Source organism: Apibacter sp. B3919 (assembly GCF_026537405.1).
Lineage (GTDB): Bacteria > Bacteroidota > Bacteroidia > Flavobacteriales > Weeksellaceae > Apibacter.
The window spans coordinates 341,746-399,416 of record NZ_JAFNMG010000001.1 but is presented as its reverse complement, the minus strand read 5'-3'; the positions used below and the strand labels follow the sequence as shown (position 1 = coordinate 399,416).

Genomic DNA, 57,671 nt, shown 5'->3' with positions numbered 1-57,671 from the left:
AAAATATGATTTACAATAATCAACCCCATTGGAAAGAGCAGGAGAGTGTTGATACGTTGGTAAAAGAAGCTGCTCCTCATGTAATTGTTTTGCATAACGATGATTTTAATACGTTTGACTATGTCATCGATTGCTTAATAGAGATATGTGAACATACTTTAGAACAAGCCCAACAATGTACTTTTTTAGTTCATTACAAAGGAAAATGTGAAGTTAAAACCGGATCTTTAGAAAAACTAACTCCGATCCATCAAGCATTATTGAAAAAAGGGCTTTCTTCACAAATTGTCTAAATTATATAAACATTCCTATATTTTTTATTTTATTTACTTTAATTTCTTAGTAAAAGAAGTAAATAAATAAAAATACTTTATTATTTTTACTTAATTTAGTTACAGGAAAAAATACGTTGATGAAAATATTAGTAGCTATAAGTAGCGTACCGGATACTACATCCAAAATTAATTTTACGAATGATCAAAAAGAATTCGATACTAATGGAATTCAATATATAATTAATCCTCAAGATGAATATTGCCTAAGCAAAGCATTATATTTTCAAGAAAAACAGGGAGCAGAAGTAACCATTGTCACGGTTGGAGATACTACTGTTGAGCCGGTAATGCGCAAGGCGTTGGCAATCGGAGCTAATAATGCCATTCGGGTTAATATTCGACCTACGGACAGTGAATTAGTGGCTAAAGAAATTGCAGCAGTAGCAAAAGAGGGAGCTTATGATTTGGTACTTTTAGGTAAAGAATCGATTGATTATAACGGAGGATTGGTTCCGGGTTTAGTGGCAGCTGAATTAGATTACCCATTTGCTAATGCTGTTACCGGTTTGGAAGTTGAAGGAAAAACCATACAGGTGGTACGGGAAATTGATAATGGAAAAGAAACAATTTCAATTGAATTACCTGCTGTTTTAGCAGGTCAAGAAGGTTTTGTTCCTGAAAATCAATTAAAAATTCCTAATATAAGAGGTATTATGACTGCTAAAAATAAACCCTTTACGGTTGTTGAACCTAAATTTTCCGAAAATAAGGTTATCATTGCAGAATTTGAAAAGCCAAAGACAAGATCTCAAGTGGTTTATGTAGATAAAAATAACTTAGATGAATTGGTTCGCTTGCTTCATGAAGAAGCGAAAGTAATTTAAGTATAAACTTACAATCAATTTTGTAATACAAACGTTGAAATAAATGATTTACGCATATATAGAAAACTCTAAAGGAAAATATAAAAAAGAGGCCTACGAATTAATAACATACGCTAAAATTCTGGCAGATGAAATTGGAGATTCAGTAACGGCACTCACTATAAATTCTGAGGATTCTTCAGAACACTTATACAAATTTGGAGCAACTAAAGTTGTAAATATTCAAGATGAATCATTACAATTTTTTAATCCAAAAGTGTACGCTTCGGTTTTATCAAAAATAATTGACGGTAACTATATTCTTTTTACACATACTAATGAAAGTGTATCTATAGCTCCTTATATTGTCAAAAAAAAATCTGCGGCTTATATTACACAAGCCATTTCGAAGCCGCTGTCAATAACACCATTTAAAGTTAAAAGATCTGTTTTTTCAGGAAAAGGAATTGCTATCGTTGAAACTCAAGAACCTACTATAGTTGTAACCCTTTCCGTTAATTCTGTGGGAGCAAAAGAAAATCCCATTGCCGGTACAGAAGAAAAAATTACGGTAACTACGATTGCAGATCCAACATATCAAGTAAAACAACAAGAAGTAGCTATAGGGAAGTTAGATGTTAAAGTGGCTGAATTGGTAGTTGGAGCGGGTAGAGGAATGAAAGGACCAGAAAACTGGGGAATAATTGAAGATTTAGCAAAGGTACTTGGAGCAGCTACAGCTTGTACTAAACCGGTAGCCGATTTAGGATGGAGACCTCATGCCGAACATGTAGGACAAACAGGGAAAACTATTTCTCCTAAACTATATATAGCAATCGGTATTTCGGGAGCTGTTCAACATGTTGCCGGGATTACTAAAAGTAAAACCATAGTCGTTATAAACAACGATCCGCAAGCACCTTTTTTTAAAACGGCTGATTATGGTATAGTTGGTGATTTATTCGAAGTTGTACCGGAATTGACTAAAAAATTGAAAGCTTTTAAAGATGCTCATTAATTGTGCGTCTTTACTCTATACTATAAATTATATAGAATCAGTTTAATTACAAAGCTGATTCTTTTTATTTATACTTATTTATCAGTGAGTTTTACTTTTTAATTTTGCTTTATAAAACTGACTGTCTGCTATATAGATTTTTTTCTCTAAATAACAATAAATTTGACCTTCTGAATTGGTAATGTTCATTTGCTTTTTGATAACTATTTCTTTATCATTTTTAACCATTTCTTTTATCTTTTCTATTTCTTCCTTTTGAAATTCAAATACTGCTATGGCTTTTTTATTAATCGGCCTTATATAATCAACATAAGCAGATTTATCCCAAACGATATAATTAGTTCCTAAAATATGTATGAGCTGCAACATATAAATAGGATCCGTAGCTGAAAGTATGCTTCCGCCAAACATAGTTCCGGAATAGTTTCGGTTCTTGTACGTAAGAGGAATTTCGACTATTATTTTATGTACATCATCTGAAACATATTTGATATTTCCTGTTGTCCTAATGTAAAGAGGAGAAATATTAAAAAAATATTTATAAATGGTTGAGGGTTTAAATAAAGTAGTAAGGAGCTTATATATTTTTTTGTACATACCAATTGATGTCTTTAACCCTATAAAAATAGAGTTAAAAAATTATTTATACAAATAGATAGAGAAAGGTTACATTATTGAGGAAAATAAGGCTTGCCAATTTTTGGTGTAATCTTTTTCTCGTTGTTTTTTCTTGATTTGTAGAGAAGAATATTTTTATCGAAAATATTTAAAATCTGGAAGTAATTATTATGATCGTAATAAAACTTTAAATTATGATTTAAATAAGCATATAATATAAAATCATTGATTTCATTTTTTTTCAAACCTATTTCCTCAAAGTAAGGATCTCCAAAATAGTCTCTAACATTTTTGATTATGGTTGACTGTTCTTCAAAAATTGATAAACGCTCTTTACGTTTACCCTCTCCGGATATAAAATCCAAAATACCTTCAATACCAAATTTCATGGAAGATAACTTTGCGGCTTCGGAATCAACATCCGTACTTCCATCCATTTTTTGTGATGGATTTAAACTGCCTAATTTTTTTAAAATCTCGTTGGTTTTATTCATCATTGGAATTCGTTTGACATCCAATTCAAGGCTTCCAAAAGTTTTGAAAGGAGTAACATAAATATCCTCTAATTGCTTTTCTTTAAGATCTAATTGAATTTTCATTTGCAAATGATCGAACATGTCTTGGGTAACCAAAATAGTTCTTTTTTCGATATTGAATGATTGAAAAGTAATGGCATCTCCAATGAGTGCAGGAATGGAAAAATTACCGGTTATATCGGTTAAAGTAGTGTAATTGGTTGAAAGATTTTTAACATAAATACCGGAAACCATTTCATGATACTTATCAAGAATATATACTTTTCCTTTAATTTGTTTTCTATCTTGAGAAAAGATGATTATGGTAAATAAAAGTAAAAAATAAGTATAGAAAAGTTTCATGTATTGAAATTACCTAACAAAAATACATTAAATACAACAATTATCTATCAACTCATTAAAAATTAATTATTATTATTGAAAAAATTATATATTTTATTTTTTACCCGTCAAAAAAGATTTAATATTTGTAGATAGTATTTCTTTTATCGGAATAAATTTAAATACACTATTGGCAACGAAAAATATGCATAAAATGAGTAGGGGCTTAGTAATTAAATTAAATAAATTATTGGAAAAATCGGGTATATAATTTACAAGTAAAACACCCATTATTCCGGTTACTATTATATACGTATACTCTTTTGAAAACGGTTGTATGCCGAACTTACGGTAATTAAAGCCTAATTTTATTAAATTAAACAATGTTAAAGATAGGGCCGTTGCTAAAGCAATACCTTCGATACCTAATTTGAAATACGAAATAAAAATAATATTTGAAATAATTGTAAACATCGCTAAAAATAGCATTGCATAAATATTAAATCTAAAATATTTTGAATAGGAAATAATATTACTGTTAAAACCTGTTGCCAAATCAAATAAGGTGGCTGCTCCTAGAATGTAAATAATAACTTTTGCATCCGATAATTCTTTTCCGTTTTTCATGAATAAGAATAGATAGTCTATTCCAACTAAAATACAAGACAACAAGACCGTACCAAATAAGAATAAAAATTTGGATACTTTTTTATAGAAATCATTTAGTTCATCTAATTTATTATTTTCCAGCTTTTCAACAATTATAGGACCGGATATGGTGAAAATACCCATCAAAGGAACGGTAAGAAAACCCACAATAGACGTTAAAATAGAATAGATCCCGTTTTGTTTAAAATCCAACAGTTCGGGAATCATCAGGTTGTCAATTTGTAGAGCCAATCTATTTCCAATACTTCCAAGAACTGAAAATATACAGAAATTTAATAAGTTAAGTCTAAAATTTTTATCTTTCAATATATCTAACGATCCGCTCTTATGGTCTTTGTTTAATTTTACAAAATAATATACCAGCCCAATCATAGCAATCACAAAAAATAATACGAATATATAGAGAGCAATTTTTTGTGATATTCCTATATACACACAGGAGATAAAAGCCGTAAGAGCTCCCAGTTTAGGAAAAAAATTTTCAAAAATTCCGGGAACTGTTATTCTTTTTAAATTAGAGATATATTTTGAAAACAATTGAGTTATTGCAAGAGACAAAGCGACCGGCAAAACATACTGTTTCATTTTCCAGGAATCAGATTCTTGAATACTTGGAATCACTCGAGTGATTATCCAATATACTAATGAGATAAAAATAAAATTGAGACACACAAACTTAATTGAAGCATAAAGAAAGTCGACCTGTTGATTTTTTGCTTTAAGTTTTTGATGGAATTTTATGTTTGCATAACTAAGTCCAAAAAGGATGAAGGGACAGATCAGTTCAGCAGATGGCTGAATGAACCTTAATTTACCCAAAAATTCAGGATTGGAAGGATAGATAAAAATGGTTGAAAATGTACCCAGTAAAAAACTTAGATAACTAATTAGACTGTATTTTATCCCTTGACGTGCTACTATTCCCATTTAATATATGCTAAATAAGTTTTCCTTTTGTTGTTTACGATTCAATCGGATCTTTTTAGAGAAAAGCAAATGTATATAGTGAATCCCTAATTTATAAAATAATACGGAAGTATTTTTAATAGATAACATTTTAAAATAATACTTAGGTATTCCCCAAACATTAATAAAAGCTTCAAAATATGCTTTGTAAAGATTATTATTTGGATTTAAAAGTATACAATCCAATTTTATTTTTGATAATCTTTGTATTTTACTAAAATCTGTTGTTTTACCTCTATCATGATTAGCTTTAGCTGTAGTAACAATTCCTATTTTTAAGCCGGAATAAATAACTCGATTACAATAATTTTTATCTTCTCCGTAATGGGTGAAATAAGGATTAAAAACTCCCGTCTTTTCCAAGCATTTTTTACTAATTAACCAAAAAGCGGCATTAACGAAATTAGTTTCTAAAATAACTTGATTTTTCTTTTTACTTTTCGCTAAATATTCCTTAAAATTAAAATCCATTTCAGAGAAATCATGGTTATAATGTATGGGACTTAGTATACCAAACTTTTGATTTTTAATGGAAACATCAGCTAAATATTGTAGACAATTTTTGTCTACCCAAGCATCTTGATTAATGAGAAAATAATGGGTATAGTTTTTTTCTTTATATAATTTTTTTAAAAGGATATTGTTAGCTTGTCCAAACCCTATATTACGTCCACTTTCCATATAAGTTACAGCGGGATAATTTTCGACAATTTTTAAAGTGCTATCGGTCGATCCATTGTCTATAAGGTAAATATCTGTATGTATGCTAGATGCCAATAAAGAATCCAAACATTTTTTTATCCATTTTTCCCCATTATATGTAACAATTACACTTACAATGTTGTACATTTACATGATATAAAACCTATTACAAATATATAAATAATAAAATAGTAGAAACCTTATGATTACTAGAGTTGATGTTTTAAATTATTTAATAAAAGTTTATGATGTTAAAAACTATTTGGAAATCGGTGTAAACAGAGGAAAATGTTTTTTTAATATCAAAGGAGCAAAACAAAGAATTGCAGTGGATCCTTATTTTAATTTTAGCTTTATCAAAAAAATTAGATATTTAGTTAAAAATCCCCATAATTTTAAAAACAAATATTTTGAGATGACCAGCGATCGTTTCTTTGACATGCATCATAAATTTCTTAAAAATAATCCGATAAATCTAACCTTTATCGATGGGTTACACACTTTCAGTCAATCTCTCAAAGATACGCTAAATTCGCTTAAGTATTTGTCTGATCAAGGAATTATAATCTTACATGATTGTAATCCTCAGGATAAAATTGCAGCCTTTCCTGCGAGTAATATTGAAGATGCAAGAATTAAATTTTCATCTCATAAAAGTTGGAAAAATATTTGGAACGGCGATGTATGGAAAACGATCGTTTTTCTTAGAAAAAATCATCCTGAATTAACAGTAAGTGTTTTAGATACCGATCATGGATTAGGAGTAGTCAAAAAAATTCCGACCCAAGAAGTTTTACCTCCTGTTTTTGATTCAATATCAAATGAAGATATTCCACAATTGGAATACTCTTTTTTGGCTTCACATAGAAAAGAACTTTTAAATCTAGTACCCATTGAAATTTTTTTAGGAAAAGAATAATAATTTTTCATATAAAATAGTATAAAAGGAAAGTTGAAAAGTTTACCTTTTAAACTTTTTAATCATTTCATTCCATCGAAATTTGCGAATGAAATTCATTTCTTCTTGAGTGATCACTCGTTCTTTTTTTTCTTTTTCTAAAGAAATAAAAGTTTTAAATGAAATTATAAAATGTCGTAAAGATTTTTCTTTCCATGAAGATTTTGCACAGGATATAAAGGCTAATTTTTTGGATAGTCCGATATTGTAAAAATATTCTCCCAATTTTCGGGATTTAGTTTCTTGATAAACGTATGCAGTTGGTTTTAGATGTTTTACGAAAAGATTCTTTAAGACTTTAACTTCCCAATGATGCATACGGGCAAGTAATATATCGAGATTATCCCAACCCAATGTCATACGAAGGCCACCAATATCAATAAAACATTCTTTTCTATAAGTTTTTATGGGGCCGCGTACATGATTTTTATTTGAAATGTTTTCATAAACCCACTGATTCCCTTTTTTTATGTAAACCAATCCACCGATTATGCCAATTTTTGGATTGTTATGTAACTTATTTATGATTAGTTCAAAATAATTATCAGGGAGAATTATATCGGCGTCCAGTTTAACTAAAACATCATACTGTTTCCAATTAACTGAATTTAATCCGGCATAAAACGTTTTAACCACTTTTGCACCCGGTATATGTTCGGAGCTATTAATTAAATTAATAAGGCGAAAAGTAGGTTTATCTTTAATAAATTCTTCAATAATTTCTTTTGAATTATCCGTTGAAGAATCATTGACTAAAATCCAATCAATATTTTTATAGGATTGTTCATAGAAAGATTGTAAACATTTCAATATATGTTTAGACTCATTAAATACCGGTATTACAACTAAAATTTTCAAATAGTATGTTCTTTCAATATGATTTTAATTTACTATAACATTTTCATTCTAACTTATCAAAACATATTTTTCAAGCTTATCGGCAATAGCTCGATCATTAGACAAACGAGGAAGTTTATTTTGACCTCCTAACTTACCGATTTCTTTCATATACTCATTAAATCCTCCTTTTTTGATAGTTGAAATTTTTAAAGGTCTTAAGATAGCACCCGTAATAAGATCATTATAGTAGGAATTTCTTTTTCTAAGAGCCTGATCTAAATTTGATTCAAATTCATCAATGTTGATGGGCGGTTTTTCAAATTCTATGAACCATTCATGATAGGGCAGTCCTTCTGCTGGATTTACCTGAGGTGCAAGAGTAAATTCTTGAACAATACATCCCGTTACTTCCATAGTTTCTTTAATTGCTTCTTCTACTTCGAAAGAAATGACATGTTCACCAAATGCAGAAGTAAAATGTTTAGTTCTTCCGGTGACAAGAATTTTATACGGATCTTTACTGATAAATCGGACTAAATCACCTATTTCATAAGCCCACAATCCGGCATTCGTTGTCAATAATATAGCATAATCTGTATTCAATTCCACTTGTTCCAGAGTAAGACGTCTCGGCTTACTTTTACCAATATCTTCTGAAGGAATAAATTCATAAAAAATACCATGATTCAACATAAGCAATAATCCTTCATGGTCTACATCATCCTGAAAGGCTATAAATCCTTCCGAAGCCGGATAGGTTTGGATAATATCCAACTTTTTACCAATTAATTCATTTATTTTATCTTCATACGGCTTATAATTTACACCCCCCGTTACTAAAAGCTGTAAATTGGGAAAAATTTTACTTATAGATTTACCCGATTTTGCAATCAATCTTTCAAAATACATAACCAGCCATGGAGGAATGCCGCTGATTAAAGTCATATTCTTATCAACAGTTTCCTCTACAATTTTATCAACTTTAGTTTCCCAATCTTCAATGCAATTGGTTTTCCATGAAGGCATACGATTATATTGAAGATATTTCGGAACAAAATGGGCGGAAATTCCTGACAGCCTTCCCGTCATGATCCCATTATTATTTTCCAAAACAGGACTTCCTTGTAAAAAAATCATTTTACCATTGATAAAATTGGGATTTTTTCTTTTATATATATAGTGAAGTAAAGCACTTTTAGCTCCTTCTATATGAAAGGGCATGGATTCTTTAGTAATAGGAATGTATTTAGTGCCTGAGGTGGTACCTGAGGTTTTTGCAAAATAAAGGGGCTTATTAGGCCATAAAATATTATCTTGTCCCGATTTAATTTTTTCTATATAAGGTTTTAACGTTTCATAATTCTGAACAGGAACATTTTTTTGAAAATCTGAAATAGAACTTATTTTAGAAAAAGAGTAATCAACGCCAAAATTTGTATTTTGAGATTCTTTAATGAGTTTTTCAAACCAATAGTTTTGTGTTTCCACCGGATTGTCAATCCATTTTTGCTCTTTTTTATGGTGAAGGGATGCCCACCCTTGTGCCAGTTTCTTTTTTAAAAAACCCATGGTAACTAGTATGAATTTATCACGTAACAAATATCGTAATTTAATTTTAGTATGTTAAAATCTAAAGAATAATAAAACTTATAATTTTTTATAAATAACTTTCTAACAATTAATATAAAAAGAGAATAAAATATAAAATGAAAACTTTTAAAAATAATATTATTAGTATATTCGCAAACAAGAATTAAGGTAAAATGAAGTTAAATTACAATAAATTAAATAACCTTACCGGATGGGTTGTTTTTATTATAGCAGCAATAACTTATTTATTAACTATTGAACCCAATTTCAGTTTTTGGGATTGTGGTGAATATATATCTTCAGCGGTTAAGCTGGAAGTTACTCATTCACCGGGAGCCGTATTTTTTCAAATATTGGGTGCCGTTTGGGCGATCTTAGCCTTTGGCGATCCCACCAAATATTCTATTGTTATAAATGCTATGTCTGCTATTATGAGTGCATTTGCCATATTATTTTTATTCTGGACAATTACTCATATGGTACGTAAAACTCTGTTTTTACATACCGAACCCAAAGAATTTACTTCCTATCAGATCGCTACCATCTTATTAAGCGGGGCAGTAGGGGCGTTAACTTTTACTTTTACCGATACTTTTTGGTTTTCAGCAGTTGAAGGAGAAGTTTATGCGGCGGCTTCTTGTTTTACCGCTTTGCTGTTGTGGCTTATGTGCAAATGGGAAAATGATTTATCTGATTCCAGATCTAACAAGTGGCTTATTTTAATTTCCCTGCTTATCGGTCTGTCTGTTGGAATCCATTTAATGGTCATACTAGTGGTTCCTACGTTAGGATATATTTATTATGCTAAAAAATATACCTTTACTTGGAAAAGTTTTATATGGGCCAATATTGCTATTGGCGGTGTATTTTTAGCCGTTTTCAAAATTATATTTCCTTTTACGATGTCTTTCTTCGGAAAATGTGAAATATTTTTTGTAAATAATCTTCAAATGCCATTTAATACAGGTTCAATAGTGGCATTCATACTTTTAATTGTTGCTTTTTATTTTGCCTTACGATATACATCCAATCATGGATATAAAACAGGAAATACCATTATTTTATCGATTTTGTTTATGCTTATCGGTTTTTCAAGTTGGGTGGTACTTCCCATACGTGCTAAAGCAAATCCTCCTATAAATTTAAATGATCCCGACAATGCAATAGGTATGTTGGATTATTACAACAGGGCTCAATATGGTGATTGGCCGGTGTTTTACGGAGCTAATTATACAGCATATTTAGATCCTAACGGAATAATTGGAACCGAGGATAATGGCCCTATTTATGAAAAGGATGAAAAATCAGGCAGGTATATTGAAACAGGCAGAAGAATTAATTATAAGTTTAATCCGGAGCAAGTCAGTATATTTCCCCGAATGTATAATCCGGATCCTAGTGTTATTGAAAATTACGGATTAATGGAAGGATACCCCGATTTTACTTTAAATTCGAAATATATTGGTAATCCTGAAGCACAAAAGGTTTTTGATGAGTTAGTGAGGAAAAAGAAAACGGGAGAAATATCTGTTCGTGATTATCAAATGGCTAAACAAAATGAACTAATTAATGTTAAAAAACCAACTTTAGGCCAAAACTTGGATTTTATGATGACCTATCAAATGGGATATATGTTTATACGATATTTTCTATGGAATTTTGCCGGTCGTCAAAATGATTTACAAGGTAATTATGAATCCACCAAAGGAAATTGGATCAGCGGTATTAAATTTTTAGATAATTTACGTTTGGGAGACCAAGACAAATTACCACAAGCATATGTAAATAAAGCTACTAATAAATATTATTTTTTACCATTATTGTTAGGTTTAGTAGGATTCTTTTTTCAACTAAACAGAGATCCGGGTAGAAACTTTTCTTTAATAGCTTTATTTTTATTAGCCAGCGTGGGTATTATCTTATACACCAGCATAAAAGCATTTGAACCCAGGGAACGTGATTATGCGTTAGTAACTTCCTTTTACACTTTTTCTATTTGGATAGGGATGGGAGTGACAGCAATTATGTTTTTATTAAATAAACTTAAACAAAGGCAAATAGGTCTTATTATTGGTTTTCTTGCTTTAGGAGTTCCTGTTTTGGTTGGATTCCAAAATTGGGACGATCATGATAGAAGTAGGAGATATACAGCTTATGATTTTTCAAAAAGCTATTTACAAAGTTTAGATGCAAATCATCCTATACTTTTTGTATATGGAGATAACGATACATATCCGTTATGGGCATTACAAGAAACTGAAGAATTTAGATCAGATGCCAAAGTGGTTAATTTTACTTTGTTGGGTACGGCATGGTATATTGATCAGGTTCAGAGAAGAACTTATAAAGCACCCGGTATTCCTTCTTCTTTATCTCATGAAGAATTCAGAGATGGCGTTAATGATCAGGTTATTTTATTAAATAGAGATTTTTGGAAGCAAATTTTTGATAATCTTCCGGCAGACAGTATACCTGCGGATATTCTTCCATTTAAGAAATATGCAATATCTGATACTATATCTGCTAAAGAAGCCATTAATTTTCTTAGAAACAAAAAGGAACAATCTGCTATTAAAGATTTATATACATATGTAACTGAAAGGGATTATAGAGGAACAGATGTTGGATTTATTCCTGTTAACAAAATATCTTTGCCTGTAAACAAGGAAAATGCGTTAAAATATGGAATAGTTAAACCCGAAGATTCTAAATTGATGGTAAATAAGGTAGTATTAACAATAAATAAACAAGCTTTGTATAAAGACGGTTTAGCTATGTTGGATTTACTTGCCAATTACAATTGGGATCGTTCCATTTATTTTAGTTCAGGAGGAACCTATTCTCAATCAAATATCATGTTTGCACAAAATTACTTGGAATATCAAGGTTTAATTTCAAAATTAGTACCTATATATACTCCCGAAACCAACAACGGGGAACAAGGAAGAATAAATCCTAATACGATTTATAACTTAGTTATGAATTATAAATTTGGAAATTTAAAAGATCCGAAAGCTTATTTTGATGAAACTTGTAGAAGTAATATTTTAAATTATAGAATGTCTTGTGGAAGAGCTGCTATCGCTTTAGCAAAAAGTCGAGACAAAAAAAGGGCCAATGATATTTTAGAGTTAATCAATAAAGAGATTCCAATATCTATGTATCCGGCTACGCCTTCTTATAATTCAATTATATCCGGATATTTTCTTATAGGAAAAGAAAAAGAAGGATTAAAATTAGCAGAAGCATATAAAGATCAAATTTTTAAGGAATTAAATTATTATTTATCATTACCACTACACGATCAAACGTTTGCTACCGATGATATGAGTAAACTATCCAGTTATTATACACTTATTGTTGATAATATTGTAAATACTTATCTGGAATTAAATCAAAGAGATAAAGCTATAGCATATATCACAGAATCAATGAAACCTTTAGATAAAAGATTAAAAACTTTTGAAATGCTAGGTAAAAATAATGCGAAAGATCAAAAAGCATCTCTTCAGAATTTGATGTATTCCTACGGACAGATGCTTCAAGTTTTGCATCCTATTGATTCTGTATATGAAAAGGAAAAAGCAGAAGAAATTTCAAATATTATTATGAAGTTAGACTAAATTATTAGTATACTTGCAGAAAATATTTTCGGCTACGTAGTTCAACTGGATAGAATATCAGATTTCGGCTCTGAGGGTTGGGGGTTCGAATCCCTCCGTGGTCACAAAACAAGAAAAAAAGAACACTAAAATTCAAGTAACCTACTGAAATAATAGGGTATATAAGTTAAAATTCGTTTAGTTATAATTTGGCTTTTTTTTAAATTTTTAGAACAAAATATAGAACAAGAATTTTTTTTGTTCTAAAATAAAAAAAAGTTTGTGCTATTTTATCTGTCACTAACTGTAACACTATCTAAATTAATAAGTTAGATAGTATGGAAGAACTTAGAAATAAACATTTTCAAACGTGTACAGGTATATACACAGCTATGAAAGCCAGATTTTACAGAAGAAAGAATAAAAATAAAAACGGAGAATACCTTATGTATCTTCATGTATGTGGTAATGGAAAGCAACTAAAGTTATCTTTAGGCTTTACAGTAAAAGATAATGAGTTTGATTCATCAACTCAAAAAATTATCGGCAAAGAATCAAGACATAAAGAATTACAGCTTTTACTAGATAATGTCCGGTCTAAAGTAACCGCCGTAAAAACTTTTTATTGGCTTTCCAACAAAATATTAACCCCCGAAAAATTAATAGAAGAATTAAAAAATAACATACCCAGAGGAGAATTTACTTCCTTTTTTGAGTATGAATTAAGCCAAGAGAAAACCATTTTAAAAGATGGCACGTATCGTAGACATCAAAGCGTTCTCATGAATTTAAGAAAATTTAAAAAGGAAATTTATTTTTCAGAAATAGACGAAACCTTTTTAGATAATTATAAAAGCTATTTTTTAAAAACAAGAAATTACAATACTTATTACTCCAACCTAAAAGTAATAAAGAAATATTTAAGGAAAGCATCCAAAAAAGGAATTCCTTTAAAGATAGACATAGATACCATTAAAATAAAAAATATAAGATCCAATCGGGTAGCATTAACCCCGGAAGAAGTAAAGAAATTGTACAATTTTTATGTATCGGAATTTATATTACCGGGAGAAAAAATACCGATCGGAATTTTTCTGTTTTCATGCTATACCGGATTGAGGATATCCGACCTTAAAAAATTAACAAGAGAACAAATATTTACCGGTATATTGGAGTTTATACCGGTAAAAACAGAACTTTCAAAACCGTATATGCATCGCGTACGAGTCAATAACAAAGCCTTATCGATTGTTGAACAAGTCCCCGATTTATTTACCAGATGGATAGCAGAACAAAATATAAATGAGGTTATAAAAAGAGTGACCCAAAAATTAAATATAAAAAAAGAAGTTTCATTACACGTTGGAAGACATACTTTTGCCACCAATTATTTACGCGCCGGAGGCAAAGTTGAGCAGTTACAAAAACTGCTCAATCATACCTCAATAAAAGAAACCATGATTTATGTACATATGGTAGAAGCCGAGGAGGACGAATCTATTTTTTTATTGGACAATTTATTCTGAATAGGTCTCAACTTCAATTTTAACTACCTGATCGGATAAATCCGTACGGGTTATTTTTTTAGGAATATGTACTTTATGGTATGCATATAATTTCTTTTTAACGGTAATATCTTTTATTTTTTCTTTAAGTGCCGTAAAATTCCAGGTAAAAGAAATGGCATTGATTCTAAACTTTAACCATTTTTGCCAATATTTTGAATATAATTTAAATATGGTCCCCTTAAAAATTAACTTTTTTTATATTTGTGACAGAATATAGAACAAAAATTTTTTTGTTTAAATAAGAAAAAGAAAAATGTCAGATACTTACGAAAAAATATTAAATGCAATCCCTGAAGAAGATTTGAAAAAAATATTGAAAAAAATGGGGTATGTTAAAGTAAAAGAAAAGGAAGAAAAAAAATTAAAACCTAAGCCTATGACGGAAAAACAAAAGATAATGGAAGAGTATAGGCAACTACTTTTAACGAAATATTTTAAATCTAGAAATCCTAAGCAGTATGAATAAATTAAATTTTTATAAAATACTCATTTATTAAAAAAAAGAAGGTACTAAGAAAATTTAACTAGTTAATACAATTTTAAATCTTATGCTTTTTTTATTTTTATTACTTCCGTATTATTTACTATTTTTTCTTGAAAACTTTCCTTATTGTTATTATCCGGACTATTGTCCTTAATTTCAATCATAATCAAGTATTATTTTAATTCTCTATCCTACATAAATAAGATTAGATAGGTAAATTTTTTTTTAAATCTAATTCACAAAAATTAGAATAAAGCATATTTTAAATGACGACTTGATACTAATAATATTTGAATCAGTTTTTCAATCTTGATTATTTTAGTTTAAAATACATATAGTTTATTTCAGGATAACCTCTTCCTCTATAAGGCTAATTTTCACTGATAATAAAAGCAATCTATCTTTATTTACGAATATATTTACCTAAAATGAATTTTCGTATTTAAAGTTTGATTTAAAACTTTTTTAATTCTAAATCGATCATTTTCAATAACAAAGTTTAAAATATAGATTTAAATAAAGATTTGTTAAGTATTTAATATTTTTTGTTTTTGAGAAAGATATTCTGTTTCTGTCAGAATTCCCTTTTCTTTTAATTCATGTAATTTCAATAATTGATTTGAAATTTTAAAAGAAATATCTTCAGATAAATTTTTTGGAGTATGTTTAATGATCATATTTATGGTATCTTTTATTTCATTTGCATCTCGAACTCCTATTTGATATACTTTTCTAATAAATAATTTACTTATATCAACTCTATGTCTTTTAAAAAAAAGCATTGTACCAGGGTCAAAACAATCAATTAGTACCGCTGAATTATTTATATCTTTAATAAATATTTTAACACATACTTTTGTAACATATTTTTGTTTATGATGAGACTTGGTTGAACCTCCTACAACTGTTCCAAACAAACCAAAAAAAATACGGCTAAAAAAACCTCCTGCTACAAATTTCCTATTTGATAAATTAAAATATGTTATATCTTCAATGAATTTAACACCTAAAATATCTTTAAAATCAATATATATAGGTTCAGATTTACCTTTTAAAATAGCTATCTGTTTTCTTTTATCATCTACATTAAATGTGTAAAATTTACTATAACCAATAATCGTTTTTGAAGGAGTAAAATTATTATTAGATTTTAAAGGATTATCTTCGTCAATACGGCATTGAGATATTTCATAATATCTCCATATAATATACAAAATTGCTAATGTTATAATAATGATAATAAAAACTTTCATTTTAATTAAATTAATATATTATTGTTATTTTTTTATTTCTAACTAATTAAGATTTAATATGTTCATTCAAACATTTATGAAAGACCATAATCCCTAATCTAAATTTTTTAGTAATTTTTAATCAAAAGATATAAGGTTATTCATAAATTTTAAATAAAATTTCAATTATATTATATTTTTTTAAGAACCAATTTTTTGAAGAGCAATTCTTCCATTTAATAAATAATAAAGCTTTACAATTTTTTTATAATAAGATATTTATAATATAATTTGAATTAAAGAATTTATATATTACAACTTAAAAAATACATCTCTTTTTAATATATAAATTCTTATTTTTTTTCAAATATATAAATTATTTTATTTATTTAGCTTAATAAAAGAAAAAAAATATTTTTTTTTAATATAAATATTTTATGATATCTTAAACATTGCTTTATACATAAAAGATAAATCATATTTTAATTATTTTAAATATTTAATTTAACTTATAAATATTTTTAAAACGTTTTATCAAAATATATTGATTAAATTAAAATAATTGGTTATGTAATCATATTTAAAAAAGAAGGAAGAAAAACTTTGTCTGAACTTAAAAGTAATTTTAGATTTTAATATTCTAACAAATTAAATACAATAAATATAGAATTAAGATAGCTAAGTTGGGTACATAACATTTTGACTAAAACATGGAATTATATTTGTATAAATATCACTTATTAAATAAAAAAATCCTGAGTTTTTATCTCAGGATTTCTTAAAGACTAATCAGATGGTTCTGCAAGTGATATATTTTAGATTAACATTCAAATTATATTTTTAAAACTCTTACTATTGAAAAATAACTTGTAAATGATATTTTTTGAAATTATAAAAAAATAAAAAGGTTAGATTACGGAATTCCGTAAAATAAAAAATAATATTATAGTAAATTAGATTTTTCTTACTATGGAAGTGACATTATTATATGTTATTTATTTTTTAAAAACATATTTTTTACTATAAGTCATTTATATTATTAGATAGGATAATTTAATATTATATTACATAGTTAATTTTAAATATTGATAAAATTTTTTTATTAATAAAGTAAGCTTAAAAAGCTGTTAACTAATATTTTTAAAAAATCTTCTCTGGGTAGTAGAGGATCAATTTTGTTAAATATACCTTCACTATTTTAAATTAATACTTAGCATTCTTCACTGCATTTTATTATAAAAAAACTAAATTTTATTTTTAATAATTTTTGCATATTAAATAATTAAAATAACAATATGTATTATATAAAAAATAATAAATATTTTATGATTAATTCATACTAAAATTTTATAAGATTTAAATATGATAAATATTATATTTATATAAATAAAATAATTTTATATATTTGTAGTATTAAAATAACAGATAGTTAATTTATTTTAATTTTTATATAACTGAATTTAGTATAAACCTTAAACACTAAACTTTATGAAGCATATTAGACCCTCTATTTCATTACTCACCTTAATTTATTTTATAGCAATGATTTTTGCTGTATATGTTAGTATACGTATTTTAATTAGATAATAAAATAATTATAGATTAATTTTATTTTTTGAGTTTTGTATTATAGCCTCCTATTATAGGAGGCTCTTTTAATTTGTTAAAAAAGGAATTAATTATTCAACAGTTATTTTTTTAATTTTAAAAGCAAACTGTTACTAACCACACTAACGCTGCTTAAAGCCATGGCAGCACCGGCAACCATTGGATTTAATAAAAAGCCATTGATAGGATATAATATACCCGCAGCAATAGGAATACCTATTATATTATAAATAAATGCCCAAAATAAATTTTGTTTAATAGTTTTAACCGTTTGCTTGGAAAGTTTAATTGCCTCAGGTATTTTTTGAAGATCTCCTGAAATTATAGTCATTTTAGCAACATCAATGGCAATATCAGATCCACGACCCATTGCGATACTAACATCCGCTTGGGCGAGGGCAGCACTATCATTAATACCATCACCAACCATAGCCACAATTTTATTGTTAGGCGAAGCTTGAAGTTTTTTTATATAATCAATTTTATCCTGTGGAGAAACCTCGGCTTTAAATTTGTTAATTCCTGTTTCCTTAGCTACATAATTAGCTGTAGTAGGATTATCTCCCGTTAGCATATGAACCTCAATTCCTAACATTTTAATCTGCTTAATAGCAGTTAGAGAAGTAGGTTTAATCTTATCTGAAATGGATATTCCTGCAAGTATAGTATTTTCATTAGCAAATAAAATAGTAGTAGTAGCTTGTTTAAATTTATTATCCAACCAATTTTTAACTTCTTTATCGATAGGAACTGTATTTTTAGATAACAAAGTAAGATTTCCAATAAAATATTTTTGATTATTGTAAATACCAATAATTCCTTGCCCTGATGCATTTGTAATTTCCATATCAGGAATAAAAGTTATGCTTTTATCATTCAAATAACTTACAATAGCTCCGGCTAAAGGATGTTCAGAGGAACGTTCAATACTATATAAAATATTTTTTTCAAGATCATGCATTGAAGTAAACCACTTGAAATCTTCAACCTGAGGTTTACCTTCTGTAATCGTACCGGTTTTATCCAAAACTATCGCATTTATATTTTTGATATTTTCCAAACTTTCTGCATCTTTAATTAAAATACCTTTTTCCGCACCTTTACCGATACCAACCATAATGGCTGTTGGAGTTGCTAAACCTAAAGCACACGGACAAGCAATAACCAATACGGTTACAAAGCTTTGAAAACCATAAATTATCCCTTGTTTACCACCGAAAATAATCCAAATAATCAACGATAAACAAGCAATAATAAAAACTGTGGGAACAAAAATTCCGGCAATTTTATCAACCAATTTTTGAACAGGAGCTTTACTGCCTTGGGCTTCTTGCACCGTCTGAATAATTTGAGATAAAAGAGTATCTTTACCCACTTTATCTGCATGAAATTGAAAACTTCCTTTCTGATTAATCGTTCCTGCAAATACTTTTGAGCCTTTAACTTTTTCAATTGGAATGGGCTCACCACTGATCATACTTTCATCAACATACGAATTACCCGAAAGAACAGTTCCATCCACCGCAATCTTTTCACCCGGTTTAACTAAAATGGTCATTCCAATAGAAACTGACTTAATGGGAATTTCATTTTGCTCATTTCCTTGAATTACAGTAACTGTTTTAGGTTGTAAACCTATTAACTTCTTGATGGCATAAGAAGTATTCCCTTTTGCTTTTTCTTCTAATATTTTACCTAATAAAACGAATGCAATAACTACAGCCGAAGCTTCAAAATATACATGCGGTTGCAATCCGCGTTTAATCCAAAACGAAGGAAATAATGTATTAAAAACGCTAAAAATGTATGCGGTTCCCGTACTTACCGCTACCAGGGTATCCATATTGGCGGATCTATGTTTTGCTTGTTTATAAGCTCCGGTAAAAAATTGTTTTCCAAAAATAAAAACAACCGGAGTAGCTAAGATCCACATGATGTAATTTGCCCAATGTTGATGCATGAGTGAAGGTGTCATCCCTATAATTAATAAAGGAATGGAAAATATCATGGCACCGATGGTTTTCCTTTTTAGAGCTTTGTAATGATTTTTTTGTATTTCTTCCAATGAATTTTGCGAATCATCATTTTCTTTGATAATCAAATCATAACCGGCTTCTTGGAGAGAGTCTTTCAATTTTTGCGGGTTTATCATTGAAGGTATGTATTCAATGTATGCCATTTCATTTGCATAATTTACCGAGGCGTTTATCACGCCCGGTTGCATTTTAAGAATATTTTGACTGCTATTGGCACAAGATGCACAACTTAAGTTGAGTAAAGGAAAGTTGTTTTTGGTAACCGGAACTTTAACTTGTAATTCTGTGAGAATCGGAACAGCCTTGGCTATGGCTTCATCAGGGTATTTACTGGTTATACGGATCCTTTGATTATTTAATTCTAAATTGCATGTATCAATTTCTTTTATAGATTGTAAAGCATGGGTAATCTTGGAAATATCAGATTCGTCAATGTCATTATTGAAGGGTATGTAAAAATATACCGGATTATTTTTTTTAGAAGAATTCATAATTTTATTTCAGACTGAATATAAATTTAACTATCTATTTACCTATACAAAAGTAGGTTGAAAAGTAGTGGAATATGTTATACAATTATGGAATAAATTTATAGTACAAAATTTCCATAGTTTTTCATATTTTTGCAAAAGATTTTAAAAAAGGCCTCATAGTTCAATGGATAGAACAAAAGTTTCCTAAACTTTAGATGTGAGTTCGATCCTCGCTGGGGCTACTATGAAAAAGACTTAATCTATTGTTTGCAGTATTTTGAGTCTTTTTTTATGTACTTGACCTTCACTATTATAATTTATCTATACTGCGAAACAATTGAATAAAGAGCAACTTACATATTTCATAAAAGAAAAAGCCAAAGAATATTCTTTTATAGGATGTGGGATCTCGCGTTCAAGATTTTTGGAAGAAGAAGCTCCAAAATTAGAAAAATGGCTTAAAGAAGGCTATCATGGAAACATGAAATATTTAGAAAATAACTTTGATAAAAGGCTTAATCCCGGATTACTTGTAGACGGTGCAAAATCAGTTATTTCCTTCTTATATAATTATTACCCGCAAGAAAAACAAAATACGGAAAGTTACCGTATTGCTAAATATGCATATGGAGAAGACTATCACTTAGTAATACGTAAAAAATTACAAAAATTTGTAGAAGAAATCCAAGATAAAATCGGTCAATTTTCCTATAGAGTATTCACAGATTCGGCTCCCGTGATGGAAAGAACATGGGCGCAAAAATCCGGCTTAGGTTGGATCGGAAAAAACTCACTCTTATTATCCAAACAAAAAGGTTCATTTTTTTTTCTTGCTGAAATCATTTGCGATCTCGAATTGAACTATGATGAAGCTTTTCCAACCAATCATTGCGGAAGCTGTACCCGTTGCATGGATGCTTGTCCCACCCAAGCCATCATATCCGAAAGGGTCATAGATTCCACAAAATGTATATCCTATTTAACCATAGAATTAAAAGATCAGATCGGAGAGGAGTTTAATGGAAAATTGAAAGATTGGATTTTTGGATGCGATATTTGTCAGGATGTTTGTCCGTGGAATAGATTTTCTACACCGCATACAGAAGATAAATTTAATCCGCAACCCGATTTGTTATCCTATACTAAAGATGATTGGAATGATATTAATGAAGAAGCCTTTAAAATACTATTTAAAAATTCAGCTGTTAAACGAACCAAATTTTCAGGTTTTCAAAGAAATATTCTTTTTAACAAAAAAACATAGCCATATCTACTTAATTATTCTTATATACGGGTATAAAATAAAAAACTGTAAATATTAAATACTGTATCTTTGTTACTTAAAAAATATATCAATTGGAGTTTGCAAACGTAATTATTCCACTTTCATTAGAAGGTGTTTTCACCTATCATATACCTAAAGAATTACAAAACCACATTCAAGTCGGGCAACGGGTGGTTGTTTCATTTGGAGAAAAAAAATTATATACGGCTATAGTGGAAAGTCTCCATGATAAGAAGCCGGAACTATATAAAACCAAAGAAATATATACCATCCTTGAAGATTACCCCTTAGCAACTCCTAAACTGATTGAATTTTGGAAATGGATTGCTGATTATTATATGTGCTCTTTAGGGGATGTATTTAGAAATGCTTTTCCTTCAGCTTTAAAATTGGAAAGTGAAACATTTATCCGAAAAACATCTCAAAATATAATTTGGGAAGAGTTGGACGAAAAGGAAACGTTCATTATGCAAAATCTCGAAATTAAAACTGCAATTAATTTAAAAGAAATAGAAGCTTTTTTAGCGAAAAAATACATTATTCCTACCATAAAATCTTTATATGATAAAAAATTAATAGAATTAGATGAGCAAATCATTGATAAATATAAACCCAAGAAACTAACTTATATCAAATTAAATCCCTTATTTGAAGATTCAGAACTATTTCAAAAAGCATTGGTCAATATTAATAGGGCGGAAAAACAAAGAGAAGCGTTACTATTATTTATTAAAATGCAACAACAGAGAGCAACATTTATACAAAAAAGAGAGCTGATAGAAATATCATCACCCTCTGTCGTTAAATCTCTGATTGAAAAAAAATATTTAGAAGAATTTCAACTCCAAAAAGATCGTATAGAAGAATATGATGATCATATCGAAGATTCTTATAAACTTTCTAATGCTCAAAATATAGCATTAAGAAAGATTGAAAAGCAATTTCAAAAATTCTCGACGGTTTTATTGCATGGCGTCACTTCTTCCGGAAAAACCGAATTATATTTTCAATTGATTGAAAAACAAATTTCTAATTCTCGTAATTCCCTTTTTTTATTACCGGAAATATCCATCACAACGCAACTGGTAAGTAAAATAAAAAAACGTTTTGGCGATGAAGTAGGGGTTTATCATTCTAAACTCAGTCAAAATGAACGAGTGGAAGTTTGGAAAAATACTTTAAAAAATAAATATAAAGTAATTATCGGAGCTCGTTCGTCTATTTTTTTACCATTATCTAACATCGGATTGATTATTGTAGATGAAGAACATGACAGCTCATATAAACAAACGGACACAAAACCCTTTTATCAAGCAAGAGATTGTGTTCAAATTTTAGCGCAACAAAATAATTCAAAAGTTCTATTAGGATCTGCTACCCCCTCGATGGAAAGTTTTTATAATCATGAGCAGGGAAAATTCGGTTTAGTAGAGCTTAAGGAAAGGTTTGGTAATGTAAAACTACCTGAAATAGAAATGGTTTCCTTATGTAAACCCACAGTAACCCCCAATATATCGTATCGGTTACAAGAAGAAATCCATCAATGTTTAATTCAAAAAAAACAAGTTATTCTTTTTCATAACCGACGTGGATTTTCACCTATTTTGGAATGTAATGACTGCGGACATTCACCGACGTGTCCTAATTGTGATGTTACCCTTACGTATCATAAGGTAAGCTCAACAATTCGTTGTCATTATTGCGGATATACCATGGCATTTCCCCAATCATGCCCAAGCTGCCATTCCCATGCTTTAGAAACGAAGGGAATCGGAACCCAGCAAATCGAAGAAGAGGTAAAACAGCTTTTCCCCGATGCTAACATTGCCCGTATGGATGTTGATACTATGAAACGAAAACATGCCTATGAAATATTATTTGAAAATATGGCTCTTAAAGAAATTGATATCCTTATCGGCACGCAAATGGTAACCAAAGGACTTGATTTTGATGACGTTCAGTTGGTAGGAATCATACGTTCGGACTCTTTATTAAATTTACCCAATTTCAGAGCAGAAGAAAAAGCGTTGCAACTCTTGACTCAGGTAAGTGGTAGAGCCGGAAGACGAAAAGAAGGAAAAGTATTAATTCAAACTTTTGACCCGGAAAATCCATTTTATTTATTTATTAAAGAGAATAACTATAATTTAGCAAAAGAAGGTATTTTAAGAGAACGTAAAGAATATTTATATCCTCCTTACTTTAGATTGATTGAATTGACTTTCAAGCATAAAAATAATGAAAAGGTTAAAAAAGCAGCTGCAATGGTAGGAGATTATCTGAAAAATTTCATTCATGAACCGTTCATTTTAGGACCGGAAGAAGGATTGATACCGAGGATAAATAATCAATTTATATATAAAATTCTTTTAAAAATACAATCTTCAAAATCTACTAAAAATAGTAAAAAGTTCATAAAAGAAGCTATTTCAAAATTGCAAAACCTCTCGTCGTTTCGTTCGGTAAAAATTGATGTAGACGTTGATCCTTCTTAATCGATTTGTATATCCTATTTTTGAATTACAATTATAGGGTAAAACTGCAACAAATAGTTGGTGGGATTCTAATTATGTGAAAGTAGGAATGGTTGAAAAATTATGGAGCATATCTTTGGATAATCCAATCCATATCTTGCAATGTATAAACAATCCGATCGTGTAGGCGATTAGGTCTGCCTTGCCAAAATTCAATTTGATATGGTTTAACTAAATATCCTCCCCAATGTTCGGGTCTTTTGATTTCATCCTTAGTTTTAATAGAAAGTTCCAATTCCCTTATTTTATTTTCCAAATAATCTCGGTTAGGTATTACTTCACTTTGAGGAGATACAATTGCACCTAACTGACTACCCAAAGGTCGGGAATGAAAATATCCATCAGATAAATTAGGTGCCAATTTTTCTGCTATTCCATTAATGGTAACTTGTTTTTCAAGACTTTCCCAATAAAAATTCAGGCAAACATTCGGGTTTTTACTTATTGCTCTGCCTTTCCTACTGTGGTAATTAGTATAAAAAATAAATCCTTCCCAAGTATATTGTTTTAATAAAACTCTGCGGGTTCGGGGAATCAAATTATCTTCAACAGTTGAAAGAGCCATAGCATTGACTTCAGAAACTTGATCACTTTGTTCAGCCAGTAAATACCATTCTCTGAATAGTTCCATCGGATTGTCTGTTATATCCGATTCAGTTAGCGAACCTTGTTTGTATATTTTTCTGCGATCAGATAAGTCTTCCATTAGTAAAAAATATGTAATTTTATGTCTCTAAGTTATAAAAGAAGATAAAAATGGATTACAAAGGTAAATTTTTAATTTCAAAACCTATCAGCTATGATTCTTTTTTTTCTAAAAGTGTAATTTTTATTACTGATTATGATATGTTAAAAGGAACTATAGGTTTCACTCTTACAAAAATATATCATCAAAAACTATCGGAGTTAGTCCCTGATATTGATATAGATATGGATGTTTATGTGGGAGGGCCGGTTGATTCAGATCATCTTTTTGTTATCCATTCTCGACCTGATGTAATTGGGGACAGTATCTCAATTAACGATAAATACTATTGGTCCGGAAATTTTGAAGACATTAAAACAGCTTTAAAAGAAAAGCTTATAAAACCGGATGAAATTCGTTTTTTTATCGGATATTCCGGTTGGAAAGCTAATCAATTAGAAAATGAAATTAAAAATGATGATTGGTTGATAAGTGATAATAAAGAGTTAAATATATTAAAATGGGAAGATCATTTATGGAAAAACCAACTGATAAAAGTAGATAAAAAGAATATAATTTGGATAAATTCTCCTAAAAATCCAAAATTAAATTAATATACTTTAATATAAATATTTTTTTATAAAACAATGATATGATATAATAATCAAAAATTATTTGTTTAATTTTTAATTTTTTTCCAATTAACCTTATAAAAATGAAAGTTATAATAAAATTATGAATTTTAACAATTTTTTTAATATTTTTGCAGATAAGTTAACATTATCTTATTTAGCTGACCAATATTATCATGAAAATTCACAAATTATTATTAATTTTAATATTAATAATTTTTGCCTGTTTTAATAGAATAAATTATTTCAATGGGCAAACTACTATTGGTAAGTCATATTCTAATCTTCACTTCAATAATTTACATCAAAATAAGAAATCAACAGATTTAAAAATTCATACTGAAAATTTTGTTTCAACCACCTCAAAAAAATTAGCAAGGAATTACGGAATTAAAAATATTTTTCTATGCCGTTTCAGCGATTTATATAATCAAAATATATTCAACACTTCATCTACCAAAAAAGGCATTACAACCCGTGCTTTTAAAGTAAACCCATTCAAAACTCTAATCGTAACTAACTATAAATTATATATAATTGATGTCTTTGAATTATCAGAGGCCCACTTTGTTTATTTTTCCAAAATATCATAAACTATTTAAAACCATTGATATCATACAATGGAAATAACAAAGAATGTAAAAGGAGCTATTTTTGTAGCTCCTTTTTAAATTTATATTATAAATATTTAAAACTTTGATTATCTTTAATTGATTTTAAAGCATTATAAATCATAAGAATAGTGTTTTCAACATCTTTTTTATGCACCATTTCAACAGTTGTGTGCATATAACGCAAAGGAAGAGAGATCAAAGCAGAAGGAATACCGCCGTTCGAATAAGCAAAAGCATCAGTATCGGTTCCGGTTACTCTACTGGAAGCTTGTCTCTGAAAAGGGATATTATTTTTTTCTGCACTATCAATTATTAATTCCCTTAAATTATTTTGTACTGCAGGTGCGTAGGAAATTACCGGACCTTTTCCACATTTTACTTCTCCGTGCTTCATCTTATTTATCATGGGAGTAGTAGTGTCATGAGTAACATCCGTAACTATAGCTACATCAGGTTTAATGGTTTGCGTGATCATTTCAGCTCCTCGCAATCCAACTTCCTCCTGAACAGCATTAGTGATATATAAACCATAATCGAGTGTATCTTTATTCTCCTTAATAAGCTTAGCTACTTCTGCAATCATAAATCCGCCAACACGGTTGTCTAGAGCTCTGCCGACAAAGTATGTATCATTTAATATAAAAAATTCATCCGGATATGTGATGATGCATCCCACGTGAATCCCTAATTTTTCAACTTCTTCTTTAGTAGTGGCACCACAATCAACCCATATAGTTTCTACTTTAGGCGGTTCTTCAACTCCGGTATAATTTCTAGTATGAATTGCCGGCCAACCAAATACACCGCTTACGATACCTTTTTTAGTATGTATATGAACTTTTTTTGAAGGAGCTATCATATGATCGGATCCCCCATTACGAATAACATAAATTAAGCCGTCATCAGTGATATAATTTACAAACCATGATATTTCATCTGCATGAGCTTCAATTACTACCTTATACTTTGATTCGGGATTAATAATTCCGTAAGCAGTTCCGTAATTATCGGTTCGGACTTCGTCCACATAAGGGGTAATATAATCCATCCATAATTTTTGTCCCTTACTTTCGGCTCCGGTGGGTGAAGGAGTATTAATATATTTTTCTAAAAATTTCAACGAATTTTCATTTATAATTGAATTTTTCATATTAACCTGTTTTTTTACAAATGTACTAAATTTGGGAATAGTTTTTGACGGGATAAAATTTATGAACTTAAGAATTTTTACTCTTTTATTTATCTTGATTTTCAACATCGTTCTATGTCAAAAAACAGATTCATTAGAAACTACTATTCATTTTAATTCTGATTCAGTAATGCGTAATGAATCATCCCAATATAGCATTACAGAAGACAGTGTATTAATTGACTTAAAAACAATACAAGTAGAAGGTATGCCTAAGTTTAACAACAACTTAGATAAGAATCAGTACAACTGGCTTAAAAAAAGAGTTTTTAGAGTATATCCCTATTTTCTTATTGCACTCAAACAATACAATAATTTACACGATTCCTTAAACTTGAATTTAAATAATGCTGCTTTTCGTAAATATTTAAAAAAAAGGCAAAAGCAACTGTCCGAAGAATATGAAGGTAAACTAAAAGGATTAACCAAAACGGAAGGCAGAATATTTTCCAAATTAATGTATCGTTACACCGGTAAAACCGTTTATGAAATTATTAAAGAATTAAGGAACGGTTGGTCGGCTTTTTGGTGGAATGCAAAAGCGGGAGCTTTCGATATTGATTTAAAAGAACCTTTTGATCCTTATCATATCCGTGATGATGCCTTTGTAGAATCGATACTTCAAAGAGCTTTTCAACGAGGAGAGTTGATTCCGCCCAATGAATTACATGATTAAAAAATTAAAAAAAATCATGTTTTAACTATTTATTTTATAAACATTTTGATGAAGAGGTAAGTTGATGTATTTTTGGGAGTTTATATAAAATAATATAAAAAAACCAATGAAGAAAATTCTTGACTTGTTGTTTTCTACTAAAACAACAGCGATTATGTTGGTCATTTATGCTCTCTCTATGGCATGGGCAACTTTTGTAGAAAATGATTATGGTACTTCAGTTGCCAAGGCATTAATATACAATTCGAAATGGTTTGAACTGATCATGCTCATTTTAATCTTAAATTTCATAGGAAATATTAAAAAATATAAGCTTTGGTCCTTAAAAAAATGGCCCATTTTAACTTTTCATTTATCTTTTATCTTTATTTTTTTAGGAGGTGCGATCACAAGATATATTAGCTATGAAGGACAAATGCATATTAGAGAAGGAGAGACAAGTAATGAAATTATATCAGATGCAACCTACTTTAAAGTACAAATTTCAAATTTTCAAGGAGAAACCAGAGCATATAAAGATATTCCTTTCACTTTAACCTCAGAAAATATTCCTCTTTTACTTAAACCGTTTCAAAAGAAATTTTCTGCCAATTACGATTTTTTAGGTCAAAAGGTAAAATTAGAATCTGTAAAATTTATTCCAAGAGCTCAAGATTCATTACAAATAACACCTTCAGGTAAAAAAATATTGAAAGTAATTTGTTCAGGATCAAAGGGAAGAGAAACTATTTATATTGAAGAAGGAAGTGCCCGACAAGTTCAAAATTCAACCCTAAGTTTCAATAATCATCTTCCGGGTGCCATAAATTTTACCACAGAAAATGAAGAAATCTATATTTCTTCGTCCATGATGGGAAGGCGTATGATCATGACAACACAGGAAGAACTTCCGGTTGAAGGAAGCGATAAAAAACAAAAATTACATTTTGCCAGTCTCTATCAATTTCCCAATGTAAGTTTTGTGATACCGATTACTCCTCAATCGGGTAAAATTATTTATTATGAAGGGGATAAAAATAAAAATTCTGAAGATCCCGATCTTATTTACATGAAAGCCTCAACCAATCAACAATCTAAAGAATTTTTATTTTATGGAAAAAAAGGGTTAACCGGGGTTCAAAAACAAGTAGACCTAGATAATTTGCTCATTTCAATAGGTTATGGTTCTAAAATCTATACTACTTCTCCATTTTCGTTAAAACTGAATAAATTCATTATGGAACATTATCCGGGAAGTAACAGTCCATCTTCGTATGAATCCGATATATCCATTTTAGATAATGGAAAAGAAACACCTTTTAAAATTTATATGAATCACATACTCAATTACAAAGGATACCGATTTTTTCAATCCAGTTTTGATTCAGATTTAAAAGGAACAGTACTTTCCGTTAATCATGATTTCTGGGGGACAACTTTAACCTATATTGGCTATGCATTATTAATAGTGGGAATGTTTATTACTTTATTTTGGAAGGGGACAAGATTTTCTAAACTTAATGTTCAACTTAAAAAAATAGCTGCTCATAAAAAATTATTTCTTTTAGTATTTCTTTTATTCAGTCAATATGCTTTTAGTCAAAATCCGGAGAAGAACAATCTTGACACCTTATCTAAATCTTCCGTCCATAAACCGGAAATTCATGAGCATACCCATAGTCAAAATACAACGTATTCAAAAGTAGTAGACGGGGAAACTTTTAGTAAAAGTATACACATTCCAAAATCACATTCAGATAAATTTGGAGCACTTTTGGTTCAATCATCCGAGGGACGAATAGAACCGGTGAATACATTGGCTTTAGAAATTTTACGAAAATTACATAAAAGCGAAAAATTTTATGAGTTGGACGCTAATCAATTTTTTATTTCCATATCTACCAATCCTATGCTTTGGGCAAATGTTCCTTTACTCAAAATAGGAACTAAGGGAGGGGACCAATTAAAAAAAATTACTCAAGCAAATACAGAAGGTTATACCTCTTTAATGAATTTATTTACTACCCAACCGGATGGATCTCCCGATTTTATTTTGGAAAATGATTTTAAAAAAGCATTTAGAAAAAAACCGGCAGAAAGATCAAATTATGATAAAGAAATAATTGAGTTAAATGATAAGCTCCAAGTAATGCAAGGATTAATCAGCGGGTATTATTTAAAATTTATTCCGATACCCAACGATAAAAATCATACCTGGACTTCCTGGATTTTACCCGATATGAAAACTGATAGCGTTGCTTTGAATTTGTTGGGAGGGTATTTTAGAGCGATAGTAGTGGCTGAAAAAAATAATAATTGGAATCAAGCGGATGAAGCCCTGGAAAAAATATCCGATTATCAACTCAAATGGGGTAAAGAAATTATACCTTCTCAAGCCAAGATCATTTGGGAATTAAGATACAATAATTGGGATGTATTTTTTAAAATAATGATAGTATATGCCGTACTGGGACTTGTATTACTAATATTGGCATTTACCAAGCTATTTACTGAAAACTATAAGCTTTATTCTTGGTTGGAGTGGATTTTGTTAAGTCTAGTTATACTAACTGCTCTTATACATGGAATGGGATTAGGGATTCGATGGTATGTTTCGGGACATGAACCCTGGTCCAACGGATATGAAGCGGTACTGTTCATAAGTTGGATAAGTGTATTGGCCGGTTTTCTCTTATATCGAAACAGAAATGGATTTATTCCTGCGGCGGGTTGTTTAGTTGCAGTTATCTTAATGGGATTTGCTCATGGAGGAGATCAGATGAATCCACAAATTACGCCTTTAGTTCCTGTGTTAAAATCATATTGGCTAATGATCCATGTTGCGGTAATTACATCCAGCTATGGTTTTTTCGGATTAAGTGCCTTAATAGGAACCGTAGTTTTATTTTTATTTATAATAAACCGTAAAGATATTTCTTATAAAGTTGAAAATTCAATTAAAGAATTAACTATTGTAAATGAACTATCATTGACGATTGGTATTTTTTTATTAACCATCGGAACATTTTTGGGCGGTATCTGGGCAAATGAAAGCTGGGGGCGGTACTGGAGTTGGGATCCTAAAGAAACTTGGGCATTTATCTCCGTAATAGTTTATGCGGTTGTCTTACATCTGCGATTAGTTCCTAATTGGAGGGGTAAATACCTGTTTAATTTTTTATCTTTAGTAGCTTTTTCGACCATTATAATGACATATTTTGGTGTAAATTATTATCTATCGGGTTTACACTCTTACGCACAAGGAGATCCGGTTCCTATACCTTTATGGGTATACATTGTACTATTATTGGTTGCTATATTAGGATTAACTTCATATATAGCCCAAAAAAGAAAATTCAATTCCTAAAAAAATTAAATAAATAAACAAAATATAAAATATAGTTATAAATATTCTAAAAAGATAAATTAATAGAGAATCAAGCTTGTTAAAATCAATTACATTCCTAGATAACCTTATTAATTGCATAAAAATAAAATTATTTACATCAATTAATTATTTATTAATGAAAAAAAAATAACTATATGATAAATAAATACTAATTACAAGGAAAATATCAAGAATTATGATTACATTTGCAACCTACAAATAGTAGATTTATAATTTACTAAAACTATTGTTCCTTTTAAAAAAAATTTCCGATGACATTATTTATAAGTCGCATAAATGTTTATGATTTAGTCAGGAGTTTACAGTTTACTATATAATAAAAACAAAAATATACTTTAAAAGACTAAAGTATAAGCTAAATAAATAGAGACTCAGAAATTTTTATGACAAAAATTTCTTTATGGCAATTTGTTTATGTTAATGTAAATTACACGGTCTTATATATAAACCATTAGCTTACCTAATAGGTCGGAAAAAAGGAGTCTTTTCTACAGTAAATTTTACACAAAATAATATTTGTATTATTAATTTTAAAATTAAAATATGGAGTATAATACTCAAAGAAAAAAATTAATTATCCCGGAATATGGAAGACATGTTCAACAATTAGTTGATCATTGTATGACGATCGAGGACGATGATGAAAGAAATAAATTTGCCAAATCAATCATTGATGTTATGGGAGATTTAAATCCTCATTTAAGAGATGTGCCGGATTTTCAACATAAGCTATGGGATCAACTTTTTATAATGGCCAATTTTGATTTAAAAGTAGATTCACCTTACCCGATTCCTACCAAGGCAGAAATGAATACGGCTCCCAAAAAAATGGCTTATCCTTCCAATGAATCTAAATACAGATATTATGGAACGAATGTGAAAAAAATGATTGAAATAGCAAAATCATGGGAAGAAGGTGATAAGAAAGAAGGATTGAAATATGTGATCGCTAATCAAATGAAAAAAAATTACCTGAAATGGAACAAAGATCAGGTAGAAGATGAAGTAATATTTAATCATTTAGAAGAATTATCTAACGGTTCCTTAAAATTGAGTTCAAAAGAAGCTTTAATGAATGTGCCGGTTCAGACTAATTCAAATACTTCTTATAAAAACAAGAATAGAAACAACAATAGTAACTATAGAAATCAAAAGAAAAATAATTTTTCTAAAAACAAAAATAAATAATGAATACTTTTCAGATTTGCGGTGGAAAGCCTCTTCATGGTGAATTCTTTCCGCAAGGTGCCAAAAACGAAGCTCTTCAAGTTATCTGTGCAACCCTTTTAACATCAAAATCAGTTAGGATAAAAAATATACCCGAAATTCAAGATGTTTTAATACTAATTGAAATTTTAAAAACAGTGGGTGTAAAAGTTACCCGAAACGTTAAGGGAGATTATACCTTTTGTTCTGAAGAAATTGATTTTGAATTTTTGAAAAGTAAAGAATTTAGAAAAAACGGAGCTCAGCTAAGGGGTTCCATTATGCTATTAGGTCCTCTTTTAAGTCGATTCGGAGAAGCTTATATTCCCGTTCCTGGCGGTGACAAAATCGGTAGAAGAAGATTAGATACTCACTTTAAAGGATTTATTGATTTAGGAGCTCAATTTGAATATGACGAAGAAGAAAAGTTTTATTCCGTAAAAGCTAAAAAGTTAAATGGTAATTATTTACTTTTAGAAGAAGCTTCCGTAACAGGTACTGCAAACATCATTATGGCTGCAGTTTTGGCAGAAGGAAAAACTCAAATATATAATGCCGCTTGTGAACCCTATATCCAGCAATTATGTAAGATGTTAATTAAAATGGGTGCAAAGATTGAAGGAATTGGCTCTAATTTTTTAACTATTTATGGCGTTTCCGAACTTAACGGTGCCGAACACACTGTACTCCCAGATATGATTGAGATTGGAAGTATCATTGGCTTGGCTGCCATGACTAAATCGGAAATTACCATCAAAGAGGTTAGCTGGGAAAATTTAGGTAATATACCGGATACTTTTAGAAGATTGGGTATTCAAATCGAAAAAAGAGGTGAAGACCTATATATCCCTTCACAAGAACATTATAAAATTCAAAATTTTATAGACGGATCTATATTAACGATTTCCGATGCTCCCTGGCCGGGATTCACTCCCGATTTATTAAGTATTATTTTAGTAGTTGCCACACAAGCTAAAGGAAGTGTTTTAATACATCAAAAAATGTTTGAAAGCAGACTGTTTTTTGTTGATAAACTCATTGACATGGGGGCACAAATAATTCTTTGTGATCCGCACAGAGCAACAGTTATCGGATTAAATCATGAAATTCCTTTACGAGGAACAGTAATGACTTCTCCGGATATCAGAGCCGGCATATCTTTACTGATTGCCGCCATGTCTGCAAAAGGAACCAGCCGAATACATAATATTTATCAAATCGATAGAGGATATGAAAACATCGATGAGAGATTAAGGGCCTTGGGCGCCGATATTGTTCGGATTGACCTATAATCTATAAAACAAAACTATGCATGGAGATTTACATTTAAAAATTTCAATTATTATAGCAGTCTATAATAGAAAAGATGAACTACAGGAATTACTGTTTAGTTTAATTAATCAAACGGATAAAAATTTTGAAATTGTTATTGTAGACGATGGATCTCAAGAAAAGTTAGAACCTATAGTCTCCACTTATGCAGAAGTATTGGATATTAAATATTATTACAAATCGAATTCCGGAGCAGGATTATCAAGAAATTACGGAGCGGAACACGCTTCAGGAAATTATTATATTTTCTTAGATTCAGATTGTATTGCTCCGGTTCATTATATAGAAAATGTGCGTAAAGAATTAGGATTAAATTATGTGGATGCTTTTGGCGGAGCTGATTCGGCAGATAAAAATTTTAATGATTTACAAAAAGCAATTTCATATTCCATGACTTCTTTATTAACCACGGGAGGAATTCGTGGCAATAAAAAAGCGATAAATAAATTCCAGCCCAGAAGTTTTAATATGGGTATATCCAAAGAAGCATTTAAAAGTGTTGGCGGATTTTCGGAACTGAGGGTAGGAGAAGACCCCGATTTAAGTCTTACTCTTTGGGAAAAAGGGTTTAAAACCCGATTTTTTCCTGAATGCAAGGTTTTTCATAAAAGAAGAACTTCCCTAAAGAAATTTGCTAATCAAGTATATCATTTCGGAATTGCCCGACCCATATTGAACCAAAGACATCCTAGCTTTACAAAAATTACTTTTTGGTTTCCTTCTCTTTTTTTGATATTCACTGTTTTGTCCTTAGTATTATCGATAGTTAATTATTGGTGTATCTTTCCTTTGCTTTTTTATTGCTGTGCTATTTTCCTCGATTCAAGCTATAAAAACAGGAGCATCAAAATCGGTCTCATATCTTTACTTACAACATTTATTCAATTTTTTTCCTATGGATTTGGCTTTTTACAATCCTATATAAAATTAAATATCTTAAATAGGGAACCTAAAGAGGCATTTCCATCACACTTTTATTAGTTTTATTTAAATGAAGCATGATTACTTGTTTTAAGCAATCTTCCTTCTCCCATAATTTCTTTTTTACCATCAAAATAATAGGTATTATAGTATAAAATGTTTTTTTCAATTTTAACAGTCTTTACTTTAATCCCTCCATTTTTATTGATAAATCTTTTAAAACTGTCCTTTTTAGCGTCTCGATTTGAGAAAAATAATATATAATCGCAATCATTTAACCATTCAATCCTTTTAAAAGATTCAACTCCGTTGGTAACTTCCAGCTGTTTATTGCCATTTCTCACAATAAGGGAACTTAAATTGGAATTTTCGCTAATATTTCTGAATTCACCCCGATTAAAGTCAAGACAGGTAAGGTTCTTTTCCTGAGCATAGCAGATAAAAGAAGTATATAAAAATAAAAGTACTGATAGTTTTTTCATGTCTCAAATATAGTAAAATAATATCTCCAAATTTAAGTCCTTGTTAATAACTTTACTACCTAAATGCTGATCTTTTAAAATGTGATTATTTATTATTTTGACTTATTTATTTTTTTAGACGATTCGATCAATAATTGATATTTTTCTATAAATTTTAGTAATAATATCATAAGAAATAATTATGTTGAAAATTAAATTCTTAAATAAAAAAAGCTAAGTAAAAATAAAATTATCTTTGTACTAACATATGAAGCTTTATCGAATACATGACCAATAACAGGAAAAATTCCTGTATTCTTACTACCTTAAATTATTGAATATTCAATAATTACGTTACAATTATTAGTATTCCAAGTTTCATATATAACCCTGTATTTGGCGACAATTAAATTTTATGTCTCCAAGTATAAGGTTTCATCTTATATAAAGTGCAATAGATAAAGTAAACATAAAATGATTCAGACAGTTATTAAAAGAGATGGACGCATTGTCGAGTTTAATAAAAATAAGATTTTTAATGCGATTAGCAAAGCTATGCAAAATACGGAAAATGGAGTGGATTCTTTTTTAATACAAAAAATTACTGAAGATATATCCCAAACAGGCAATGTAGAAATGACGGTTGAAGCCATTCAAGACATGGTAGAGATGGAATTAATGAACAGTCCCCGTAAAGAAGTTGCAAAAAAATATATCTCCTATAGAGATCAAAGAAATGTTGCAAGAAAGGCTAAAACATGCAATATGTTTTTGGAGATTATTGAAACCAAATCCAATGAGGTTACAAGGGAAAATGCCAATATGAATGCTGACACCCCTGCAGGAATGATGATGAAATTTGCCAGTGAAACCACCAAACCCTTTGTGGATGATTATCTTTTAAGTCCTGAAGCCAAAGAAGCGGTCCTTTCCAACTATATACACATTCACGATAAAGACTATTACCCGACTAAAAGTCTAACTTGTGTACAACATCCATTAAATAAAATTTTAGAAAACGGTCTTTTTGCAGGACATGGAGAATCAAGACCGGCAAAAAGAATTGAAACCGCCAGCATGTTGGCTTGTATTTCGTTAGAAACCGCTCAAAATGAAATGCACGGAGGACAAGCGATTCCGGCATTTGACTTTTATTTAGCGCCGTTTGTTAGAAAAAGCTATATTGAGGAAATAAAAATTCTTGAAAATATAAACGGTCAAAATTATGAACACCTGTATGACTACGTGATTAAGGATTATGTTAAGGAAGAACTTGGCCATAAAAAAGGTGATGAAAGAATTGTACAACATGCCATCAATAGAACCGTAAGTAGAGTTCATCAATCCATGGAAGCATTTATCCACAACATGAATACGATCCATTCCAGGGGAGGAAATCAAGTAGTATTCAGTTCCATTAATTACGGTACGGATACTTCTCCGGAAGGAAGATGTGTGATAAGAGAACTTTTAACAAGCACGGATGAAGGCGTTGGAAACGGTGGAACTGCGATTTTTCCTATCCAAATATGGAAGAAAAAGCGAGGAGTAAGTTATTTATCTGAGGATCCGAATTATGACCTGTATAAATTAGCATGCAAAGTTAGCGCCCGACGTTTTTTTCCAAACTTTTTGAACTTAGATGCTACATTCAATCATCATGAAAAATGGAATGCACAAGATCCTAAAAGATATCAATACGAAACAGCCACTATGGGATGTCGTACGCGTGTGTTTGAAAACAGATTTGGAGAGAAAACATCCATAGGTAGAGGTAATCTATCTTTTACAACAATCAACTTAGTTAGATTGGCATTAGAGACCCGCGAAATAATGGATGAAACTGAAAGAAAACGTCAATTTTTCCAAAAGTTGGATCATACGTTACAAATAGCTGCCGAACAACTGCATCAACGTTTTGAATTTCAAAAAACAGCAGCTCCAAAACAATTTCCTTTATTAATGTCGACATTATGGAATGGATCCGAAGAACTAAAGTCTGAAGAGACAGTAGAAAAAGTAATCAACCAAGGAACTTTGGGAATCGGATTTATAGGACTTGCTGAAGCTTTAGTAGCTTTGATAGGAAAACATCATGCGGAAGATGAGGAGGCTCAAAAATTAGGACTGGAAATAGTTACATTTATGAGGGACAAATCTTTAACTTTTTCAGAAAATTATAAACATAACTATAGTATTCTAGCCACACCGGCAGAGGGCATAGCAGGTAGGTTTACCAGAAAAGATAAAAAAGACTTTGGAAGCATTAAAGGTATCACGGACAGAGAATATTATACTAATTCTAATCATGTACCGGTATATTATAAATGCAGCGCTCACTTAAAAGCTAAAATTGAAGCACCTTATCATGATTTAACTCGCGGTGGACATATTTTCTATGTTGAAATAGATGGAGATGCCACTCACAATCCCGAATCAATCATGACTGTAGTGGATATGATGGATAAATATAACATCGGCTATTCTTCCGTGAATCATACTCGAAACAGATGTTTACCCTGCGGGTATGAAAATGCTTCTGCCCATTTAGACGAATGCCCAAAATGTGGAAGCACCCATATTGACCGTTTGCAACGAATTACGGGATATTTAGTAGGGACAACCGATAGATGGAATTATGCTAAGTTAGCGGAATTAAACGACCGTATTATTCATGACTAAACTATCTATACTAGATATTATACAGGATACAACGGTGGACGGACCCGGCTTTAGGACTTCTATTTATGCGGCAGGATGCATTCATAAATGTGTAGAATGCCACAATCCGGAATCTTGGGATATTGATAAAGGAAAACCCTATACGATTAATGAGCTTATTGAGATTATAAATCAATCAGAATTTTCAAATGTAACTTTTACGGGCGGTGACCCGTTAATACAAGTAAAAGAATTTACAGAACTAGCCAAAGAAATTAAAGCTATTTCGCATAAAAATATTTGGTGTTACACCGGATTTACCTTTGAGCAAATACATAAATCCAAAAAATTATCACAAATTTTACCTTATATAGACGTACTTGTAGACGGTAAATACGTGAATACTTTATACGAAGAAGGATTACCATTTAGAGGAAGTACCAATCAAAGAATAATTGATGTCCAAAAAACACTTTTGCATAAAAGTATAGTAATCAGAGAGAACCAATTTATATAAAAATTTATTAAGTAAATATTCCATTGAGATAAATTCATTTGAATCCAAATTGATATATAAATACGAACCATAATCGCACAAAATCCTTAAAAGGCATGTCTAATTGCGTGTTCGATAAAAATTCATTATCTTTACGGTCTTATATACTAAAGAAAAAATAAACAAGTACACTTATGATAGGAGAAGGGGAAAAATTAATTCCTATTAATATTGAAGATGAAATGAAATCATCTTACATTGATTATTCAATGTCTGTGATAGTTTCCAGGGCTCTACCCGATGTAAGAGATGGTTTGAAACCCGTACATAGAAGGGTTTTATATGGGATGTATGAATTGGGAGTTACTGCCAACAGTTCTTACAAAAAATCTGCAAGAATCGTTGGGGAGGTTATGGGTAAATACCATCCTCATGGAGACTCGTCAGTATATGACACTATGGTAAGGCTTGCTCAGGAATGGTCTATGAGGTATCAGCTGGTAGACGGTCAAGGTAACTACGGTTCCGTAGACGGCGACCCGCCTGCAGCGATGAGGTATACTGAAGCCCGACTAAAAAAGATTTCCGAAGAAATATTATCGGATATAGATAAAGATACGGTTGATACTCAACTTAACTTCGACGATACGTTAGAAGAGCCTAAAGTAATGCCTACCCGTATTCCTATTCTGTTAGTTAACGGTGCATCAGGAATCGCTGTTGGTATGGCTACCAATATGGCTCCTCATAATCTTACTGAATCTATTAGTGCCATTTGTGCGTATATTGATAACAGAAATATTACTATTGATGAATTAATGCAGCACATTAAAGCTCCCGATTTTCCTACCGGTGGTATCATATACGGTTATGAAGGGGTAAAATCTGCGTTTGAAACAGGAAGAGGAAGAATCATTTTACGAGGAAAAGCCAATTTCGAAGAGGTACACGGCAGAGAAGCCATCGTAGTAACAGAAATTCCATATCAGGTAAATAAAGCCGATATGATTGCTCGTACGGCCGAATTAATCAAAGAAGATAAATTACAAGGTATTTCTGAAATCAGAGACGAGTCTGACAGAAATGGAATGAGAGTAGTTTATGAGCTTAAACATGATGCCATCCCGAATGTAGTATTAAATCTTTTATACAAATACACCGCATTACAAACCTCATTTAGTGTTAATAACATTGCACTAGTAAACGGTAGACCCGTTCAGCTTAATTTAAAAGATATCATTCATCATTTTGTTGAGCACAGACATGACGTCGTGGTAAGACGTACTCAATACCTTCTTAAGAAAGCTCAAGAGCGAGCCCATATCTTGGAAGGATTTATGAAAGTTATTGCTTCTCAAGATACTTTAGATTTAGCCATTAAAATAATCCGTGAAAGTTCAAGTCCCGGCGAAGCAAAAACGGGCTTAATCCAAGAATTTGAATTAACGGAAATACAAGCTCAAGCGATCCTGGATCTTAGATTGGCTCGTTTAACCGGAATGGAGTTGGATAAAATCCGAGATGAGTACAATGCTATTATGAAAGAGATCGAATACCTTAAGACTATTTTAAATGACGAAGGACTAAGATATTCTATCATTAAAGAAGAATTAGAAGAGATCAAGCAAAAATACGGTGACGAGCGTAAGACCGAAATCAATTTTGCGGGTGGAGAAATGAGTATTGAAGATATTATTCCTGACGAAAAAGTTGTTTTAACTATTTCTAAAATGGGATATATCAAAAGAACTTCTCTTTCTGAATATAAGACCCAATCAAGAGGTGGCGTTGGAAACCGTGCAGCATCTACCAGAGATGAAGATTTCCTTGAATACGTTGTTTCCGCTACTGCACATCAGTATATGCTTTTCTTCACAGAAAAAGGTAAATGTTTCTGGTTACGAGTATTTGAAGTTCCAGAAGGTTCCAAAATAGCTAAAGGACGACCTATTCAGAATTTAATAAATATCGAATCAGACGATAAAATCAAAGCTTATATCTTAACTCATGATTTGAAAAATGAGGAATATATAAATAATACGTTTTTAGTAATGGTTACCCAAAAAGGAACCATAAAAAAAACAACATTGGAAGCTTATTCCAGGCCACGTGCCAACGGAATTAATGCTATTAATGTTAGGGAAGGAGATACTTTGGTAAGCGCAAGTTTAACTTCCGGTAACGATGAAATAATGATTGCTACTAAATATGGAAAAGCTATTCGCTTCCCTCAAGAAAAATTAAGACCTATCGGTAGAAATGCTTCAGGTGTACGAGGTATTACTCTTGGCGATGAGGATGACGAAGTAATTGGAATGGTTATTATTTCAGATCCTGAAAATGACACTATTTTAGTTGTATCAGAACAAGGATATGGAAAACGAACTCACGCCGATGCATATCGTATTACTAACAGAGGAGGAAAAGGAGTCATAACTTTAAATATAACTGATAAGACCGGTAATCTGATAGCTATCCAAAAGGTTACCGATGATAACGATTTAATGATTATTAATAAATCCGGTGTTGCCATCAGAATGTCTGTGGAACAACTTAGAGTTATGAGCAGGAACACACAAGGAGTTAAATTAATTAATCTTAAAAAGAACGATGAAATTGCTGCCATAACTAAAATTGAAAAAGAAGAAGGGGTTGATGAAGAAGAATATGATGAAAATGGAAATAGTATGGATGGTGAAACCTCGCTAAACGTTACAGAAACAAATGAAAAATTAAATGATTCTGACGATTCAGAAAATGATTTAAATGAATCAAACGAAGAAAATAATTCAGAATCACAGGATTAAAACCATTATATGAAAAAAATATCAGTTTCTTTATTTATATTAGTTAGTTTATGGTCTTTTGGCCAAGAGAAAGAAATAAAAGATGCTTTTAATGCATTAGAGAAAGGAAATAAAACTCAGGCTGAGTCATTAATTCAACAAGTAGAACCAACGGTTAGTTCTAATATATCCGGAATCAATCCTGACGTATATGCTAAATATTTATATGTAAAAGGAAATTCCTTATTGGAACAAGGAAAAACTCTTGAATCTGCTAAAATATTTTCTAAATTAGCTCTTTATGAAAAAGGCCCTATTTATTCTTTAAAAAATAAAAATACTAAAGAAAAGGCTTTTGTTCTTACTAAAGAAGAAGCAGAAAAACTTAAATCCGAAGGTTTTACAGGTTTAAAAGAAACTAAATCGGGTACAAACTATATTCAAAAAATAATTCCGATTTTAGAACAAAAAAGACAAGAATTATCTGGCAGGGCAACTTCTGAATATAATGCGAAACAATTTTCGAAAGCGGCTGATGATTTTTTAGAATCCTTTTATTTAACTCAAGCAGCTGGAAATGCGGATGAAGTTTTTAAATATTATGCAGCAATTTCTTATCATGCAGCCAATAATAATAAAAAAGCTCTTGAACTGTACTTAGAATTACTAAATGAAGGCTATACTGGTAAGACAACCACGTATACAGCTTTACAAAACGGTAAAAGAGTCGGTTTAAGCGAAGAACAATACAATTTATTCAAATCGGCACCCAATTCCGGATTTTCAGACTTTAAAAAAGAGGAATCACCATCCGTTGAAGCAGATTTATACAATTATGCAATTTCCTTATTAGTTGCAGATAAAAGGTATAATGAAGCTATGACTTTAGCTGAAAAAGGATTGAAAAAATTTCCGAATGATACTAATTTAAATTCTCAAATAGGAGAATTATACTATCAAACCGGTCAAACTAATAAATATATTGCTAAATTAAGAGAAGCTATTGTAAAAAAACCTTATGATTATATTTCTTATTATAACTTAGGAGTATTATACAGCAAAGATCCTAAAGCAGCTGAATTAGCTAAAGAATATTATAATAAGACTATACTTATTAAGCCGGATTATCCGGCAGCATATCTGAATTTGGCAGCTTTATTATTAGCTCCTGATAAAGAAATTGTAGAAAAAATGAAAGCCTTAGGATCTTCTAGAGCTGATCAAGAAAAATATGATGCTTTAGTCGAAAAAAGAAAAGCAATGTTCAAACAGGCCTTACCTTACATGGAGAAAGCATATAGTTATGATCAAAAAGATAAAGGTATTATTCAAGCGTTAATAGAAGCGTATAGAGTTTTACAGATGAAGGATAAAATGGAAGAAATGAAAAAAGCAGAATCTGCCTTATAAAGAAAATAATATAATACAACATATTGTAAGGGAAGTAGTAGAAAACTTCCCTTACTTTTTAGGAATAATATTTGATATTGGATAATATAATTAATTAATCGTAAATATAAATTTAAGTAAAAATTATGAAAAAAGGATGTTTAATCGGAGGTGGTATTATAGGATTAATCGCTATAATTGTAATCGGAGTATTTATGTGGGGGGTAAGCATTAATAATAATATGATTGAACTAAATAACGATGTAAATTTAAAATGGAGTGCTGTAGAAAGTTCATATCAAAGAAGATCAGACTTAGTACCCGGTTTAGTAGCAACCGTTAATAAAGCAACCAATTATGAGAAAGAAACTCTTACTTCTGTAATTGAAGCCAGAGCAAAAGCAACTTCAGTACAGATTGATCCTTCAAATTTATCTCCTGAAAAATTAGCTGAATATCAAAAAGCGCAATCCGGCTTAGGTTCTGCTTTAGGAAGATTATTAGTTACTATTGAAAAATACCCTGATTTAAAAGCCAATCAAAATATTTTAGGACTTCAAAATCAATTGGAGGGAACAGAAAATAGAATTAAAATCGATAGAGATAACTTCAACCAATCTGTTACAACCTATAACAATTATATACAAAAGTTTCCCGCAAGTATTGTAGCTAATTTTAGAAATTTTAAAGAAAAAGGTACATTTAAAGCCGATGCAGGTGCTGAAAAAGCTCCAAATGTTGATCAATTGTTAAACGGTAAATAATTTTTAAAACTACTTTTAGAATGTTATTTTCACCCCGGGACGAAGAAGATATTATTGAAGCCATTAGACAAGCCGAAGCGATGTCTACAGGGGAAATTAGGGTACATTTAGACCAAAACCTAACGGGGGATGCGTTAGCCACGGCGCAATCCCTCTTTACCAAATTGGGTATGGAAAAAACAAAAGATAAAAATGGTGTCTTATTTTATGTATCCGAAAATAAGAAAAAAATTGCTGTAATTGGAGATGTCAACATTCATAAATATGTGCATCAAAATTTTTGGGATGGACTTTTAAAGGAAATTACATTTTCATTTAAAAAAGATAACTATAAAGAAGGATTAATCAACGCAATTTTAAAAACCGGAACTAAATTGAAAAAATTTTTTCCAAGAGATGGAAAAAATATAGAAAATGAATTACCCAATGAAATATCCCGTTAAAATTATTTTAGTCCTATTTGGCGTATTATTTTTAAATAATTTCATTTACGGCCAAACGGAATTTAAAATCCCGGAAAAACCAAAAATAATTTATCCCGTTAATGATTATGCTAATATTCTTACGGAAGAGCAACAAAATAAATTAAATAATAAGCTAATATCTTATAGCGATTCAACCTCCACGGAAATAATTGTTTGTATTGTTAAAACATTAAATGGTGATGATATCAATTATGTGGGAGCCAAATGGGGTGAAAAATGGCAAATTGGACAAAAATATAAAAATAATGGTATTTTATTATTAATAGCTTCCGATGATCATAAATTAGCTATACAGAATGGGCGAGGAGTGGAAGATGCCATGACTGACTATACTTCCAGTACTATTATTCATCAATATATGATTCCTTATCTTCAACAAAATGATTATTATGGTGCTATAAACTCCGGTACGGATCAAATTATAAAGGTTCTTCAAGGGAAATTTAAAGCAGATAATCCGGAGGATACTGATGACACTACTTCAGGGATCATAGTTGCTGTATTTATATTTTTCATTATACTGTTGTATATATTAATGCATAAAAACAATAGAAACAACACATATTATGACCGAAACGGTAAGAGAAGGAATAATGATGATGATTTTTGGGGTGGATTAGGTGGATTTATCGGCGGAAGTATATTTGGCGGAAGTGGCGGCAGTAGTTCCCGAGGTGGTGGTTTTGGAGGTTTTGGCGGCGGAGGAAGCTTCGGTGGCGGCGGTGCCAGTGGTAGTTGGTAATATTTAAAAAATATAACTATTAGTTATCGATTATTTTCCTCATTATTTATTCGTGTTTATATGGAAATGAATAGGAATATAATAATACTATATAATCGCCGGCCAGACTTTTCTAATTACATATTGTCATCCTTATTAGACGATTGAAATAACTGTTTAATTAATCATAATTTAGTTTTATCTAAGCATTTTTTGAGCTAAATTCATTCCAACAATTAATTGATCAATATCTTCCTTAGTTGTATAGATGGCAAATGATGCTCGAACAGTACCTTTTATTCCCAAGCGTTGCATAATGGGTTGAGCGCAATGATGTCCGGTCCTTACTGCTATCCCTTGTTTATCTAAAATAAACCCGACATCAGACGAATGAATATTTTCGATATCTAAATTAAAAGAAAGTGCTCCGGAAGTATGTTTTGCATTTTGAGCATAGATGATTATATTATCTAATTGCGAAAGTTTATTTTTAGCATACTTCATAATTTCGTCTTCATGTTTACTAATATTTTTAAAACCTATAGTTTGCACAAAATCTATTGCATTTTTTAAGACAATATTACCAGAAATATTCGGAGTACCTGCTTCAAATTTAAAAGGCAAATCTGCATAGGTCGTCTTTTCAAAAGTAACTTCTTTAATCATTTCTCCACCTCCCTGGTAGGGTTTCATGGATTCTAATATATTTTCTTTACCGTATAAAATACCCACACCGGTAGGACCATAAAGCTTATGTGAAGAGAATACATAAAAATCGGCATCCAAATTTTGTACGTCAACTTTTCTATGAGATACGGCTTGCGCTCCGTCTATAAGCACATATGAACCTATTTTGTGGGCTTTGGAAATTATTTCTTCAATTGGATTGACTACTCCCAATGCATTGGAAATATGATTTACAGCTACTATTTTAGTTTTTTCCGAAAGGAGTCGATCATATTCATCCATCATCAAATCTCCGTTGTCATCCACAGGAATAACTTTAATTTTTAGATTTTTTCGTTCGGCTAATAATTGCCAAGGAACGATATTCGAATGATGTTCTAAATTGGATATAATTATTTCATCGCCTTCGTTAAGTAAGGGTTCTATTCCTGTAGCTACTAAGTTAATACTATCGGTCGTTCCTTTAGTAAAAATAATTTCGTAATCCTTTTTTGCATTTAAAAATTGTTGCACAGACTTTCGGGATTCTTCCATTTCCACGGTAGCCAATTGACTTAAGGTATGAATTCCTCTATGAACATTAGAGTTTATAGTTTTATAATATTTTTCTTCTGCCTCTATTACGGAAATCGGCTTTTGAGTAGTCGCAGCATTATCAAGATAGACTAAAGGTTTGCCATTTACTAACTGATTCAGTATAGGAAAAATATTTTTTATATCTTTTAAATCTTCGTTCATGGTAAGAAAGTTAAACTTCAAAATTAAATGATTAAATTGAATTAAAAATTATTTTTTTGTTATTATTTAATAAAAGAAAATTTTTCTACAAATGGAATATCCGGATCGGCTATTTCTAAGATCAATCGGGAAACTTCCTCAAATAAAATAGTAGCTTGAGATTCGTTTAAACTTTCAGAAGAATCAATTTTTAAAATCTCCAATCCTCGAAAAGGTTTTTTAAAACTCCAAATTCCCACCTTAACCGATTCTGAAAGTTTTTCATGTAAAATCATATAAGCATAGAAAACAAGCTGAATATAAAATTTAAAATTTTTATCTTCTTGAATTTGATCAAATCTATCTGACTTAAACTTAAGAGTATCTATAGATGATGTTTTATAATCTATAATTCGGTCCTGGCCATTAAAACTATCCCAGCGGTCTACAAATCCTTTCAAAAATAAGGTGCCTATTTCAGGTAAATTAATAGTGGAACTAAGTTCTTTTTCAATTTCTTTTAAGAAAATGATATTACCGTTTTTTAGGTCGGTTAAATCTCTTAACAATATTTTTTCTATGGTTTTTTCCGCTAGCAGCTTTTGCAAGTAATTTTGCCCTTTTTTAAATAAGTCGGGATTTAATTCTTTTTCAATATATTTATTTAAATAAACAGAATAATTTTTTAAAGCTGAAAGTAACTCCTTTTCCGTTAGTTTATTTCCTTGCCATGGGGAATAAATAGACTCTAGAGTATGATGAATCAAATTTCCGTAATTTAAAGCAGAAATTTCCTCTTCCATCTCTTGTTGTTCATTAATCTTTAAAATCTTTTGCAAATAGAAATTGATTGGATTGTAATGATAATTGGTTAAATGAGTAGGAGAAATAGGATTTTTTAGCCAATCTTGAATTGAATTCAGTACAGCAGGAGATTTTTCAATGATTAATTCCTTCGATTGTTTTAAATTTCCTCCATAGGTGGCTACAGATTCTATTATGGTATGTTTAGACTCAAATTCTAATTGATTAATAAATCTGCTTTTTTCTCCGGAGTTAATACCTTCAGTATAATTATTATAAACTAAGGTAATGTTTTGTGCATGTTGTATTAATCTATAAAAATGATACGCATAGATGGCATCACTTTCAAGAAAAGTATTGATTCCGTAATTTTTCTTAACATCAAAAGGAATAAAAGAATTGTCATTTTTGCCACCCGGCAAAATTCCTTCATTAACTCCGGTCATTAGTATATTTTTAAAGCTTAGCAATCGAGTTTCCAAAACTCCCATAATTTGAAGTCCCTCTACCGGTTCGCCAATAAAATCAATAGTTTCATTATTGATTACATGCTGATAAAATGTATAAAGAAGAGAAAAATTTTGAATGGAAAGATCTTGGGATAATTGTGTATGTAAAAGGGAGAAAAGATTTTTAAATTTTAAATAATTTTCTTTTAACACCTGATGATCAGAATCTGTTTTCCAAAATTGTTCAGTACAAAATTCATAAAGTTTATGTATCAAATCGATAGGATTTGCATATTCTTTAAATATAAAATAATAGTAAGAACTACCTAAACGTTTATATATGAGAGAATCAGTTAAATAGATAAGATTATTCCTTTTTATTTCAGAAATAAATTCAATAACAGATGTAGTATTATGTAATAATGGATTCTGAAGAAGGGATAAGATATCGTTATAGTAATATCCTTTGGATGTATTTTTTTCTCTAAATATGTGTAATTTAAAAATTTGCTTAAATAATGATGCTAAAAATGAATTTTTAAGGGGAAATCCCATAGTTATATTAACTCGGGATATATTTTTAGGTATGCTTTCCAATATTGCCGGTAGAATTGATTCATCGCTTAATACTAATGCGGTATTGTGTAACTCTTCTTCAGGAAGGGTAGATAAGATTGAACTGATATATTTGGCTTGAGCTACGTCTTGAGAAGTACTCACTACATGTATATTTTTTTTTTGGTTGAAATCATCAGTTATCCATTTGAAATCTCGAGTTGCATAATAATTCCAATTTTTATATTTCCTTAAAAAATCTCCGGCTTCTTGATTACTATTGTTTAAATAGTATTTATCGGCATCCCAATATAAATACGTTTCGGCATGTGATATATAATGTTTAATCAGCTTTTCTTCTTTGGGCGTTAAGGCATTTAATCCGACAAAAACATACTTATCATTTTCAGGAATATGAATACCTGTTAATTGGCTTAACACACGGTTTAGAATCATTCCGTACGTGCCCAATCCTTTAGTCTCCAAAGAATCCTTTAATTTATTATATAAAATTATGTTGTTTTCCCAGAATTTTACATTTTTATAATATAATTTTTTTTCACTGGTGGTATCCAGCTTATTCACCCAATTTTCTATTCTTTCAATGGAAGCCATATGCTCTAAAACCCTATGAGGATTATCAGAGAAAATTTCTATATCGTTAAAATCTTTAAGAAGAGTAGGGATCCATTTTAAAAATTCATCAAGAGTTTCCTCTGCATTTACGAATTTTTTCTGTATTTGAAAAGCTTCCAACCAAAGAGGAATATTTTCGATTTTAACTAAATGGGAATGTTTGTATATAAAATCTTCAATGGTATAGAAAGTAGGCAAAAATCCGTTATACCCTTTTTTAATAAGATATCTTTTAAAAAATATGATAGGTCTTCTTCCGGGAATAATGATAGTAAATTTAGATAAATCATTATTTTTTTCCAATAACTCATCAATTACTTTTTCTATAAAATTTGTATGCATAAATATATAAAAAGAATTAATTTATTTAAAAAAATAATAATAGTAATAGGCAAAAAATTCTCTTATTAATGACATATAATGATGCCTTTTACTATAGTGATGAGAACTTGCAGAACCTAAATTATAAAAGCCTAGCTTATAATACATCAGCTTAATACGTGAAATATGATAATATTGTGATATAATAATTAATTTTCTGTAATTGTTATCTTTCATTATTTTTAATGAATTTTCCACATTTTCTTCAGTATTTAAGGCTTTATTATCCAAAATAATATCAGATAAAAGCACGCCGTGTTCCAATAAGTATTCCTGCATGAGATCAGCTTCACAAAAGTTTTTATTAGCTAAACCTCCGGAAACAATTAATTTTTGAACTTGACCTTCGTTATATAATTTTAAACCAATATTTAGTCTTCGTATTAAAGACATAGGCATAGAACCGTCTGTTTTATTTTTTGTACCAAAAATAACTCCTACGTCTGCATCCCTGATATCTTCTTGGTTCCCATCAATAATTATAGCAATGGTATGAAGAATAAACCACAAGAATAAAAGTATAATTCCTGTAATAATATATTTTATTAATTTTCTGTAATAAGACATATTACAATTTACAATTCCGAGAAATAAAACTTATATATATAATTTTATTAAATTTATTATTTTTTTATAAAAAAAGTTTAAAATTAAATACAAATTTTAGTTAAAATAAGCTTAATTAGTAAATTTTATATTTTATAATAATAAAAGACTGCACCCTCTAATATCAGAATTATCCATTCTTCCTAAAATTTTAAAACCATCCTTGCCTTCATCTTTACCAATATCTTGGGTAGATATAAATGAACAACTATGAATATTTGCCAAGTCTATGATATTGACACCTCCTGATCTATTTGTTTCAACATATTCAAAAGGATCATCCACATCTCGAATTAAAATCTTCATCCAGGGAGGACATTTATAAACATTATTAGATAAAGAATAAGCTTGAGACAATAATTCCGTCATACTGTATTCCGAATAAATTTTATCGGTCTGAAAAGAATTTTTTAATTCTGCTAGCAATTCATCTTTTGTCATTTCTTTTTTTCTTCCCTTCATTCCTCCTGTTTCGATAATTATAGTATTTCTCAATTGTTGAGGATAAGAATTTGCAAAATCTAACAAAGCATAGGAAACACCAAAAAGAATAACTTTCTTATTCTCTTTTTCCAGTCGATTTATAATAACATGTAAATCATCGAAATTATGTAGATAATAACCATTTTCCACCTTTTCCGATTGCTCCATTAAATAATTTACCATATATATAAGTGAAGAATTATTTCTCTCCAAATAAGAAGGAAGCAAACCTAAATATATGTATTCGGAAGGGTCTCCGAAAAAAATTGAAAATGAATTTAAAATACTTTGTTTATAAATATCTTCATTTGCTATATAATGCTTGGATAGGTTTTCGGATGTAGTACCGCTACTTTGAAAATATAAATTCGGTGAGAAATTTTTATCAACTATTGTATTGGTTTTGAAAAATTCAATCGGTAAAAAAGGTATTTGCCGATAATTGAGAATTTTATTACAATCTATAGATAATAAATCAACAAAAGTTCTATAGGGTATATTATTTTTATATTGATACAAAAAAATTTGGATAGCGAGTGAATTAAATTCTTCCTCCGATTTGATTGAAAAAATATCAAAACTTTTCAACATTTGAATATATTTACTTTATATGCAAATTTAATAAGAAGTATTTAAATAATTTTTTAAATATAGGTCGATTTGACAGCATTTTTATTATGGCAATAAAATTGATAAATATCAGTAACCAATAAAGAATTTAACCATGTCAATTCAAAGTGATAACGAAGAAAACGAATTAATTGAAGAAAATAACAATCAAGAAAATTTAAAGGATACTGAAAATATGTCAGAACCTAACAATAACTCTGACTTAACAGAAAAACTTGAAAAAGAAAAAGACAGATATATCCGTTTATTTGCTGAATTTGATAACTATAAAAAACGTGTAATTAAAGAGAGACAGGATCTTCTTAAATACTCGGATAAAGATATTTTAGAATCCTTACTTCCGGTATTGGATGATTTTGATCGCGCAATTACCGAACTTGAAAAAAAGGAGGATGATCTTTCTGTTTTAGAAGGAGTGAAACTTATTTATAATAAGTTGTTCAATACCTTGAAAGATAGAGGATTGACTGTTATTGATGTAAAGGCCGGTGATGATTTTAACATTGATTATCATGAAGCAATTACCCAAGTCCCGTCCCCTGATGAAAGTCTAAAAGGTAAAATTATAGATGTGGTTCAAAAAGGGTACTTATTGCATGAAAAAGTAATTAGATACGCAAAAGTAGTTATTGGAAATTAAGAACTCAAAGAGGTTTATATAAAAAATTATGTCTAAAAGAGATTATTACGAAGTATTGGAGGTTTCTAAGAGTGTAACTGAAGTAGAGTTAAAAAAGGCCTATAGGAAAAAAGCACTCAAATATCACCCGGATAAAAACCCCGGTGATAAAGAAGCTGAAGAAAAATTCAAAGAAGCTGCTGAAGCTTATGAAGTTTTAAGTGATCCTCAAAAAAGAGCAAGGTATGATCAATACGGTCATGCCGGAGTAGGAGGGGCTGCCGGTGGTGGCTTTGGAGGGGGAATGAATATGGAAGATATTTTTTCCCATTTTGGTGATATTTTCGGTAGTGCCTTCGGAGGCGGTTTTGGCGGCTTTTCTTCAAGACCTCAACAAGTTCAAGGCTCCAATTTACGTATCCGTTTATCATTAACTCTTAAAGAAATTATTAACGGTGTTGAAAAAACCGTTAAAGTAAAAAGATTTAAATTAGCTCCGGGAGCTACCTCAAAAAATTGTCCTACCTGTAACGGGACCGGTCAAACGAGAAGAATCATGAATACTCCGTTTGGACAAATGCAAACTCAATCAGTATGTAATACTTGTGGAGGTACCGGTAAAGTTGCGGATCATATACCGCCGGGTGCTAATAATCATGGTTTAATTAAAGTTGAAGAAGAAGTATCCATTAAAATTCCTGCCGGTGTTAGAGAAGGAGTTCAACTGCAAGTTAGAGGAAAAGGAAATGATGCTCCATTTGGAGGAATACCCGGAGATTTAATCGTTGTGATTGAAGAAATTGAGGATGAAAATTTAAAAAGGGAAGGGGATAATCTTCATTATGAACTATATATTTCTGTACCCGAAGCTATTTTAGGTACGAAAAAAGAAATTCCTACGATCACGGGAAAAGTAAAAATTACAGTAGATTCCGGAACTCAATCAGGGAAAATTCTACGATTGAAAGATAAAGGATTGCCTCAAGTTCAAGGATATGGATACGGAGATTTATTTATTCATATCAATGTTTGGACACCTAATCCGAATAAATTAACTAAAGAGCAGAGAGAATTTTTTGAATCTATGTTAGATAATGAACATTTTCATCCTAAACCATCAAAAAATGATAAAACATTTTTTGAAAAGATCAAAGATATGTTCATGTAAAAAATTATCCGGAATTTATATAGAAAAAAATCTTTGAGTATATATGATACTCAAAGATTTTTTTATAGTTAATATACAAAAAGGTACCAACTTTACATTGATACCTTTTCATTAATAATATTTAAAATTATTTATACTATTCAGCTTTTTTCTTAGCAGGTATTTTTTTCGTAGATTTTTTAGTTACACCGGCTTCATCTTTTGTATCACCATTTGATACCTCATTAGTAGCTGTTTTTTGTGAAATGTTACAATCTTCTGAATTTTCTTTTTGGCTATCATTCGAAGCTTTAGCTAGATTGTCTTCATAAGCTTTTACGCTTTCTTCAGTTATGATACCATTTTTAACCAATATATTATACCAAGTAAAAAGCTTTTTAAGATCTGAATTATATACTCTGTCTTCTGCATAATCCGGTTGAGCATCTTTCATTAAAGATCTTAACGTATTGGTATCATTTTTATCAAATTCAATTTCTTTAAATTGATGTTTTTTGGAAATTGAAACTAAAACTGAAATTAATGATACTTCAGAATCTTGAGTATAGATTGAAATGTTTTGCAGTAAACTTACTTGACTATTTGCATTAATAGACAATTTCTTTTGAGCAACTAAATCTTTAACAATGAAACCTCCTTTAGTTTGAGATAATAATTCAAATAAACCGGATTTCCCTGTAATTGCAATGATTTTAGTAAGATCCATATCAATAATGTAATTATATTTTTAATTAATTTCTTTTAAAATTTAATGAGAAGGAAATTTCATTCGGTATTCAGTCTCCACCTTTCCTTTACTAATATTGGCAAGTTTACCTTTTAGTAATTTTTTCTTAAGTGGAGATAATAAGTCTGTAAACAGAATTCCTTCAATATGATCGTATTCATGTTGAATAATACGCGCACGAACATCACCAAAATTTTCAGTTTTTTTATTCCAATTTTGATCAAAATATTCAATTGTAATATTTTCCAATCTTTTAATATCTTCTCGAATATCAGGAATACTTAAACAACCCTCGTTAAACTTCCAAAGTTCACCATCTCTTTTAGTTATTTTCGGATTTATGAAAACTTTCTTACAAAGGGCTAACTCGTCTTTTATGTCAACATAATCCTCATCTTCTGCCAATGGAGAAGCATCAATTACAAATAAACGTATGTTCAATCCTACTTGTGGGGCTGCTAAACCAATTCCATGTGCTTTATACATGGTTTCATACATATTTTCAATTAATTGATCTAAATCGGGATAATCTTTACCGATTTCTACTGTTTTTTTTCTTAAAACAGGTTCTCCATAGCCATAAATAGGTAAAATCATAATTTTATTTTTTCTCTAAATAGGTTTGTAAAATTAAAGTAGCACTTACTTCATCCAATAAATGCTTATTTTCTCTATTTTTTTTATTTTTTCCACTCAAACTAATAAAGTGAGAAGCAATTTTTGAAGTAAATCTCTCATCCACTCTTTCAACCGGGATATTGGGAAAAAGAGAAGTAATCTTCTTGATTAATTTTTGAATTGAAATTTCAACATCTGAAAGTTCTCCGTTTAATCGAACAGGTAAACCGATAATTATTTTTTCAACGGAATTTTCAGCCATATATTTTTCAAGAAATGGAATCAAATTGGAAGTCATAATTCCGGCCAACCCACTGGCAACAATTTGCATATCATCCGTTTCTGCTAATCCGGATCTTTTTTCACCATAATCGATGGCCAGTATTTTTGACATGAAAATAAATATTAGTTTACAGATTAAAAGCTTCTTTAATTTGATCTAAATAATCTAATTTTTCCCAAGTAAATAATTCTACTTCGATTTCTTTTATTTCTGTCTTTCCATTCTCACGATTTCTTATAAATTTTTTTGTAACGATTTCGTTCTTTCTTCCCATGTGGCCATAGGCTGCTGTCTCCGTATATATTGGATTTCTTAATTTCAATCTTTTTTCTATAGCATAAGGTCTTAGATCGAATAATTTTTCAACTTTTAATGCTATATCTCCATCGGACAGGTTAACTTTTGAACTGCCAAAAGTATTAATATAAACACCGCACGGTTCAGTGATACCAATAGCATAAGAAACTTGTACTAAAACTTCATCAGCAACCCCTGCCGCAACTAAATTTTTAGCTATGTGTCTGGTAGCATAGGCAGCAGAACGATCCACCTTAGAAGGATCTTTTCCGGAAAATGCGCCACCGCCATGAGCTCCTTTACCACCATAAGTATCAACAATTATTTTTCTTCCGGTTAATCCGGTGTCTCCATGAGGTCCTCCGATTTCAAATTTTCCGGTTGGATTTATATGGTAAGTGATATTATCATCAAATAATGCTTTTATTTCATCTTTTGATTCTGCCTTAACTTCAGGTATAACAATTGAAATAATGTCCTTGGCAATTTTGTCCAATACAACCTTTTCATCCTCATCGAACATATCATGTTGTGTAGAAAGAACTATCGTGTCAATACGTATCGGCTTATTATTATCGTCGTATTCAATAGTTACTTGAGATTTTGCATCCGGACGAAGATAGGTCATAATTTGACCTTCTTTTCTTATTCGAGCTAACACACGTAAGATGCTATGTGAAATATCTAAAGCCAAAGGCATATAATTATCCGTTTCATTGGTGGCATAGCCGAACATCATCCCTTGGTCACCTGCACCCTGTTCTTCTTTATTCTGTTTATCCACCCCGCGGTTTATATCCTGCGATTGTTCATGCAAAGCGGATAAAATACCACAAGATTCGGCTTCAAATTTATATTCACTTTTCGTATAGCCTATTTTTTTTATAATATCTCTAGTAATATGCTGAACATCAATATATGTGTTGGATTTAATTTCTCCGGCTAATACTACCTGACCGGTAGTAACTAAAGTTTCACAAGCTACCTTAGAATCGGGATCAAATGCTAAAAAATTATCTAATATCGAATCTGAAATCTGATCAGCAACTTTATCTGGATGGCCTTCCGAAACCGATTCGGATGTGAATAAGTAAGGCATATTTTTTGCTTTTATTTTATTATAATCATTGCAAATTTAAGAACATTAATTAATAAATTTACTATATTTCAAAAATTATTATAGAGTTTATGAATTCAAAAAAATGCTTATTACTATCGCTAGCATCTTTATTAACAGTAGCATGTGCAACTAATCCTTTAACCGGAAGAAAATCATTAAATTTTGTATCCAACTCTCAATTATTGCCATCCTCATTTCAGCAATATCAAGAAGTTTTATCTTCCAATAAAATTATTACAGGAACTCCTCAAGCAAGGCAAGTGGAAGAAGTGGGTAACAGAATAAAAAAAGCCGCAGAAGATTATTATAGATCTATTGGGAAGTCTTCAGCTTTAAACGGTTATCAATGGCAATTTGTATTAATTGATGATCCCAAAACGGTTAATGCATGGTGTATGCCCGGAGGAAAAGTGGCTGTATATTCAGGAATTTTACCTATTTGTAAAGACGATACAGGACTAGCTGTTGTCTTGGGACATGAAATTGCCCATGCTCTGGCAGGTCACGGAGCTGAAAAAATTTCACAATCATATATTTCAGAAATCGGTGGACAGGTATTAGGAGGGGTTACCAACAACCAAGCCTTGCGTTCGGCAATTAATCAATATTACCCCGTAGCCAGTGGCATCACTCTTTTACGTTATGGTCGTAAACAAGAATCTGATGCAGATGAAATGGGTTTATATATTATGGCAATGGCAGGATATGATCCTAGACAAGCCCCTTTATTTTGGCAAAGAATGATTGACGCTACCGGAAGTTCCGATACACCTGAATTTCTTTCCACGCACCCGAATCCTCAAAATAGAATTGCTGATATAAATAAAATAATGCCTAAAGCATTACAATACTATCAAGCTTATAAAACTAATTAATTTGAATTAGTCTTTATTGGCATGTAATTTGGCTTTAACTAATGACTTTTAATTTGAAGAGAAGAAACAGATATATTCGAATTGATTACCATATAACCAAAATAGGATCCTAATTCTTTATTTTTGGATATGGTTGTCAATATTTTACCATTCAAAAGGAATTGAATAGAACTTTTGTCTGTTACGATTGAAAAACTATTCTTTTCCTTTTTTTTATATTTTTGAGTTTTTTGTTTAAAATAAATTTGTGATTTTCCTTCTCTTTTGCTCTCGTATGATATAACTACTTCGTTTTCTGCATTAATTCCAAATAGGAGATAATTTTCAGGATATTTTCGATCATCAGCATATAAAATTATACCCGCAACGCCATTAGGATCATAAAAACTATTAATTTGTAATGAAGTAGTATAGGTTATATTTCGATCGGATATTGGAAGGGAGAGCAAAGAATAATTTAAAACATTTTTCAAATCAGCCTTCATCAATAAATGTCCTTTTTCAAATTTAGTATATAGTGCATCTGTAGATATCGTATCCCAGTGATTGGTATTGATATGAAAATCATCGTTCAACAATAGGGACTCTTTTTTACAGGAATTAAAAATTAATAAACTTAAAATAAATAGTAAGCTTTTTTTATAAAAGTTATTACCAATCATAATCTTACATTTTATATCTAGCGGTAGCTATAGTTTTAAGATCAGAAAATTTATTATGTTTATATTTAATGCTTCCAACCACGGCAATCATGGCTGCATTGTCTGTAGTATATTCGAATTTGGGGATAAATGTTTTACAATTTTTTTCTAATTCTAATTTTTTTATCTCTCTCCTTAACTCCGAATTCGCCGAAACACCACCGGCAATTGCTACATTTTTAATTCCCGTAATTTCAATAGCCAACTTTAATTTATCTAACAATGAAGATAGGATTGTTTTTTGGACGGATGCACATATATCTTCAAGATTCTCTTTTATAAAGTCCGGGTTTTTCTGTAGTTCTTTTTGTATGAAATAAAGCACGGAAGTCTTTATACCACTAAAGGAAAATTTGATTCCTTCCAATTTTGGTAAAGGAAATTTAAATTTATATTTATCTCCATTTTGAGAAAGTTTATCAATTGTAGGTCCTGCCGGATATTCAAGTCCCAAAATTTTACCTATCTTATCAAAAGCTTCGCCCGCCGCATCATCCAAAGTTTCTCCCAACACTTCCATATCAAAATAATCATTTACCTGAACAATTTGGGTATGTCCACCACTTACCGTAAGACATAAAAATGGAAATGATATATTTTCTTTAGAATCATCCTCAATAAAATGTGCAAATATATGCCCCTGCATGTGATTAACTTCAATAAGAGGAACGTTCAATGACATAGATAATGATTTAGCAAAACTGGTACCTACTAATAAGGAACCTAATAAA

General features: G+C 30.3%; 48 protein-coding genes and 2 tRNA genes (2 of these 50 only partly in view). 29 read left to right on the top strand and 21 right to left on the bottom strand.

From position 1 onward, the window contains the following. The 4 genes from prmA to J3U20_RS01860 form a co-directional block, all read left to right on the top strand. Positions 1-9, top strand: the 3' portion of a protein-coding gene (prmA, locus tag J3U20_RS01875; RefSeq protein WP_160542160.1) for a 50S ribosomal protein L11 methyltransferase. Its footprint begins 822 nt before the window's first position; 9 of the gene's 831 nt are visible here — the last part of the coding sequence; its start codon lies beyond the left edge, outside the window; the stop codon is at positions 7-9. Further along, positions 6-293 (top strand): ATP-dependent Clp protease adaptor ClpS, encoded by a 288-nt coding sequence (locus J3U20_RS01870; protein ID WP_105298139.1) that lies wholly within the window; start codon positions 6-8, stop codon positions 291-293. Before prmA ends, J3U20_RS01870 begins: the two co-directional genes overlap by 4 nt. A gap of 119 nt (positions 294-412) precedes the next feature. Further along, positions 413-1,159: an electron transfer flavoprotein subunit beta/FixA family protein gene (locus J3U20_RS01865; protein ID WP_160542159.1), complete on the top strand. Its 747-nt coding sequence runs from the start codon at positions 413-415 to the stop codon at positions 1,157-1,159. A 43-nt stretch (positions 1,160-1,202) separates the two neighbouring features. Next, a complete protein-coding gene (locus J3U20_RS01860) occupies positions 1,203-2,156 on the top strand; it encodes an electron transfer flavoprotein subunit alpha/FixB family protein (protein ID WP_160542158.1) in 954 nt (317 codons plus the stop codon). Between the two features lie 81 nt (positions 2,157-2,237). On the opposite strand, the gene J3U20_RS01855 is transcribed toward J3U20_RS01860, so the two are convergent. The 4 genes from J3U20_RS01855 to J3U20_RS01840 form a co-directional block, all read right to left on the bottom strand. Continuing rightward, positions 2,238-2,753 carry a PaaI family thioesterase gene (locus J3U20_RS01855; RefSeq protein ID WP_160542157.1) on the bottom strand — a complete coding sequence of 172 codons (516 nt, stop codon included), beginning with the start codon at positions 2,751-2,753 and terminating at the stop codon, positions 2,238-2,240. Between the two features lie 74 nt (positions 2,754-2,827). Beyond that, the gene (locus tag J3U20_RS01850; RefSeq protein ID WP_160542156.1) at positions 2,828-3,652 is read right to left on the bottom strand and encodes a hypothetical protein; all 825 of its coding nucleotides are present in this window, start codon (positions 3,650-3,652) and stop codon (positions 2,828-2,830) included. Between the two features lie 93 nt (positions 3,653-3,745). Then, positions 3,746-5,227: a lipopolysaccharide biosynthesis protein gene (locus J3U20_RS01845; RefSeq protein WP_160542155.1), complete on the bottom strand. Its 1,482-nt coding sequence runs from the start codon at positions 5,225-5,227 to the stop codon at positions 3,746-3,748. Then, a complete protein-coding gene (locus J3U20_RS01840) occupies positions 5,228-6,115 on the bottom strand; it encodes a glycosyltransferase family 2 protein (RefSeq protein WP_160542154.1) in 888 nt (295 codons plus the stop codon). A gap of 55 nt (positions 6,116-6,170) precedes the next feature. Between J3U20_RS01840 and J3U20_RS01835 the strand changes: the two genes are divergently transcribed. After that, a complete protein-coding gene (locus J3U20_RS01835; protein ID WP_160542153.1) occupies positions 6,171-6,887 on the top strand; it encodes a class I SAM-dependent methyltransferase in 717 nt (238 codons plus the stop codon). Between the two features lie 42 nt (positions 6,888-6,929). On the opposite strand, the gene J3U20_RS01830 is transcribed toward J3U20_RS01835, so the two are convergent. Together J3U20_RS01830 and J3U20_RS01825 are read right to left on the bottom strand one after the other, a co-directional pair. Continuing rightward, the gene (locus J3U20_RS01830) at positions 6,930-7,784 is read right to left on the bottom strand and encodes a glycosyltransferase family 2 protein (RefSeq protein WP_160542152.1); all 855 of its coding nucleotides are present in this window, start codon (positions 7,782-7,784) and stop codon (positions 6,930-6,932) included. A 48-nt stretch (positions 7,785-7,832) separates the two neighbouring features. Beyond that, positions 7,833-9,335 (bottom strand): GH3 auxin-responsive promoter family protein, encoded by a 1,503-nt coding sequence (locus J3U20_RS01825; protein ID WP_160542151.1) that lies wholly within the window; start codon positions 9,333-9,335, stop codon positions 7,833-7,835. A 194-nt stretch (positions 9,336-9,529) separates the two neighbouring features. Between J3U20_RS01825 and J3U20_RS01820 the strand changes: the two genes are divergently transcribed. The 4 genes from J3U20_RS01820 (at position 9,530) to J3U20_RS01805 (ending at position 14,992) form a co-directional block, all read left to right on the top strand. Continuing rightward, on the top strand, positions 9,530-12,979 hold the full coding sequence (locus J3U20_RS01820; protein WP_160542150.1) for a DUF2723 domain-containing protein: 3,450 nt from the start codon (positions 9,530-9,532) through the stop codon (positions 12,977-12,979). A 30-nt stretch (positions 12,980-13,009) separates the two neighbouring features. Further along, positions 13,010-13,083, top strand: a tRNA-Arg gene (locus J3U20_RS01815). Positions 13,084-13,296: 213 nt separating this feature from the next. Continuing rightward, positions 13,297-14,484 carry a site-specific integrase gene (locus J3U20_RS01810; RefSeq protein ID WP_160542149.1) on the top strand — a complete coding sequence of 396 codons (1,188 nt, stop codon included), beginning with the start codon at positions 13,297-13,299 and terminating at the stop codon, positions 14,482-14,484. 295 nt (positions 14,485-14,779) lie between these two features. Next, a complete protein-coding gene (locus J3U20_RS01805; RefSeq protein ID WP_160542148.1) occupies positions 14,780-14,992 on the top strand; it encodes a hypothetical protein in 213 nt (70 codons plus the stop codon). A gap of 545 nt (positions 14,993-15,537) precedes the next feature. Here the strand turns inward: J3U20_RS01805 and J3U20_RS01800 are convergent. Together J3U20_RS01800 and J3U20_RS01795 are read right to left on the bottom strand one after the other, a co-directional pair. Further along, positions 15,538-16,263 carry an SHOCT domain-containing protein gene (locus tag J3U20_RS01800; RefSeq protein WP_160542147.1) on the bottom strand — a complete coding sequence of 242 codons (726 nt, stop codon included), beginning with the start codon at positions 16,261-16,263 and terminating at the stop codon, positions 15,538-15,540. Positions 16,264-17,932: 1,669 nt separating this feature from the next. Continuing rightward, on the bottom strand, positions 17,933-20,377 hold the full coding sequence (locus J3U20_RS01795; RefSeq protein ID WP_160542146.1) for a heavy metal translocating P-type ATPase: 2,445 nt from the start codon (positions 20,375-20,377) through the stop codon (positions 17,933-17,935). 152 nt (positions 20,378-20,529) lie between these two features. Between J3U20_RS01795 and J3U20_RS01790 the strand changes: the two genes are divergently transcribed. The 3 genes from J3U20_RS01790 (at position 20,530) to priA (ending at position 24,139) form a co-directional block, all read left to right on the top strand. Continuing rightward, positions 20,530-20,601: transfer RNA gene (locus J3U20_RS01790), tRNA-Arg, on the top strand. A 95-nt stretch (positions 20,602-20,696) separates the two neighbouring features. Then, the gene (gene queG / locus J3U20_RS01785; protein ID WP_160542145.1) at positions 20,697-21,623 is read left to right on the top strand and encodes a tRNA epoxyqueuosine(34) reductase QueG; all 927 of its coding nucleotides are present in this window, start codon (positions 20,697-20,699) and stop codon (positions 21,621-21,623) included. 92 nt (positions 21,624-21,715) lie between these two features. Continuing rightward, positions 21,716-24,139: a replication restart helicase PriA gene (gene priA / locus J3U20_RS01780; RefSeq protein WP_185150268.1), complete on the top strand. Its 2,424-nt coding sequence runs from the start codon at positions 21,716-21,718 to the stop codon at positions 24,137-24,139. Between the two features lie 100 nt (positions 24,140-24,239). Here priA and pdxH read toward each other — a convergent pair whose 3' ends face one another. Continuing rightward, the gene (gene pdxH / locus J3U20_RS01775; RefSeq protein WP_160542144.1) at positions 24,240-24,884 is read right to left on the bottom strand and encodes a pyridoxamine 5'-phosphate oxidase; all 645 of its coding nucleotides are present in this window, start codon (positions 24,882-24,884) and stop codon (positions 24,240-24,242) included. Positions 24,885-24,934: 50 nt separating this feature from the next. On the opposite strand from pdxH, the gene J3U20_RS01770 reads away from it, so the two are divergent. Both J3U20_RS01770 and J3U20_RS01765 read left to right on the top strand, forming a co-directional pair. Further along, positions 24,935-25,477 (top strand): YqgE/AlgH family protein, encoded by a 543-nt coding sequence (locus J3U20_RS01770; protein ID WP_160542143.1) that lies wholly within the window; start codon positions 24,935-24,937, stop codon positions 25,475-25,477. Positions 25,478-25,671: 194 nt separating this feature from the next. Beyond that, positions 25,672-26,088, top strand: coding sequence for a hypothetical protein (locus J3U20_RS01765; protein WP_160542142.1), 417 nt, complete (start codon positions 25,672-25,674; stop codon positions 26,086-26,088). 85 nt (positions 26,089-26,173) lie between these two features. On the opposite strand, the gene J3U20_RS01760 is transcribed toward J3U20_RS01765, so the two are convergent. Further along, entirely contained in the window at positions 26,174-27,259 is a 1,086-nt protein-coding gene (locus tag J3U20_RS01760; protein WP_160542141.1) for a M42 family metallopeptidase, read from the bottom strand. A gap of 61 nt (positions 27,260-27,320) precedes the next feature. On the opposite strand from J3U20_RS01760, the gene J3U20_RS01755 reads away from it, so the two are divergent. The 5 genes from J3U20_RS01755 (at position 27,321) to J3U20_RS01735 (ending at position 34,881) form a co-directional block, all read left to right on the top strand. Next, entirely contained in the window at positions 27,321-27,974 is a 654-nt protein-coding gene (locus tag J3U20_RS01755) for a DUF4294 domain-containing protein (RefSeq protein WP_160542140.1), read from the top strand. 106 nt (positions 27,975-28,080) lie between these two features. Beyond that, positions 28,081-31,320, top strand: a complete 3,240-nt coding sequence (gene ccsB / locus J3U20_RS01750) for a c-type cytochrome biogenesis protein CcsB (RefSeq protein ID WP_185149848.1) — start codon at positions 28,081-28,083, stop codon at positions 31,318-31,320. A gap of 585 nt (positions 31,321-31,905) precedes the next feature. Beyond that, on the top strand, positions 31,906-32,550 hold the full coding sequence (locus J3U20_RS01745) for a DUF4290 domain-containing protein (RefSeq protein ID WP_105297547.1): 645 nt from the start codon (positions 31,906-31,908) through the stop codon (positions 32,548-32,550). After that, positions 32,547-33,860: a UDP-N-acetylglucosamine 1-carboxyvinyltransferase gene (gene murA / locus J3U20_RS01740; protein WP_160542398.1), complete on the top strand. Its 1,314-nt coding sequence runs from the start codon at positions 32,547-32,549 to the stop codon at positions 33,858-33,860. Before J3U20_RS01745 ends, murA begins: the two co-directional genes overlap by 4 nt. Positions 33,861-33,876: 16 nt before the next feature. Continuing rightward, entirely contained in the window at positions 33,877-34,881 is a 1,005-nt protein-coding gene (locus J3U20_RS01735; RefSeq protein WP_160542139.1) for a glycosyltransferase, read from the top strand. Between the two features lie 2 nt (positions 34,882-34,883). Here the strand turns inward: J3U20_RS01735 and J3U20_RS01730 are convergent, their stop codons facing one another. Then, positions 34,884-35,303, bottom strand: coding sequence for a hypothetical protein (locus tag J3U20_RS01730; RefSeq protein WP_105297550.1), 420 nt, complete (start codon positions 35,301-35,303; stop codon positions 34,884-34,886). Positions 35,304-35,756: 453 nt separating this feature from the next. On the opposite strand from J3U20_RS01730, the gene J3U20_RS01725 reads away from it, so the two are divergent. From J3U20_RS01725 to J3U20_RS01695, 7 genes are all read left to right on the top strand, one after another. Next, positions 35,757-37,964 carry an anaerobic ribonucleoside triphosphate reductase gene (locus J3U20_RS01725; RefSeq protein ID WP_160542138.1) on the top strand — a complete coding sequence of 736 codons (2,208 nt, stop codon included), beginning with the start codon at positions 35,757-35,759 and terminating at the stop codon, positions 37,962-37,964. Then, positions 37,957-38,460 carry an anaerobic ribonucleoside-triphosphate reductase activating protein gene (nrdG, locus tag J3U20_RS01720; RefSeq protein ID WP_160542137.1) on the top strand — a complete coding sequence of 168 codons (504 nt, stop codon included), beginning with the start codon at positions 37,957-37,959 and terminating at the stop codon, positions 38,458-38,460. Before J3U20_RS01725 ends, nrdG begins: the two co-directional genes overlap by 8 nt. A 173-nt stretch (positions 38,461-38,633) precedes the next feature. Beyond that, positions 38,634-41,246: a DNA gyrase subunit A gene (gene gyrA / locus J3U20_RS01715; RefSeq protein WP_160542136.1), complete on the top strand. Its 2,613-nt coding sequence runs from the start codon at positions 38,634-38,636 to the stop codon at positions 41,244-41,246. 9 nt (positions 41,247-41,255) lie between these two features. Continuing rightward, on the top strand, positions 41,256-42,635 hold the full coding sequence (locus J3U20_RS01710; protein ID WP_160542135.1) for a tetratricopeptide repeat protein: 1,380 nt from the start codon (positions 41,256-41,258) through the stop codon (positions 42,633-42,635). Between the two features lie 125 nt (positions 42,636-42,760). Then, entirely contained in the window at positions 42,761-43,378 is a 618-nt protein-coding gene (locus J3U20_RS01705) for a LemA family protein (RefSeq protein ID WP_105297555.1), read from the top strand. A 20-nt stretch (positions 43,379-43,398) separates the two neighbouring features. Further along, positions 43,399-43,821 (top strand): TPM domain-containing protein, encoded by a 423-nt coding sequence (locus tag J3U20_RS01700; protein WP_160542134.1) that lies wholly within the window; start codon positions 43,399-43,401, stop codon positions 43,819-43,821. Further along, a complete protein-coding gene (locus tag J3U20_RS01695; RefSeq protein ID WP_160555773.1) occupies positions 43,793-44,605 on the top strand; it encodes a TPM domain-containing protein in 813 nt (270 codons plus the stop codon). The genes J3U20_RS01700 and J3U20_RS01695 overlap by 29 nt, the downstream gene beginning before the upstream one ends. Before the next feature lie 177 nt (positions 44,606-44,782). Here J3U20_RS01695 and J3U20_RS01690 read toward each other — a convergent pair whose 3' ends face one another. The 4 genes from J3U20_RS01690 to J3U20_RS01675 form a co-directional block, all read right to left on the bottom strand. Further along, the gene (locus J3U20_RS01690) at positions 44,783-46,009 is read right to left on the bottom strand and encodes an aminotransferase class V-fold PLP-dependent enzyme (protein WP_160542132.1); all 1,227 of its coding nucleotides are present in this window, start codon (positions 46,007-46,009) and stop codon (positions 44,783-44,785) included. Between the two features lie 62 nt (positions 46,010-46,071). Continuing rightward, entirely contained in the window at positions 46,072-48,774 is a 2,703-nt protein-coding gene (locus tag J3U20_RS01685) for a PD-(D/E)XK nuclease family protein (RefSeq protein ID WP_160542131.1), read from the bottom strand. 21 nt (positions 48,775-48,795) lie between these two features. Continuing rightward, positions 48,796-49,380: a YdcF family protein gene (locus tag J3U20_RS01680; protein WP_160542130.1), complete on the bottom strand. Its 585-nt coding sequence runs from the start codon at positions 49,378-49,380 to the stop codon at positions 48,796-48,798. 132 nt (positions 49,381-49,512) lie between these two features. Continuing rightward, positions 49,513-50,493, bottom strand: a complete 981-nt coding sequence (locus tag J3U20_RS01675; protein ID WP_160542129.1) for an acyl transferase — start codon at positions 50,491-50,493, stop codon at positions 49,513-49,515. Between the two features lie 133 nt (positions 50,494-50,626). Between J3U20_RS01675 and J3U20_RS01670 the strand changes: the two genes are divergently transcribed. Continuing rightward, entirely contained in the window at positions 50,627-51,172 is a 546-nt protein-coding gene (locus J3U20_RS01670) for a nucleotide exchange factor GrpE (protein ID WP_160542128.1), read from the top strand. 28 nt (positions 51,173-51,200) lie between these two features. After that, positions 51,201-52,319, top strand: a complete 1,119-nt coding sequence (dnaJ, locus tag J3U20_RS01665) for a molecular chaperone DnaJ (protein WP_160542127.1) — start codon at positions 51,201-51,203, stop codon at positions 52,317-52,319. 136 nt (positions 52,320-52,455) lie between these two features. On the opposite strand, the gene J3U20_RS01660 is transcribed toward dnaJ, so the two are convergent. From J3U20_RS01660 to metK, 4 genes are read right to left on the bottom strand one after another with little or no spacing between them, the layout of a single operon-like run. Further along, positions 52,456-53,025, bottom strand: coding sequence for a DUF5606 domain-containing protein (locus tag J3U20_RS01660; protein WP_160542126.1), 570 nt, complete (start codon positions 53,023-53,025; stop codon positions 52,456-52,458). A 42-nt stretch (positions 53,026-53,067) separates the two neighbouring features. Continuing rightward, a complete protein-coding gene (gene def / locus J3U20_RS01655; protein ID WP_160542125.1) occupies positions 53,068-53,643 on the bottom strand; it encodes a peptide deformylase in 576 nt (191 codons plus the stop codon). A 4-nt stretch (positions 53,644-53,647) separates the two neighbouring features. Then, on the bottom strand, positions 53,648-54,058 hold the full coding sequence (ruvX, locus tag J3U20_RS01650; protein WP_160542124.1) for a Holliday junction resolvase RuvX: 411 nt from the start codon (positions 54,056-54,058) through the stop codon (positions 53,648-53,650). Between the two features lie 16 nt (positions 54,059-54,074). After that, positions 54,075-55,343: a methionine adenosyltransferase gene (gene metK, locus J3U20_RS01645; RefSeq protein ID WP_160542123.1), complete on the bottom strand. Its 1,269-nt coding sequence runs from the start codon at positions 55,341-55,343 to the stop codon at positions 54,075-54,077. A gap of 89 nt (positions 55,344-55,432) precedes the next feature. Between metK and J3U20_RS01640 the strand changes: the two genes are divergently transcribed. Continuing rightward, positions 55,433-56,239 carry a M48 family metallopeptidase gene (locus J3U20_RS01640; RefSeq protein WP_160542122.1) on the top strand — a complete coding sequence of 269 codons (807 nt, stop codon included), beginning with the start codon at positions 55,433-55,435 and terminating at the stop codon, positions 56,237-56,239. 38 nt (positions 56,240-56,277) lie between these two features. Here the strand turns inward: J3U20_RS01640 and J3U20_RS01635 are convergent, their stop codons facing one another. Both J3U20_RS01635 and tsaD read right to left on the bottom strand, forming a co-directional pair. Beyond that, complete coding sequence (locus tag J3U20_RS01635) at positions 56,278-56,901, bottom strand: hypothetical protein (RefSeq protein ID WP_160542121.1); 624 nt, start codon at positions 56,899-56,901, stop codon at positions 56,278-56,280. A gap of 4 nt (positions 56,902-56,905) precedes the next feature. Continuing rightward, a protein-coding gene (gene tsaD / locus J3U20_RS01630) for a tRNA (adenosine(37)-N6)-threonylcarbamoyltransferase complex transferase subunit TsaD (RefSeq protein WP_160542120.1) crosses the window boundary here: on the bottom strand, positions 56,906-57,671 show its 3' portion. 251 nt of this gene lie beyond the right edge of the window; the window shows 766 of its 1,017 coding nt (coding positions 252-1,017); its start codon lies beyond the right edge, outside the window; its stop codon occupies positions 56,906-56,908.

Excerpts from the sequence above, each read along its gene's own strand:
- J3U20_RS01755 (WP_160542140.1), top strand. The coding sequence starts at position 27,321 with ATGAACTTAAGAATTTTTACTCTTTTATTTATCTTGATTTTCAACATC.
- metK (WP_160542123.1), bottom strand. The coding sequence starts at position 55,343 with ATGCCTTACTTATTCACATCCGAATCGGTTTCGGAAGGCCATCCAGAT.
- dnaJ (WP_160542127.1), top strand. The coding sequence starts at position 51,201 with ATGTCTAAAAGAGATTATTACGAAGTATTGGAGGTTTCTAAGAGTGTA.
- gyrA (WP_160542136.1), top strand. The coding sequence starts at position 38,634 with ATGATAGGAGAAGGGGAAAAATTAATTCCTATTAATATTGAAGATGAA.
- J3U20_RS01635 (WP_160542121.1), bottom strand. The coding sequence starts at position 56,901 with ATGATTGGTAATAACTTTTATAAAAAAAGCTTACTATTTATTTTAAGT.
- J3U20_RS01860 (WP_160542158.1), top strand. The coding sequence starts at position 1,203 with ATGATTTACGCATATATAGAAAACTCTAAAGGAAAATATAAAAAAGAG.
- J3U20_RS01680 (WP_160542130.1), bottom strand. The coding sequence starts at position 49,380 with ATGTCTTATTACAGAAAATTAATAAAATATATTATTACAGGAATTATA.
- ruvX (WP_160542124.1), bottom strand. The coding sequence starts at position 54,058 with ATGTCAAAAATACTGGCCATCGATTATGGTGAAAAAAGATCCGGATTA.
- def (WP_160542125.1), bottom strand. The coding sequence starts at position 53,643 with ATGATTTTACCTATTTATGGCTATGGAGAACCTGTTTTAAGAAAAAAA.
- J3U20_RS01825 (WP_160542151.1), bottom strand. The coding sequence starts at position 9,335 with ATGGGTTTTTTAAAAAAGAAACTGGCACAAGGGTGGGCATCCCTTCAC.
- J3U20_RS01745 (WP_105297547.1), top strand. The coding sequence starts at position 31,906 with ATGGAGTATAATACTCAAAGAAAAAAATTAATTATCCCGGAATATGGA.
- J3U20_RS01845 (WP_160542155.1), bottom strand. The coding sequence starts at position 5,227 with ATGGGAATAGTAGCACGTCAAGGGATAAAATACAGTCTAATTAGTTAT.
- J3U20_RS01800 (WP_160542147.1), bottom strand. The coding sequence starts at position 16,263 with ATGAAAGTTTTTATTATCATTATTATAACATTAGCAATTTTGTATATT.
- J3U20_RS01640 (WP_160542122.1), top strand. The coding sequence starts at position 55,433 with ATGAATTCAAAAAAATGCTTATTACTATCGCTAGCATCTTTATTAACA.
- J3U20_RS01735 (WP_160542139.1), top strand. The coding sequence starts at position 33,877 with ATGCATGGAGATTTACATTTAAAAATTTCAATTATTATAGCAGTCTAT.
- J3U20_RS01810 (WP_160542149.1), top strand. The coding sequence starts at position 13,297 with ATGGAAGAACTTAGAAATAAACATTTTCAAACGTGTACAGGTATATAC.
- J3U20_RS01725 (WP_160542138.1), top strand. The coding sequence starts at position 35,757 with ATGATTCAGACAGTTATTAAAAGAGATGGACGCATTGTCGAGTTTAAT.
- J3U20_RS01675 (WP_160542129.1), bottom strand. The coding sequence starts at position 50,493 with ATGTTGAAAAGTTTTGATATTTTTTCAATCAAATCGGAGGAAGAATTT.
- J3U20_RS01870 (WP_105298139.1), top strand. The coding sequence starts at position 6 with ATGATTTACAATAATCAACCCCATTGGAAAGAGCAGGAGAGTGTTGAT.
- J3U20_RS01760 (WP_160542141.1), bottom strand. The coding sequence starts at position 27,259 with ATGAAAAATTCAATTATAAATGAAAATTCGTTGAAATTTTTAGAAAAA.
- J3U20_RS01765 (WP_160542142.1), top strand. The coding sequence starts at position 25,672 with ATGAAAATTCACAAATTATTATTAATTTTAATATTAATAATTTTTGCC.
- J3U20_RS01705 (WP_105297555.1), top strand. The coding sequence starts at position 42,761 with ATGAAAAAAGGATGTTTAATCGGAGGTGGTATTATAGGATTAATCGCT.
- J3U20_RS01695 (WP_160555773.1), top strand. The coding sequence starts at position 43,793 with ATGAATTACCCAATGAAATATCCCGTTAAAATTATTTTAGTCCTATTT.
- nrdG (WP_160542137.1), top strand. The coding sequence starts at position 37,957 with ATGACTAAACTATCTATACTAGATATTATACAGGATACAACGGTGGAC.
- J3U20_RS01770 (WP_160542143.1), top strand. The coding sequence starts at position 24,935 with ATGGATTACAAAGGTAAATTTTTAATTTCAAAACCTATCAGCTATGAT.
- J3U20_RS01710 (WP_160542135.1), top strand. The coding sequence starts at position 41,256 with ATGAAAAAAATATCAGTTTCTTTATTTATATTAGTTAGTTTATGGTCT.
- J3U20_RS01840 (WP_160542154.1), bottom strand. The coding sequence starts at position 6,115 with ATGTACAACATTGTAAGTGTAATTGTTACATATAATGGGGAAAAATGG.
- J3U20_RS01660 (WP_160542126.1), bottom strand. The coding sequence starts at position 53,025 with ATGGATCTTACTAAAATCATTGCAATTACAGGGAAATCCGGTTTATTT.
- J3U20_RS01670 (WP_160542128.1), top strand. The coding sequence starts at position 50,627 with ATGTCAATTCAAAGTGATAACGAAGAAAACGAATTAATTGAAGAAAAT.
- J3U20_RS01700 (WP_160542134.1), top strand. The coding sequence starts at position 43,399 with ATGTTATTTTCACCCCGGGACGAAGAAGATATTATTGAAGCCATTAGA.
- J3U20_RS01855 (WP_160542157.1), bottom strand. The coding sequence starts at position 2,753 with ATGTACAAAAAAATATATAAGCTCCTTACTACTTTATTTAAACCCTCA.
- J3U20_RS01730 (WP_105297550.1), bottom strand. The coding sequence starts at position 35,303 with ATGAAAAAACTATCAGTACTTTTATTTTTATATACTTCTTTTATCTGC.
- J3U20_RS01690 (WP_160542132.1), bottom strand. The coding sequence starts at position 46,009 with ATGAACGAAGATTTAAAAGATATAAAAAATATTTTTCCTATACTGAAT.
- J3U20_RS01685 (WP_160542131.1), bottom strand. The coding sequence starts at position 48,774 with ATGCATACAAATTTTATAGAAAAAGTAATTGATGAGTTATTGGAAAAA.
- J3U20_RS01850 (WP_160542156.1), bottom strand. The coding sequence starts at position 3,652 with ATGAAACTTTTCTATACTTATTTTTTACTTTTATTTACCATAATCATC.
- J3U20_RS01805 (WP_160542148.1), top strand. The coding sequence starts at position 14,780 with ATGTCAGATACTTACGAAAAAATATTAAATGCAATCCCTGAAGAAGAT.
- J3U20_RS01835 (WP_160542153.1), top strand. The coding sequence starts at position 6,171 with ATGATTACTAGAGTTGATGTTTTAAATTATTTAATAAAAGTTTATGAT.
- pdxH (WP_160542144.1), bottom strand. The coding sequence starts at position 24,884 with ATGGAAGACTTATCTGATCGCAGAAAAATATACAAACAAGGTTCGCTA.
- J3U20_RS01795 (WP_160542146.1), bottom strand. The coding sequence starts at position 20,377 with ATGAATTCTTCTAAAAAAAATAATCCGGTATATTTTTACATACCCTTC.
- J3U20_RS01865 (WP_160542159.1), top strand. The coding sequence starts at position 413 with ATGAAAATATTAGTAGCTATAAGTAGCGTACCGGATACTACATCCAAA.
- ccsB (WP_185149848.1), top strand. The coding sequence starts at position 28,081 with ATGAAGAAAATTCTTGACTTGTTGTTTTCTACTAAAACAACAGCGATT.
- J3U20_RS01820 (WP_160542150.1), top strand. The coding sequence starts at position 9,530 with ATGAAGTTAAATTACAATAAATTAAATAACCTTACCGGATGGGTTGTT.